52 protein-coding genes, 1 tRNA gene and 1 pseudogene (2 of these 54 only partly in view) are annotated in these 55,441 nt (G+C 70.6%); 17 read left to right on the forward strand and 37 right to left on the reverse strand.

Annotated elements, in window-relative coordinates:
• From fxlM to B072_RS0104400, 3 genes are all read right to left on the reverse strand, one after another.
• Positions 1 to 2,178, reverse strand: partial view of a methyltransferase, FxLD system gene (fxlM, locus tag B072_RS0104390; RefSeq protein WP_018528717.1) — the 5' portion only. Its footprint begins 165 nt before the window's first position; the window shows 2,178 of its 2,343 coding nt (coding positions 1–2,178); it begins with the start codon at positions 2,176 to 2,178; its stop codon lies beyond the left edge, outside the window.
• Between the two features lie 76 nt (positions 2,179 to 2,254).
• Entirely contained in the window at positions 2,255 to 4,225 is a 1,971-nt protein-coding gene (locus B072_RS0104395) for an ABC transporter ATP-binding protein (protein WP_018528718.1), read from the reverse strand.
• Positions 4,222 to 4,689: an NUDIX domain-containing protein gene (locus tag B072_RS0104400; protein WP_026245441.1), complete on the reverse strand. Its 468-nt coding sequence runs from the start codon at positions 4,687 to 4,689 to the stop codon at positions 4,222 to 4,224. The genes B072_RS0104395 and B072_RS0104400 overlap by 4 nt, the downstream gene beginning before the upstream one ends.
• A gap of 673 nt (positions 4,690 to 5,362) precedes the next feature.
• Between B072_RS0104400 and B072_RS0104405 the strand changes: the two genes are divergently transcribed.
• The 3 genes from B072_RS0104405 (at position 5,363) to B072_RS0104415 (ending at position 7,545) form a co-directional block, all read left to right on the forward strand.
• Positions 5,363 to 5,436, forward strand: a tRNA-Met gene (locus B072_RS0104405).
• Between the two features lie 290 nt (positions 5,437 to 5,726).
• Positions 5,727 to 6,938, forward strand: coding sequence for a sialidase family protein (locus tag B072_RS0104410; protein WP_051127090.1), 1,212 nt, complete (start codon positions 5,727 to 5,729; stop codon positions 6,936 to 6,938).
• A 157-nt stretch (positions 6,939 to 7,095) separates the two neighbouring features.
• Entirely contained in the window at positions 7,096 to 7,545 is a 450-nt protein-coding gene (locus tag B072_RS0104415) for a hypothetical protein (protein ID WP_018528721.1), read from the forward strand.
• Between the two features lie 87 nt (positions 7,546 to 7,632).
• Here the strand turns inward: B072_RS0104415 and B072_RS0104420 are convergent, their stop codons facing one another.
• Entirely contained in the window at positions 7,633 to 9,945 is a 2,313-nt protein-coding gene (locus tag B072_RS0104420; RefSeq protein WP_026245443.1) for a GH92 family glycosyl hydrolase, read from the reverse strand.
• Between B072_RS0104420 and B072_RS48585 the strand changes: the two genes are divergently transcribed.
• Positions 9,944 to 10,138 carry a hypothetical protein gene (locus B072_RS48585; protein ID WP_199791002.1) on the forward strand — a complete coding sequence of 65 codons (195 nt, stop codon included), beginning with the start codon at positions 9,944 to 9,946 and terminating at the stop codon, positions 10,136 to 10,138. The genes B072_RS0104420 and B072_RS48585 overlap by 2 nt on opposite strands.
• Positions 10,139 to 10,147: 9 nt before the next feature.
• Here B072_RS48585 and B072_RS46190 read toward each other — a convergent pair whose 3' ends face one another.
• Positions 10,148 to 10,921: a DUF6193 family natural product biosynthesis protein gene (locus tag B072_RS46190; RefSeq protein ID WP_158689143.1), complete on the reverse strand. Its 774-nt coding sequence runs from the start codon at positions 10,919 to 10,921 to the stop codon at positions 10,148 to 10,150.
• A gap of 201 nt (positions 10,922 to 11,122) precedes the next feature.
• On the opposite strand from B072_RS46190, the gene B072_RS42375 reads away from it, so the two are divergent.
• A complete protein-coding gene (locus tag B072_RS42375) occupies positions 11,123 to 11,764 on the forward strand; it encodes a hypothetical protein (RefSeq protein WP_018528724.1) in 642 nt (213 codons plus the stop codon).
• A gap of 61 nt (positions 11,765 to 11,825) precedes the next feature.
• On the opposite strand, the gene B072_RS0104435 is transcribed toward B072_RS42375, so the two are convergent.
• Positions 11,826 to 13,301, reverse strand: a complete 1,476-nt coding sequence (locus tag B072_RS0104435) for an MFS transporter (protein ID WP_018528725.1) — start codon at positions 13,299 to 13,301, stop codon at positions 11,826 to 11,828.
• Positions 13,302 to 13,402: 101 nt separating this feature from the next.
• Here B072_RS0104435 and B072_RS0104440 point away from each other — a divergent pair, with 101 nt between their 5' ends.
• Positions 13,403 to 13,756 (forward strand): VOC family protein, encoded by a 354-nt coding sequence (locus tag B072_RS0104440; RefSeq protein WP_018528726.1) that lies wholly within the window; start codon positions 13,403 to 13,405, stop codon positions 13,754 to 13,756.
• Between the two features lie 30 nt (positions 13,757 to 13,786).
• On the opposite strand, the gene B072_RS0104445 is transcribed toward B072_RS0104440, so the two are convergent.
• The 4 genes from B072_RS0104445 to B072_RS0104460 are packed head-to-tail and all read right to left on the reverse strand — an operon-like array spanning position 13,787 to position 19,126.
• Positions 13,787 to 15,124 (reverse strand): cytosine permease, encoded by a 1,338-nt coding sequence (locus B072_RS0104445; protein ID WP_018528727.1) that lies wholly within the window; start codon positions 15,122 to 15,124, stop codon positions 13,787 to 13,789.
• A 59-nt stretch (positions 15,125 to 15,183) separates the two neighbouring features.
• On the reverse strand, positions 15,184 to 16,656 hold the full coding sequence (locus B072_RS0104450; RefSeq protein WP_018528728.1) for a DUF1116 domain-containing protein: 1,473 nt from the start codon (positions 16,654 to 16,656) through the stop codon (positions 15,184 to 15,186).
• The gene (gene fdrA / locus B072_RS0104455) at positions 16,653 to 18,200 is read right to left on the reverse strand and encodes an acyl-CoA synthetase FdrA (RefSeq protein WP_018528729.1); all 1,548 of its coding nucleotides are present in this window, start codon (positions 18,198 to 18,200) and stop codon (positions 16,653 to 16,655) included. Before fdrA ends, B072_RS0104450 begins: the two co-directional genes overlap by 4 nt.
• A complete protein-coding gene (locus tag B072_RS0104460; RefSeq protein ID WP_018528730.1) occupies positions 18,197 to 19,126 on the reverse strand; it encodes a DUF2877 domain-containing protein in 930 nt (309 codons plus the stop codon). Before B072_RS0104460 ends, fdrA begins: the two co-directional genes overlap by 4 nt.
• Positions 19,127 to 19,294: 168 nt before the next feature.
• On the opposite strand from B072_RS0104460, the gene B072_RS0104465 reads away from it, so the two are divergent.
• On the forward strand, positions 19,295 to 20,230 hold the full coding sequence (locus B072_RS0104465; protein WP_018528731.1) for a carbamate kinase: 936 nt from the start codon (positions 19,295 to 19,297) through the stop codon (positions 20,228 to 20,230).
• Positions 20,231 to 20,373: 143 nt separating this feature from the next.
• Positions 20,374 to 21,681, forward strand: a complete 1,308-nt coding sequence (locus tag B072_RS0104470; RefSeq protein WP_018528732.1) for an MFS transporter — start codon at positions 20,374 to 20,376, stop codon at positions 21,679 to 21,681.
• A gap of 39 nt (positions 21,682 to 21,720) precedes the next feature.
• Here the strand turns inward: B072_RS0104470 and B072_RS0104475 are convergent, their stop codons facing one another.
• The 3 genes from B072_RS0104475 to B072_RS0104490 form a co-directional block, all read right to left on the reverse strand.
• The gene (locus B072_RS0104475; protein WP_026245446.1) at positions 21,721 to 22,374 is read right to left on the reverse strand and encodes a GntR family transcriptional regulator; all 654 of its coding nucleotides are present in this window, start codon (positions 22,372 to 22,374) and stop codon (positions 21,721 to 21,723) included.
• 81 nt (positions 22,375 to 22,455) lie between these two features.
• On the reverse strand, positions 22,456 to 24,831 hold the full coding sequence (locus tag B072_RS0104480; protein WP_018528734.1) for a glycoside hydrolase family 2: 2,376 nt from the start codon (positions 24,829 to 24,831) through the stop codon (positions 22,456 to 22,458).
• A gap of 410 nt (positions 24,832 to 25,241) precedes the next feature.
• The gene (locus B072_RS0104490; RefSeq protein ID WP_026245448.1) at positions 25,242 to 25,757 is read right to left on the reverse strand and encodes a PaaI family thioesterase; all 516 of its coding nucleotides are present in this window, start codon (positions 25,755 to 25,757) and stop codon (positions 25,242 to 25,244) included.
• A 129-nt stretch (positions 25,758 to 25,886) separates the two neighbouring features.
• Here B072_RS0104490 and B072_RS0104495 point away from each other — a divergent pair, with 129 nt between their 5' ends.
• Positions 25,887 to 26,360 (forward strand): winged helix-turn-helix transcriptional regulator, encoded by a 474-nt coding sequence (locus tag B072_RS0104495; RefSeq protein ID WP_018528736.1) that lies wholly within the window; start codon positions 25,887 to 25,889, stop codon positions 26,358 to 26,360.
• Between the two features lie 67 nt (positions 26,361 to 26,427).
• Here the strand turns inward: B072_RS0104495 and B072_RS0104500 are convergent.
• Positions 26,428 to 26,625, reverse strand: a pseudogene (locus tag B072_RS0104500) (TetR family transcriptional regulator); the annotation flags it as partial.
• 96 nt (positions 26,626 to 26,721) lie between these two features.
• Positions 26,722 to 27,039, reverse strand: a complete 318-nt coding sequence (locus tag B072_RS0104505; RefSeq protein ID WP_018528738.1) for a hypothetical protein — start codon at positions 27,037 to 27,039, stop codon at positions 26,722 to 26,724.
• A gap of 94 nt (positions 27,040 to 27,133) precedes the next feature.
• Here B072_RS0104505 and B072_RS0104510 point away from each other — a divergent pair, with 94 nt between their 5' ends.
• Together B072_RS0104510 and B072_RS0104515 are read left to right on the forward strand one after the other, a co-directional pair.
• Positions 27,134 to 28,000, forward strand: coding sequence for a LysR family transcriptional regulator (locus B072_RS0104510; RefSeq protein ID WP_018528739.1), 867 nt, complete (start codon positions 27,134 to 27,136; stop codon positions 27,998 to 28,000).
• A 639-nt stretch (positions 28,001 to 28,639) separates the two neighbouring features.
• Complete coding sequence (locus B072_RS0104515; protein ID WP_018528740.1) at positions 28,640 to 30,451, forward strand: CASTOR/POLLUX-related putative ion channel; 1,812 nt, start codon at positions 28,640 to 28,642, stop codon at positions 30,449 to 30,451.
• Between the two features lie 39 nt (positions 30,452 to 30,490).
• Here B072_RS0104515 and B072_RS0104520 read toward each other — a convergent pair whose 3' ends face one another.
• The 5 genes from B072_RS0104520 to B072_RS0104540 form a co-directional block, all read right to left on the reverse strand.
• Entirely contained in the window at positions 30,491 to 30,700 is a 210-nt protein-coding gene (locus B072_RS0104520; RefSeq protein ID WP_018528741.1) for a DUF6243 family protein, read from the reverse strand.
• A 187-nt stretch (positions 30,701 to 30,887) separates the two neighbouring features.
• Positions 30,888 to 31,580, reverse strand: a complete 693-nt coding sequence (locus tag B072_RS0104525) for a response regulator (protein ID WP_018528742.1) — start codon at positions 31,578 to 31,580, stop codon at positions 30,888 to 30,890.
• Positions 31,577 to 31,780: a hypothetical protein gene (locus B072_RS0104530; protein WP_018528743.1), complete on the reverse strand. Its 204-nt coding sequence runs from the start codon at positions 31,778 to 31,780 to the stop codon at positions 31,577 to 31,579. The genes B072_RS0104525 and B072_RS0104530 overlap by 4 nt, the downstream gene beginning before the upstream one ends.
• Before the next feature lie 115 nt (positions 31,781 to 31,895).
• Positions 31,896 to 33,800 carry a PAS domain S-box protein gene (locus B072_RS46195; protein ID WP_018528744.1) on the reverse strand — a complete coding sequence of 635 codons (1,905 nt, stop codon included), beginning with the start codon at positions 33,798 to 33,800 and terminating at the stop codon, positions 31,896 to 31,898.
• A gap of 354 nt (positions 33,801 to 34,154) precedes the next feature.
• Positions 34,155 to 34,853, reverse strand: coding sequence for a response regulator (locus B072_RS0104540; protein WP_018528745.1), 699 nt, complete (start codon positions 34,851 to 34,853; stop codon positions 34,155 to 34,157).
• A 129-nt stretch (positions 34,854 to 34,982) separates the two neighbouring features.
• Here B072_RS0104540 and B072_RS48010 point away from each other — a divergent pair, with 129 nt between their 5' ends.
• Positions 34,983 to 35,192 (forward strand): hypothetical protein, encoded by a 210-nt coding sequence (locus tag B072_RS48010; RefSeq protein WP_158689144.1) that lies wholly within the window; start codon positions 34,983 to 34,985, stop codon positions 35,190 to 35,192.
• Between the two features lie 143 nt (positions 35,193 to 35,335).
• On the opposite strand, the gene B072_RS48975 is transcribed toward B072_RS48010, so the two are convergent.
• Positions 35,336 to 36,388, reverse strand: a complete 1,053-nt coding sequence (locus B072_RS48975) for a tyrosine-type recombinase/integrase (protein WP_234018792.1) — start codon at positions 36,386 to 36,388, stop codon at positions 35,336 to 35,338.
• Positions 36,389 to 36,578: 190 nt separating this feature from the next.
• Here B072_RS48975 and B072_RS0104555 point away from each other — a divergent pair, with 190 nt between their 5' ends.
• Genes B072_RS0104555 through B072_RS42390 form a run of 3 tightly spaced genes read left to right on the forward strand, consistent with a single transcriptional unit; the run spans position 36,579 to position 37,886 of the window.
• On the forward strand, positions 36,579 to 37,025 hold the full coding sequence (locus B072_RS0104555) for an SRPBCC domain-containing protein (RefSeq protein ID WP_018528748.1): 447 nt from the start codon (positions 36,579 to 36,581) through the stop codon (positions 37,023 to 37,025).
• Complete coding sequence (locus B072_RS0104560; RefSeq protein ID WP_018528749.1) at positions 37,022 to 37,390, forward strand: ArsR/SmtB family transcription factor; 369 nt, start codon at positions 37,022 to 37,024, stop codon at positions 37,388 to 37,390. The genes B072_RS0104555 and B072_RS0104560 overlap by 4 nt, the downstream gene beginning before the upstream one ends.
• A 13-nt stretch (positions 37,391 to 37,403) precedes the next feature.
• A complete protein-coding gene (locus B072_RS42390) occupies positions 37,404 to 37,886 on the forward strand; it encodes a hypothetical protein (protein ID WP_018528750.1) in 483 nt (160 codons plus the stop codon).
• A gap of 149 nt (positions 37,887 to 38,035) precedes the next feature.
• Here the strand turns inward: B072_RS42390 and B072_RS0104570 are convergent, their stop codons facing one another.
• From B072_RS0104570 to B072_RS0104645, 16 genes are all read right to left on the reverse strand, one after another.
• Positions 38,036 to 38,305, reverse strand: coding sequence for a hypothetical protein (locus B072_RS0104570; RefSeq protein WP_199791003.1), 270 nt, complete (start codon positions 38,303 to 38,305; stop codon positions 38,036 to 38,038).
• An 11-nt stretch (positions 38,306 to 38,316) separates the two neighbouring features.
• Positions 38,317 to 38,970, reverse strand: coding sequence for a DUF4158 domain-containing protein (locus B072_RS46205; RefSeq protein WP_158689145.1), 654 nt, complete (start codon positions 38,968 to 38,970; stop codon positions 38,317 to 38,319).
• A 296-nt stretch (positions 38,971 to 39,266) separates the two neighbouring features.
• Positions 39,267 to 40,301, reverse strand: a complete 1,035-nt coding sequence (gene hypE / locus B072_RS0104580; protein ID WP_018528753.1) for a hydrogenase expression/formation protein HypE — start codon at positions 40,299 to 40,301, stop codon at positions 39,267 to 39,269.
• Positions 40,298 to 41,431: a hydrogenase formation protein HypD gene (hypD, locus tag B072_RS0104585; RefSeq protein WP_018528754.1), complete on the reverse strand. Its 1,134-nt coding sequence runs from the start codon at positions 41,429 to 41,431 to the stop codon at positions 40,298 to 40,300. The genes hypE and hypD overlap by 4 nt, the downstream gene beginning before the upstream one ends.
• A complete protein-coding gene (locus B072_RS0104590) occupies positions 41,428 to 42,099 on the reverse strand; it encodes a CBS domain-containing protein (protein ID WP_018528755.1) in 672 nt (223 codons plus the stop codon). Before B072_RS0104590 ends, hypD begins: the two co-directional genes overlap by 4 nt.
• A gap of 30 nt (positions 42,100 to 42,129) precedes the next feature.
• Positions 42,130 to 43,449, reverse strand: coding sequence for a Ni/Fe hydrogenase subunit alpha (locus B072_RS0104595; protein ID WP_018528756.1), 1,320 nt, complete (start codon positions 43,447 to 43,449; stop codon positions 42,130 to 42,132).
• Positions 43,446 to 44,201 carry an oxidoreductase gene (locus tag B072_RS0104600; protein WP_018528757.1) on the reverse strand — a complete coding sequence of 252 codons (756 nt, stop codon included), beginning with the start codon at positions 44,199 to 44,201 and terminating at the stop codon, positions 43,446 to 43,448. The genes B072_RS0104595 and B072_RS0104600 overlap by 4 nt, the downstream gene beginning before the upstream one ends.
• Before the next feature lies 1 nt (position 44,202).
• Positions 44,203 to 45,021: an FAD/NAD(P)-binding protein gene (locus tag B072_RS0104605; RefSeq protein WP_018528758.1), complete on the reverse strand. Its 819-nt coding sequence runs from the start codon at positions 45,019 to 45,021 to the stop codon at positions 44,203 to 44,205.
• Positions 45,018 to 45,476, reverse strand: coding sequence for a Crp/Fnr family transcriptional regulator (locus B072_RS0104610; protein ID WP_018528759.1), 459 nt, complete (start codon positions 45,474 to 45,476; stop codon positions 45,018 to 45,020). The genes B072_RS0104605 and B072_RS0104610 overlap by 4 nt, the downstream gene beginning before the upstream one ends.
• Positions 45,473 to 46,639 (reverse strand): 4Fe-4S dicluster domain-containing protein, encoded by a 1,167-nt coding sequence (locus tag B072_RS0104615; protein WP_018528760.1) that lies wholly within the window; start codon positions 46,637 to 46,639, stop codon positions 45,473 to 45,475. Before B072_RS0104615 ends, B072_RS0104610 begins: the two co-directional genes overlap by 4 nt.
• 91 nt (positions 46,640 to 46,730) lie before the next feature.
• Entirely contained in the window at positions 46,731 to 47,276 is a 546-nt protein-coding gene (locus tag B072_RS0104620) for a flavodoxin domain-containing protein (RefSeq protein WP_018528761.1), read from the reverse strand.
• Between the two features lie 166 nt (positions 47,277 to 47,442).
• Positions 47,443 to 48,168 carry a CBS domain-containing protein gene (locus B072_RS0104625; RefSeq protein WP_018528762.1) on the reverse strand — a complete coding sequence of 242 codons (726 nt, stop codon included), beginning with the start codon at positions 48,166 to 48,168 and terminating at the stop codon, positions 47,443 to 47,445.
• A 59-nt stretch (positions 48,169 to 48,227) separates the two neighbouring features.
• The gene (locus B072_RS0104630) at positions 48,228 to 50,903 is read right to left on the reverse strand and encodes a bifunctional GNAT family N-acetyltransferase/acetate--CoA ligase family protein (protein WP_018528763.1); all 2,676 of its coding nucleotides are present in this window, start codon (positions 50,901 to 50,903) and stop codon (positions 48,228 to 48,230) included.
• 101 nt (positions 50,904 to 51,004) lie between these two features.
• Positions 51,005 to 51,280 carry a HypC/HybG/HupF family hydrogenase formation chaperone gene (locus B072_RS0104635; protein ID WP_018528764.1) on the reverse strand — a complete coding sequence of 92 codons (276 nt, stop codon included), beginning with the start codon at positions 51,278 to 51,280 and terminating at the stop codon, positions 51,005 to 51,007.
• A gap of 5 nt (positions 51,281 to 51,285) precedes the next feature.
• Positions 51,286 to 53,598 (reverse strand): carbamoyltransferase HypF, encoded by a 2,313-nt coding sequence (gene hypF / locus B072_RS0104640; protein WP_018528765.1) that lies wholly within the window; start codon positions 53,596 to 53,598, stop codon positions 51,286 to 51,288.
• Entirely contained in the window at positions 53,595 to 54,116 is a 522-nt protein-coding gene (locus B072_RS0104645) for a hydrogenase maturation protease (RefSeq protein ID WP_043243393.1), read from the reverse strand. Before B072_RS0104645 ends, hypF begins: the two co-directional genes overlap by 4 nt.
• A 257-nt stretch (positions 54,117 to 54,373) precedes the next feature.
• Between B072_RS0104645 and B072_RS0104650 the strand changes: the two genes are divergently transcribed.
• Both B072_RS0104650 and B072_RS0104655 read left to right on the forward strand, forming a co-directional pair.
• Complete coding sequence (locus tag B072_RS0104650) at positions 54,374 to 54,616, forward strand: SHOCT domain-containing protein (protein WP_234018793.1); 243 nt, start codon at positions 54,374 to 54,376, stop codon at positions 54,614 to 54,616.
• A 30-nt stretch (positions 54,617 to 54,646) separates the two neighbouring features.
• Positions 54,647 to 55,441 carry the 5' portion of a universal stress protein gene (locus B072_RS0104655; protein WP_018528768.1) on the forward strand. The gene runs 69 nt beyond the window's last position, so the window shows 795 of its 864 coding nt (coding positions 1–795); it begins with the start codon at positions 54,647 to 54,649; the stop codon falls past the right edge of the window.

The raw sequence follows: 55,441 nt of genomic DNA on the forward strand, positions 1-55,441 counted from the left end.
GGCTCGCTCGTGGACGTCCCAGCGGCGCACGGCGGCAGCGAGCTGTTCGGCAAGAGCGGGCCCGGACGGTCCGAAGCCGTGAGCCAGGAACTCCGAGCGACGCTGTTCGGGCGTGCGGCCGTCCTGGACGAAGACGTGGGTCAGGTGGGCGAGAGAGCCGTCGGCGGTGATCGTGGCGGCGTCCGAGCGCTTGGGCAGCGCGGCGATGCCGCTGCCCCGGTCATGGTTGCGGGCGAGGCGGCAGAAGCCGGGCAGCGTGGTGGCGAGGAAGAGCTGCAGCGTCTCGAACGACTCGTTGCCGGCCACGGTCACGCCGGTGGCCACTTCGTGGCGCGGGCCCGCGAAGGCATCGTCCAGAGCGGCGGTCTCGGCGGGGACGCCGTCGGGGAAACGCAGCTGAAGTTCGCCGTCGGCGAGGTCGACGGCCGGGACGGCGCGGGCCGAGGGCCCGCGGTCACGGACGAAACCGCAGAACGTGAAGTCCGTGGCACGCAGCACCCGGCCGTGCTTCCGGAAGGCGATGGCGCGGGTGTAACCGTGGACCTCCAGCGGGAGCACGAGAAAGCGGCCGTCGGCGAGCTGATCACGCCAAGCGGGCGCGATGTCCCAGCAGTTGTAGGTGATCACCGAGGCGTCGAAGCCACCGCGGGGCATGTGTGCGGCGGCGCCATCGGTGGCGGAGCCGAGCACCGCGGTGACGCGACCGCTGCCGGCCTCGGCGGTCAGCCGTCGGGTGCGGCGCACGACGTAGGGGGAAAGGTCGACGGTGATCACGCGGCCGGCCGGGCCGACGACGTACGCGATGAGCTCGGCGTTGTAGCCCCCCGAGCCGCCCTCGAAAACCGTCATCCCCTCGGCCAGCCGCAGGTGCTCGGCCATGTCGGCCTGGAGCCAGGCCGCGGACACGGAACTGGTCGGCTCGGCACGGTGGTTGTGCTCCGTGACCACAGCCAGGTCGCTGTGGTACGCGGTCCGCAGAGTGCTCTCGGGCGTGTAGCGATGCCGCGGCACCGTACGCAGGGCCTGCTGGACCGGCAGGGAGGGGGCCCAGCCGCCGCCGATGACCCGGTCGGCCATCCGCTCGCGCCGTTCGACCGCCTCCGGCGATTCGCCGGGCACCGGCGGGCACGTGCCGTCGACCGGATACGCGCGTGCCGACGGCACGTACGGAAGGACCCCCGGCCAGACCAGGTCCAGCGCCCGCGCGGAGGTGGCGGACAGCCGGTCCAGACGGCGCACGGCATGCGGAGCTCGCCAGTCCACGTGACCGAACACGTCCGACTCCACCGGCTGGACCGGCCCGGCGTGCGCCGTGATGCGGACCGTCGCGCTCGTCCGTGAGAGCCCGTCCGGGGCATCGAGGTGCACACCGATGACGTGCGCGTCGGAGGGATCGGCCATGACGCCGGTCTGCTCGGCCAGCGCGCGCACCGCCGTGTCCTCGAATCCTTCGCCTGGCGCGACCGGCGCCCCGGGCAGCTCCCACCCGCGTTGTTCCGAGCGGCCCAGCAGGACGCGGCCCAGCGGGTCGGTGACCACGGCGTGCACCGCCGTCACCGCACTCGACTGCGGCAGGGGTGTGTGCGTGATCTGCACGGCAGGCTTCTTCAGCCCGCGCAGGACCAGGACGGCCATACCGTTCGCGTCGAAGCGCAGCGCCCGGTCCCACATGCTCGTCAGGTGGGCGATCTCGTCCTCGTCGAGGGCGATGCCCCGCCGCTCGGCGGGGGTGGTCGCGGCGAGCGGCGTGACGACGACGAGGGCGCCGTTCGTGCGCAGCCGCCGGCCCAGCGTGCGGGCCAGGCGCGTGCGGTCGCGCAGGAACGCGTACACCATCCGCAGGACGATCAGGTCGTACCCCTCCGAATGCAGGGGCGAGAGGTTGGCGCGCTCGATGTCCAGGTGCAGCCGGCGGACGGCTTGCCGGGAGGGGCCGTGGTCGTGGTGGGCGTCGGTGCTGGGGAACGCGGCGTCGGCCCAGTCCACGGCATCGACGGTGTAGCCCATGGAGGCCAGATGCAGGGCGAGTTCGCCGGTCCCGCACCCCACGTCGAGTGCCCGGCCTCCGTCGGGAGCGGGCACGTGCCGGGCGAGCAAGGTGCGCTCGTCGTCGTTGAGGGGCCGGTAGCGGCGCCCCTCGGCGTAGCCGCTGTTCCATTCATCCTGCGAGGTGAACAACGAGGGGCACATCCTTGAGTGGAGGGGTGGCTGGAGTGGAGTCGGCCGGAGGCACAGCGCTCCTCTTCAAGCGTGGTCAGGCGGACTCGGCGGCCGTGGGCCGGGCGGGGCGCGGCAGGGTGGTGTCGTACTGCTCGGCCTGAAGCCGGTACATCTGCGCGTAGCGGCTGCGGGGTTCGACGGCGAACAGTTCGGCGTGACTGCCCTGTTCGATGAGGTGGCCCTCGTGCATGACGAAGACGCGGTCGACGTGCCGGACCGCGGCCATGCGGTGGGTGACCAGGACGATGATGCGGTCCGGACCGGCGAGACCGAGGATCTGGTCGAAGGCCCGTTGTTCGGCATCCGGGTCGAGGGCGGCGGTCGGCTCATCCACGATGATCATGCAGGCGTCGCGGAAGTGGGCACGGGCCAGGCCGATCTTCTGCCACTGGCCGCCGCTCAGGTCGCTCCCGCCGCGGAACTGCTTGCCCAGCAGGGTGTTCATGCCGCGGGGCAGCGCCGCGATGTCGACGTCCGCGCCCGCGTAGACCGCGGAGGCCCGCAACTCCTCCTCGGTGGGCGTGCGTTCGGGGTCGCCGATGCGAATGTTCGCCGCGGCGGTGAAGGGCCAGCGCTCGAACGTCTGGGTGAGCAGGCTGACATGCCCGAACAGCTGGCGGCGGTCAGCCCGGGCGACATCGACGTCGTCCCAGCGGATCTGCCCCTCGCCGGGCAGGTGCAGGCCGGACAACAGCCGGACCAGCGTCGACTTTCCGCTGCCGTTGGGCCCCACCAGGGCGATGACGCTGCCCAGCGGAATGCTGAACGACACGTCCTTGACGGCGGGTTCGTCGCGGCCCGGGTAGCGGAACGAGACGTGGTCGAGCTGGATGGTGCGGTGCCGCTCAGGAAGCGGTAGGCCGCCCTCCGGAATGGCGCGCTCCTGGGCCTTGACGAGAAACTCGGTCAGGTCGTGCACGTACAGGGACTGTTCGTGCAGCTGGCTCATCGTGCTCACGAGAGCGCCGATGCCCGCGGAACCGGAGTTGAGGGCCATGGTGGCGGTACCGAACACGGCGACGCTCATGTGCCCGGTGAGGCACAGGGTGATCATCAGGGTGAAGGTCAGCAGGTAGCCGACGCCCTGCAGGGCGGACGCCGCCAGTTCGGTGCGGGCCTTGTCCTTGGCCAGGCGTTCCTGTTCGCTCTCCGCGGTGTGCGACATCGTCGTGAAGTGGCGCAGCAGGTAGGCGCCCACGCCGTGGACGCGCACCTCCAGTGCGGCGGTGACCGAGGTGAGGAGGCTGGACAGCACCCGGCTGGCGCGCAGGTGCTCGATCCAGGTCATGGTCGAGAAGTAGCGCTGCTGGGCCACGCGCATGACACCCCAGCCGCGCGGCGCCACGATCAGCACGAGCATCGGCAACAACACCGGGTTGAGCGACAGCAGCACCCCACCGGAGGCGACCAGTGAGAGCACGCTGTTGATGGCCGCGACACTGGAGCCGATCATGTGCCGGGCCTCGTTGGCCCCGTACTGGGCCCGGTCGATCAGTTCCCGGAACTCCCCGTCCTCGATGGCCGCCATCTCGACCCGCTCGCAGGCGGCCAGATACTGCTCGGACGCGGCACGCTCGACCTTGGGCTCCAGGCTTCCCGCGGCCGAGGTGGACCAGGAGGCGAGGACGGCGTTCACGCTGTTGATCACCACGAGCATCACGCCCGCGGGCAGCGCGTGGCGCAGGCCGCGCACATCGGTACCCGCCGCGAGGACGGCGTGCAGGGCGGCGTTGACGGCTAGGAGTTTGACCGCGGTGGCGATGCCCTGACCGACTTCGGTCACGCCGACGGTGACGAGGGAGCGGCGGTCGGTGCGCCATGCCAGGGCGACGGTGCGTCCCACCAGATGGGGCAGGGACTTCAGGGCACCCCACAGGGTCAGGTCGAGGCGGGCGTACTCGTGCTTGCTCCAGCCCATGTCGTAGCGCAGGGGTCCGCCGAACAGCTCCTGCTCGGAGGCGGAGATCTTGGGCTCCGCGATGCGTGGACGGCGCAGCAGCCTCATGCGCCATCACCCGCCGCGACCGGGCCGGCCGTGATGACGCCGTACAGCGTTCCTTCGACGAAGGCGCGAAGAACGCCGAGGGTGTAGGGATGGCAGTCCTCGGGCGGGTCCCCGGGCTCGGCCCACAGCAACTCGGCGTGCTTGTGCGGCTCGTTGTTGGCCGGGGTTCCTCGCCAGGCGCGGGTGACCCAGGCCGTGCCGAGGCGTCGCGTCCCGTCCGCGGCGACGAACTGATAGAGGCCGCAGAACTCCGCGTCACGGGGGTCGATCCGAATGTTCAGCTCTTCCGCGGCCTCCCTGATCGCTCCCTCCAACGGGGATTCGTTCGCCTCCAAGTGGCCTCCCACCACGGTGAGTTGCCCTGCCGCGTACTGACCCTTCGCCCGGCGCAGCAGCGGCATGCGTCCATCCTCGCGGTACGGGAGCATGAGCACATCGACGATGCTCGTGTAACGGTCACTCACGTGAGCGCCCCCTGGCCCGCCCCTGCGGCGGCGCCGCGTGCGGCGGCAGCGCGGTTCGGTGGTGTGGAGGCGCACGGACGGCAGTCGTGGAGGGGAGGGCCGAGAAGCGCGGTCCCGGGGCAATCGAGCGTGGTGTGCGCGCCAGGTGCGTTCTGGTGGCAGGGCATACGGCCTCCTCGGTGTACGGGCTTCTCGGACAGGTGCTCGGAACAACGGGCCGTCGGGCCAGTCGTTCGGGGCATGGAGGGGGTATTTCTTGGAACATATGTGCTGTTCTGGTGGCTCGGCCAGGCATCACGGCGTACGCCGACGGCTGGGCGCCGGGTTCGTCACGCGTGTGGGGGCGGTGCCGCTTCGCCGCCGTGTCGGAGGTTGCGAACATGAGGGGTGATGGCCCGTCAGGCAAGACGAAGAGGTGATGGGGTGGCTCGGAGTCGCCTTTCTGGTCGAGCCCGGTCCTGGCGTTGGCGTGGCGATCGGATGCCGTCATGGGCGAGCGGGAAAAGGTGGAGCCCGGTGATTCATTCCACACCGGGTCAACTGTCTGCTGATAGAGGCGCGTTGGCGGAGTGCGCCCCTGGCTCGGGCGCCCGTGCTGAGCGGCGGTGGCGGGCCCCTGCTGCTGCGGTGGTCACGGGGGCCCTCGAGGATGGCGTACTGTTGGGTTCACCGACGCGGGGTGGAGCAGCTCGGTAGCTCGCTGGGCTCATAACCCAGAGGTCGCAGGTTCAAATCCTGTCCCCGCTACTGCGACGACGAGGGCCCGGATCCCAGTGGATCCGGGCCCTCGTCGCATGTCCGAGCGCCTGAGCCGTATCGGGCGGCTCACTCTTGACGCATCCGCACCACTGGCGCATCCTCACCACTTGAGTACAACGATGTAAATCCGTTCTGTGTGCCCCATCCGCCACTGATCCGCGCACCCCCACCGCCGGTGGCCTCCGTCCCCAGCCGCACCCCCCCAGATGGACCTCATCGCGGCGCCCGCCCGGGACGGCGTGTCCTCAGGTGTCCGCGCGGTTTCCTGAGGAGGCTCCATGCACCCGCACTCCCTCGTGCAGCAACTGCGACCCCTTCCACCGCGAAGAGCGGCGTTGTTCACCGCGATCGTCATCGGTCTGCTCGTCTCACTGCTGGGCGGCGCACGGCCCGGCACCGCGTACGCGGCGACCGGAACGCCTCTGCGCAACGACACCGGTCTCTATCCGCGCGCGATACGCCTCGAACACAACGGGTCGGCCAACGGCCGTGTCCTGGCCTCGGTCGTCTCCTTCTCCGGGAACAACGGCCTGGGCGCGATCCACGAGAGCACGGACGGCGGCGCCACCTTCCGTCAGGTCGGCACGGTCACCGACCCGGAGGCCTCGGCAGGCCAGGGGCTCTGCTGCTCCACCTTGTTCGAACTCCCGAGCCAGATCGGCGCACTGCCGGCGGGCACCCTGCTGTGGGCGGGCTCGGTCGGCCAGGACGAGCCGGGACGGCGCATGTCCCTGCGCGTCTTCAAGAGCACGGACGTCGGACGGACCTGGAGCCATCTCTCCAGCGTGGCGACCGCGAACAACGAGAAGGGGCTGTGGGAACCGGAGTTCTCCGTCGACTCCGCGGGCGAACTGGTCGCCCACTACTCGGACGAGACCGATGCCGCGCACAGCCAGAAACTCATGGCCGCCCGGACCACGGACGGGCTCGCCTGGTCCGGTCACCACGCCACGGTGTCCAGCAACCTGGCGTCCGACCGGCCGGGCATGGCCGTCGTGCGACGCCTGGCCGACGGCACGTACTTCATGACGTACGAGATCTGTGCCGCGGCCGGACAGTACGTGTGCGTCGTGCATTACCGGACCTCGGCGGACGGCTGGAACTGGGGCGACCCCGCCCACCTGGGATTCCGGCCGGAGACCGCTGACGGCAAGTACTTCAAACACGCGCCCACCGTGGCCTGGGCGCCGCTGAGCGGCTCCACCACGGGCCGCCTGTACCTGGTGGGCCAGGTCATGCACAATGCCGACGACTCCGTGGCGGCGGGCAGCGGCCGTACCGTGTGGGTCAACGACGCCGGTGGAGCCGGTGCCTGGCGCGAGATGCCGGCCCCCGTCGCGGTGTCCTCGAGCACCGTCGACTACTGCCCCAACTACAGCTCGGCGCTGCTGCCTTCGTCGAACGGCCAGAGCCTGCTGGAGATCGCCACGGACTACGACGGGACCGTGTGCAAGCCCTACTTCGCCACCGGCGCGGTGCCCTCCCCGTAAGGGCGCCGATGGTGTCGGCGGTTGCCGTTGAGAGTGGGGCGATTCCCGGCCATTACCTCCCTTCTCGGCCACTTCTCCGCCCTCACGGCAACCAATCGTCTCCCCGGAGGTCGTACTAATCAGGAGCAAGGACTTCAAAGGTAATCAAGGGGGAGAAATGCGCTTCATTCACTCTGTTCTGTCGGCGTCGGCGGTCGCCGCACTGGTGGCCGGCTCGACGGCGGTCCTGGCGTCACCGGCGTCCGCCGCCGCGAACACCACCCCGCAGAAGGTGTGCGGCAGCGGCTACAAGACGGTCAACTCCGCGGCCGTCGGCTCGCTCGGCACGGTCTACCTGACCTACAACGCCGCCACCGGCCGCAACTGCGTCGCCACCATCCGCAGCAACCCGGGTACGCGCATGGACATGTCGGCGTGGGCCTACGTCCCCGACACCGACCAGGGCGACTCGGACACCGGGTCCTACACGTCCTACGCCGGACCGATCTCCGTCTACGGCAAGGCCCACTGCGTCGACTGGGGCGGCAACATCAAGAACGTGTACGTGTCGGTGTACGGCTCCAACTGCGCCGCGCTGAAGGAGCGCCGCGTCACCTCCGTGCGCTGACCTCCGCCTCGGCCCGGACGACCTCTGGCGACAGAGAAGCGGCCCCTCCCGCACGGGAGGGGCCGCAGCCGTGAACTCGGTTCCTCGTCAGTCCTCGGCCAGGGCGGGCGGGGCCGCGTTCACACCCCAACTCGTCGGTGTGCCGGACAGCTTGACCTTGATCGTGCCGGCGCGCAGCAGATCCTTGTGGGACAGCCAGCTCTGACGCAACGTGCCCTTGCCCGTGTGCACGGAGGACACGTACTGCGGCTTCGACGCGCTGGCCCCCGGGGCCTCGACGGCGATCGTGCGGCCGTGCTCGGGCCGGATCTCGACCTTCTCGAACATCGGCGCCGTGACGATGTAGTTGGCGGAACCGGGCTGCGCCTCGAAGATGCCGGCCATGGCGAAGACGAGCAGCGACGAGGTGGCACCGAGATCGTCGTTGCCGGGCATGCCGTACGCGTCGTCGGTGAACAGCGTGCGCATCGCGCGCAGCACGGCCGAGGTCTTCCACGGCGCGCCGGTCCACGCGTACATCCACGGGGCGTGGAAGTCGGGCTCGTTGTTCGGGTTGAACGCGAAGTTGTTGTGGTAGTCGTACGCCCCGGTCACCCACGACTCCGAGGCGGCCTTCGCCGGATCGGTGAGCACTGTCGGCATGTCGAAGAACTTGTCGAGCCGCTGCTCGGCACCGGACTGACCGCCCATCAGGCCGAAGAGCGTCTGCGGGTCCTGCTGGGCGAGCCACTGGTACTGCCAGGCCGTGCCCTCGTGGAACGCGCCGGACTGGGTGGGGTCGGAGTCGCCCGCGACACTGCCGTCCGCGTTCCTGGTGACGGGGAACCCGGTGAAGCCCTGCGAGGTGACGCCGGAGTCCCAGAGCTTGGTGAAGTTGCCGCAGCGCGAGGCGAGCGTGGCCGCCTTGTCGCGGTAGCCGAGGCCGTCCGCCATCGTGGACAGCGAGCAGTCGGCGAGCGCGTACTCGAGCGTGGCCGAGCCCGCCTGGCGGCTGTCGCCGAACTTGTAGCCCGGCAGGTTCTGGTAGCCGACCCAGCCGTTCTTCACGTACGTCGGGTTGCCGTCACGGCCGCGGAAGATCGACTGGTCCGCGGGGACCTCGTTGGCGTTCTTCCAGAGCGCGTCGAACAGGCGCTGCGAGGTGCGCTTGTCGAGCAGGTCGCGGTTGTAGAGGTCGACGATCCACGGGGTGACGGGGTCGCCGCTCATCACGTTCGTCTCGCCGCCCCCGAGCCCCCAGCGCGGCAGCCAGCCGCCGTCCTCGTAGACATGCAGCACCGACTTGGCCATGTCGGCGGCCTTGTCCGGGTGCAGCAGGGCCACCAGCTGGTTCTGCGAGCGGTACGTGTCCCAGAGCGAGAACATCTGGTAGTACGTCGAGTCCGCGCGGTGCACCTTGTCGTCGAAGCCGCGGTAGCGGCGGTCGACGTCGGACCCGATCGACGGGTGCAGCAGCGAGTGGTAGAGCGCGGTGTAGTACGTGCGCTGGTCGGCGCGGCTGCCGCCGGCCACCCGCATCCGGTTCAGCTCGTCCTGCCAGGAGTCGTGCGCGGCCGCCTCGGCCGTGCCGAACGACTTCGGCTGCTCGGCCTTGCGATTCAGGCGCGCGCCGTCGACCGAGGTGTACGAGATACCCACGGACGAGCCGACCTGACGGCCCTTGGCCTGGTCGAACGTCAGCCAGGCGCCGGCCCGCTTCGAGCCGCGCGTGGCCTCACGCTGTCCGGCGGTCAGGGTCCCGTCGCTCCAGGTGCCGAACGACGAGAACGTCCGGTCGAACTTGGCGCTGAAGAAGACCCGGTAGCGCTCCTTGCCCGTCTCCCCGCAGAAGTTGCCGCCCTGGACCCAGCCCTCCACGGTGTCGTCGCCGACCACCTTGATGTCGCCCGCGTAGGTGCTGCCGTTGCTCTCGCCGGCCTCGATGAGCACGCTCTCGGGGCCGGAACCGGCGGGATAGGTGTAGCGGTGCTGGCCGGTCCGCTGCGTCGCGGTGAGCTCGGCCTGGATGCCGTTGTCGAACTTCACGCCGTAGTAGCCGGGCGCGCGGGTCTCGTTGTCATGGCTGAACTTCGCGGCGTACTGCGCCGGATCGGACGAGGTGACCGCACCGGTCGTCGGCATGAACCGGATATTGCCCATCGTCTGACAGCCGACACCCGACAGATGCGTGTGGCTGAACCCGAGGATGGTGTTCTGCGCGTAGTCGTACGAGGCGTACTTGTTCAGCTGCGTGTCGGGGCTCAACTGCACCATGCCGAACGGAGCCGCCGCGCCGGGGAACGTGGTCCCGTCACCGTTGTTGCCGATCGACGTGTCGACCAGCGTGGTCGGATCGTCGGCGAACGCCGGTCCCCGCGCCTGGGCGTTGGCGACTCCTGTGGTGGCGGAAGCCGCGGCCATGGTGGTGACGACCAACAAGGTGGTGAAGACGCGTCTCAGCGCTCTCATCGTGAACCTCTCGTGCGACAACGTTGTCAGCTTCGTGCTCGGTGATCCTTTCTCTCTTGGCGGTGATCCGTCAATGTTGTCTGCTGCGCGGTTTGTCGGGGCGGCGAACGGCGAGGCGATGCCGATCGGCCCGGGTGGACAGTGACCCGTCTCGCTATTCGGGAAGCAGATCCGCAGGGCCTTCCACTGCCGGACCGCAGCCGTCGGGAAGGCCTTCGACCACGAACGCGACGGCCTCCTCCGGAGTGTGAGCGTGGCGATCCGGAATGTCTCGGCCTTCAGGGGCGCGTCGTGCCCTCCAGCCGCCTCCCCACTGGGGCGCGAGGCTGGGGACGTCGTGGGTCCATGGGGCGTGGGTGCAGCGGCTGAACTGCAGACTCCCGTGGCTGATCAGCGGAAAGAGGCTCCGAAGGCGCGGGTTCGCGTACGCCGCTTCGACGATGCCGTGGTCGATCAGCCGGTCCGGGGCGTTTCGCACGAGCTGCCATGCGTAGGCAACGGCCTCACCCCGCTCGTGAGCCAGGGTGAGCTCGTCGATCTCGAGGAGCGGCCACCTGTCGCCCAGTTCGCGGACCGAGGCCCCTGTCCGCCATGCCTGCGCGATGTCGACGACGGTCCGTAGCTGGGTGGTTCGGCCGCAGGCCGCTTCTCCGACCCCGGTCCACCAGATCCGGATGCCGAAGGCCCGTTCCTGCCGGCCGAGTGTCACGACGACCGAGCCGCGGGACGCGTCCACGCTCGCGACGATGAGGCGCCAGCTGTCTGTCGCGGACTCGGTGCCGCTGACGGTGCCGAGATCGACACCCATGTCGGCGGCGCCATTGCGGAAGGCCTCCACCCAACTGCCGTCGGCTGCGGCCACTTCCGGATAGAGCAGGGGATCGGGCTGGACAGCGGCTGGGTGGCCTGTCGGGTGAGGAGCGTTCATGCCGGTGATTGTCGCGGGTTGCGCGCGGGGCCGGCCAGTGGCGTGCGCGGCCTCGCCGACCGGCGGCCATGGCAGGATGCCCGGCGTGAAGGCAGGTGGCTTCTCGCAGGTCCCCGTCGTCGAAACCGAAGCCCTGATCGGCGTACCGGCACCGGGACTTGCGATGCGGGCGTCGCCGTCGTCGATGTCGAGGACGTGGCGGTGACGCCTGACGGCACCAGCGTGATCACCGCGAACGGCTCCGACTACTACCACCCGAGATGGCGCCTGTCGGACCTGACGGAGGAAACCCGGTACGACGCCGGCCCCTACCCGAACTCCGTCGCCGTCGACTCCAACGGCGCGGTCGCCGCCGGGGTCGCGGCGGAAGGCGAGCGGGACGTCCACATCTACCGGCCGGGTGAGACTGCCGCGTACCGGACGGTCGCGTTGTCGGGGCAAGGCGATCTGCTCGACCGCGGTCTGGCCTGGGCGCCCGACGGCAACAGGCTGTTCGCCACGCGCTTTCCCTGCTCCGGTGACGTCGTCCTCGACATCGTCACTGACGTCGCCAAGGCGTCCAGCACGATCACTCCCTCCGCGCCGCCGACCAACCCCGTCGGCACGCCGGTCACCGTGAGAGGAGAACTGACCTCGCTGACCCCCTTCCCCAGGACGAAAGCGGTCACGGTCACGCGGGACGGCGTGGAGCTGCCGGATGCCAAGGTGCGGCGGGACGGCACCTTCAGCTTCAGCGACACTCCGCCCGACTGGAACACGTATCCCCAGCACTCGGTCACCTACGAGGGCGATGCCCGGCATGTGGCCGGCACAGCGACCGTCATGGTCGAGTTCGTTGGCTGACCGGGCCGGACAGCTCGCTTGAGCTCGCTCTGACGGTGTGGGGATGACCCGGACGTGATCTCTACGCCGATGGGGTGCGCCGTGCGGCAAGACCCGTGCCCACGGCGGCGATGAGCAGCCCTGCCAGTGGCCAGTGCGCGGCCGTCGCGAAGCCGTGCAGGGTGGCGGCGCGCGATGTCCCGTCGAAGCCCGCGGCCGCGCTCGCCGCCGCCGTGTTGAAGACAGCGGAGCCGATCGAACCGCCCACCTGCTGGGCCGAGTTGAGAGCGGCGGAGGCGATGCCCGCGTCCTCGGCGGGGAGTTGGGCGGTGGCCGTCGTCATGAGGGCGAGGAAGGTGGTGCCCATGCCGATGCCGAAGAACGCGAGCGCGGGCAGCACCCCGGTCGCGTAACCGTCGTCCGGGGTGATGAGGCTGAGCCGGAGCAGGCCCAGCGCGGCGATGCACAGTCCGGCCGTCATCATCACGCGCGCCCCGAGCCGGGGCAGCAGCCGCGTGCCGAGCTGGGTGGCGGTCAGCGTCGTGATCACGCTCAGCGGCAGGAAGCCGAGCCCGGTGCGGGCCGCCGACCAGCCGAGGACGGTCTGGAGGTGGAACGTCAGGAAGAGGGACACCGACAGCTGCGCCGCCATCAGGCAGCCACCCGCGAAGAGCGCCGCCACCCGGGCCCGGTCGCGCAACAGCCGTGGCGGCAGCAGAGGTTCGGCCGCCCTGCGCTGGCGCACCGCGAACAGGGCGAGCAGGACGGCGCCGCCCGCCAGCGGGCCGAGGACCGGCGCGGCTCCCCACCCGTACCGCTTCGCCGCGCTGAACGCGTACACGAGCGCGGTGAGGCCCCCGCAGGCGAGGATCGCGCCCGGCAGATCGAGCCGTCCGCGCCTGTGGGGCGCGGTGTCCGGCGGCATCAGCACCGAGCCGGCCAGGGCGGCGAGCGCGATGGGCACGTTCACGTACAGGCACCAGCGCCAGCCGAGGCCGTCGGTCAGGACGCCGCCGAGCGTGACCCCGAGCGCTCCGCCCGTGCCGCCGAGCGCGCCGAACACAGCGATGGCCCGGCGCCGTTCGCGCGGATCGGAGAACGTCGTCGTGATCAGGGCGAGCGCGGACGCGGCCAGGAGCGCGGCGAACACGCCCTGGAAGGCACGCGCCGCGAACAGGGCCCCGGCCGTCGGCGCGAGTCCGCCAGCACCGGAGGCCACGGCGAACCCGGCGAGGCCCGCCAGGAAGACCCGTCGGCGTCCGACGAGGTCGGCGATGCGCCCGGCGAGGAGGAGCAGGCCGCCGAAGGCGAGGGTGTAGGAGGTGATCACCCAGGGGCGGTCGCCGTCGGCCATGCCCAGATCACGCTGGAGGGAGGGCAGGGCCACGTTCACGATGGTGCCGTCGAGCAGGATCATCAGCTGCGCGAGACCCAGCACGGCCAGGCCCCACCAACGCCGGGGGTGTGCGGGCGGCTGCGACTCCGCGGGCAGGCCGTTGCCGGGCCACGGCCCGGATGCGGTGGCCGGGCTCGACTGCTCCGACGACGGCTGTGTCATCTGTAGGACTTCTTCCGATCTGTGCTGGGCCGGAGCCTCTGTGCCGAGCCGGGGCCACGAACGGCCGGGCGGCCCGGTCGCCGCCCTGGCAGGATGACGCCATGGAACGTGTACTCGGCATCGGCGGACACTTCATGCGGGCCGCGGACCCGGCAGCCCTCATCGCGTGGTACCGGGACTGCCTGGGCCTGGACCTCGGTGAGCACGGCCTGTGGCAGCAGGAGGCCGGGCCCACCGTGGTCGCGGCGTTCGAGTCGGGGACCGACTACTTCGGGTCCCGCTCGCAGCAGACCATGCTCAACTTCCGGGTCCGCGACCTGGACGCGATGCTCGCGCAGTTGCGCGCCCAGGGCGCGGACGTGGCCGAGGAGACGCAGGACATGGACGGCGTCGGCCGGTTCGGGTGGGTGACGGATCCGGAGGGCCGTCGCGTCGAGCTGTGGCAGCCTGCCTGACGACGCTCCGGCTCCCCTCGGAGTGCTCCCTCAGCTCTGCCGCGCCGTTGCCGGGCCGCCGACGAAGCGTTCCAGCGCCGCGTACGCGATCACGGCGACGACCAGTCCGGTGACCGCGTCGGACAGTTGAGGTGCGGACCAGTGGGCCACGGCGGCGGCTCCCGCGCCGATCGCCCAGGCACCGAAGGCGGTGGGCCGCACGGCTGTCGTCGCGCGCCGGTCCATGGCGCCGCGGCCGCCCCGCGCGAAGAACTGGTCGGCGATCAGCACCCCGCCCAGCGGCGGGACGAAGACGCTGAGGATGACCAGCCAGTCGAGGAAGTGGTTCCAGACCCCGGCGAGCGCGGCGAGCGTGCCGATCACACCGAGAATGACCGTCATCAGGCGCATCGTCCGGCCGGTCAGGTGGGACCAGCTCAGGGCGCCGTTGTACAGGCAGTGGCTGCACACGGAACCGAGGTTGACGAAGACGAAGACGGCGGCCAGGACGTTCAGCGCGCCCGAGCCCTCGCCGGTGAGGATCGGCAGGAAGTCGCCGCCGCTGACCGCCGGGGCGGCGATGGCGCCCGCCGCGACGACCAGACCGCCGGTGATCTGGGCGATCACGCTGGCGACCGGGAAGGCGCTGATGGTCGCGAGGACGGCCTGGCGGCCGTTCCTCGACCAGCGGGTGAAGTCGGCGGTCATGGTGCCGGAGTCGGCGAACGTCGCCATCACCATGGACACCGCCGCGCCGAAGGTGAGGGTGGCGTTGCCGCCCACGCCGTCGTAGCCGAAGACGGCGCCGAGGTCGTGGTCCTTGGCCACGATCACGAGGGCTGCGACGCCCGCGACGATGAACAGCGGGGCGGCGACGGCACCCAGCCAGGACAGTGCCCTGATGCCCAGGTAGGTCAGGGCTATGAACCCCAACCCGGCGAGCACGGCGACGAGTTGTTCGTGCCAGCCGAAGGCCTGGTGCAGCGTCGCCCCGGTGGCACCGGTGTTGAACGCGAACCAGCCGACCACGATCGTCGCCAGGAACGCCGAGGCGACGATGTACCCGGCCTTGCCGAAGGTCCGCGTGGCCTGCAGCGAGAAGCTCTCGCCGGTGGAGCCCGCACGATGGCTCAGCAGGCCCACGTACACGAGCATGACGAGGTTGGCCGCCGCGATGGCGGCCATGCCGCGCCAGAAGCCCAGCATCGCGACGACCACGCCGCCGGGAACGGCGTTGGTCAGGATCATCGGGAATCCGAACCAGACGGCCGAGACCGTCCACAGCGATTTGCGCTGGTCGGCCGGGACGGGGCCGTGCTCGTACTCGGCGTCGAGTACGGCCGTGTCGTCCTGTGGTGCCGGGTCCACGGTGGTGCGGTGTGTGTTCATCGTGTGTCCGGGTTTCCGGGCGGGCGCTCGCGCGCGTCAGAGGGGTCGGTGATCGAGGGTCAGGAGGAGGACGGGCCGGTGAGCGCGGCGGCGAGGGCGGTCGCCGCCTTGGTGAACGCCTCGGCCGGCGGGTGCGTGATGCCCGCGCCGATCATGCCGATGCCCGCTTCCTTGTGGGCGATGGCCGTGTTGATGATCGGCAGGATGCCGGTGTCGATGACCTTGCGGACGTCGATGCCGGTGGGCAGGCCCTGGAAGTCGAGGGCCGGGATCGTCACGTTCGGGTTCCGCGTGGTCGTGATCTCGCCCATGTCCCGCGTGTACTGCATCGCCTCGGCGACGGTGCCGCCGACGAGAGCGACGATCGCGGGCGCCGCCGACATGGCGAAACCGCCGAAGCCGTAGGTCTCCGTGATGGCGCTGTCGCCGATGTCGAGCCCGGAGTCCTCCGGCTTGTACCCGGCGAACATCGGGCCGACGACCCGCTGCGCGGGGCCGGTGAACCACTGGCCGGGCAGCCCCGCGACACGGATGCCGAACTCGACGCCGTTACGGGCCATGGCCGTCACGACGGTCGAGTCCGCGACGCCGTTCGCGGCGTCCAGGGCGGCTTTCGCCATCACCAGCCAGGTCGGACCGGAGAAGTAGTCGGAGGAGGCGACGAAGTCGAAGACCTCCTTCTTCTGTTCGGTGGTGAACGACGACTGGAGCAGACCCGGGGCGAGGGCCTGGAAGAGGAGGAGGGTGCCCGCGCCGTTGCGGTTGTGGCACTCGTCGCCCATGTGGATCGCCTGGGACAGCAGCAGCCGCAGGTCGATCGGCCCGGTGAACTCGACGGCCTCCTTGAGCATCGGGCCGAAGACGTCCCGCATCCAGATCAGGCGCTCGACGACGGACTCGTCGTTGGCGCCCATCCGCAGGATCTTCGCCATCTGCTCGGACAGGTTGGTGTAGGCGAGGTTGCCGTGCGTCTCGTTCTTGACGATGTGCATGTACATCGACGCGGAGGTGACACCGGCCATGGAGCCGACGGTGTTCATCTCGTGGCACGGCTTGAAGGTGATCCGGCCGGAGGCGGCGACCTCGGCGGCCTCGTCCAGGTCCGCGGCGAGACCCTCGAAGACGAGCGCGCCGGTGACAGCGCCCCGCATCGGGCCGTTCATGTCCTGCCAGGCGATGGGCGGGCCCGCGTGCAGGATCGTCGTCGGCGTCATGCCGGGTACGACGTCGAGGGCGCGGCCGAACCCGATCAGCATCGGGCGCGCGGACGTGATGCGCTCGACGGCCTCGGCGTTCGCCCTCTCGATCCGCGCCGCCGTCTCGGGCGCGTCCAGGGCGTCCAGCGCCTGCGCGGCCTCGACGCTGCCGCCGCCCGGCGGGGTCCAGTCGAGGGTGGTGACCTGGGCGCCCTGGGCCGCGATGTCGGCGTCGAACATGGCGAGGCCGACATTGACGACGCTCAGGTCGCCGCCGAACAGCCGCGCCGCGGGCGTGAGTTCGGAGTTCTCGGAGGTGGTGTTCGTGGTGGTCATGCCTGTGCCTTCTTCGCGATCTCACGGGCGAGCCGGCCCGTCTCGGTGCTGGAGCGGGTGACGATGACGCCGGCGGCTTCGAGGGCCGCGCTCTGGGCGGCGACGGACGGGGTGTCCAGGTCGGTGCCGAGGACGTAGGCGACGACCGGCAGGTGGCGGCCGGCCTCGGCGGCGATGCGCTGGGCCTCCTGGATGGCGGGCAGGGTGGTGCCGACCGGGTCCTCGTGGGCGCCGAAGCCGAGGACGAAGTCCAGGACGATCGTGGCGACGGACGGGTCCTTGGCCTCCTCGACGAGGCGCTCCAGGCGCAGGGCCGGGTCGATCATCGGGTGCGGACGGCCGTTGGTGAAGTCGTCGTCGCCGAAGTCGAGGAAGGTGTGGCCGGTGGAGGCGCTGGTCGCGCTCAGCCGGAAGGCGGGGTCCTTCTGGATGTTGCTGTACACGTCGACGCCCGCGTCCTGAACCGCGTACATCGTCTCGTCGCACAGGGTGCCGCCGCAGAACAGGCCGCGTACGTGACGCTGTCCCTCCGTGAGGCGGGCCACCACGTCGGCGGCCGCGGCCTCGGCGTCGAGGTCGGCGCCCTCGGCCGACTCGACGCCCGCGAGGACCACGGCCTGACGGGCCGCGTCGAGGCTGGCGGCGGCGAAGTGTCCGCCCGCGGCGGTGACGGCCTCCTCGGAGCCGCCGATGAAGTAGACGACGACGGGCTTGCCCGCGGCGGCGACCTCGGCGAGCACCTTCTTCTCCACGGACGGCGCCGGGGGCTTGGAGACGAGGACGATGACGTCGGTCGCCGGGTCGGCGGCGAGCGCGCGGATGCCGTCGATCATCATGATGCCGCCGACCTCTTCGCTGAGGTCGCGCCCGCCGGTGCCGATCAGTTGCGAGACCCCGCCGCCGAGGGCGTGCACGCGGACGCTGACCTCCTGCGAGCCGGTGCCGGACGCGGCGACGATGCCGACGGAGCCGGGGCGCACCTTGTTGCCGAAGCACAGCGCGACGTTGTTGACGATGGCCGTACCGCAGTCCGGCCCCATCATGAACAGGCCCTTGTCGTGGGCGAGTTGCTTGAGGGAGACCTCGTCGGCGACGGGAACGTTGTCGCTGAACATCATCACGTGCAGCCCGCTGTTCAGGGCCTTGCGGGCCTCGCGGGCGGCGTAGGCGCCGTTGACGGCGATGACCGCGAGGTTCGCGCCCTCGATGCCCTCGGCGGCGCCGGTGACGGTGCGGTAGGTGACCGCTCCGGCGCCGGCGGAGGCGGGGGCCTTGCGGGTGAGCAGGTCCTCCACCTCGGCGAGCAGGGCGTCGGTGTCGGCGTCCTCGGCGGTGACGAGGACGATCATCAGGTCGCCGCTGCCCGCGGCCTTCAGCTCGTCGGTGAGCAGGCCCAGGTTGTCCAGGACGCCCTTGTTCATGTCGGTGCCCATGGCGGTGAACGCCTGCTCCACACCAGCCAGGCCGTTGGCTTTGGTGGAGACGGACATCAGGGACACGGAGTCGTAGTACGTGTTCTTCCGTACGACTGCTGTGGTGCTCACAGCGAACCTCGCAGTTCTTCTTCCAGGTGAAGTCCGGCGGTCAGGCCGGACAGGGTGTCGCTGCCCGAGGTGTGACCGACGGCCAGCACCTTGCGGGCAGGAACGTGCAGTGCCTGCGGGGGGCGGGTCGTGTCCGCCAACTCCCGCAGTACGTCGATGAGGTCGCCCCGCACGCGGCCCTCGACGGCCTCGAAGAGCGTCGCGTGCGACAGGTCGGTGGTGCGCCCGAGATGTGCGGGCAGCACGTCGCGCAGTACGGGGGTGAGGTGGGCCAGCGCGCTGCCGGGCAGAGCGGCGACCAGTGCGAGGCCCCCGAGGAAGTCGTCGCCGGCCGGGGTGAGTCCGGGGCCGAGACCGAGGAGGGAGAGGACGCCCGCGCGGATGCCGGGCACGTCCCGGGCCCGGACCGCGGCGAGCAGGCGTGTGCGCCCGTCGTCGAGGGCGCGGGCGACGGCCTGCTCCATCAGTCCCGCACCGGGAGCCGCGCCGAGCATGCCGCCCCTCGCCCCGTGTGCGTCGTTCAGCCGCTCCAGGGCGTCGGCGGCGGCCGCGAGGGCGCCGGGGGCGAGGTGCGCGAGGGACGGCGCGACGGCATGCCAGGGAAGGGCTTCGGCCGTGGTGACGAGCAGCGGATGCCGGGCGGATCCGAGCCGAAGATTCCCTTCCGCGAACGTCACGCTCCCGCCCGCCGCGAGCTCGGTTCCCGTCCAGTCCGCGAGGTCGAGGACCAGCGTCCTGGGGGCATCGCCCGCGGTACGGGCGGCGAGTGCGACGAGCGTTCCGTCCGGAGTGAGTAGATTGACGACACGGGCGAAGACGGAGTGGACGCTCCCCGTGCCGGTCAACGGGCGCAGATGGTCGAGGAGTTCGGCGTCGCCGGAGAGCGCGCGTACGCCACGCGCCTCGACGGATGCGTCGCGGTTCATCGTCACGCCCTCCTCGCTGTGTCTCGCTGTGTCTCGCCGTGTCTCGCCGTGTCCCGTCGTGCGAAAACTGGCCCGACAGCGCCCCTCTCGGATCACTGACATTGGTATACCATTCGGCGTCTCGTAGGCGAACACAAGTGCCAGCACGGAACAGCAAGGGAAAATCACATGCGCATCGTCGTCGCTCTCGGAGGCAACGCCCTCGCCCGCCGCGGTGAACCCATGACGGCCGACCACCTGCGCGCCAACGTCCGCGGGGCCTGCCAGGCCCTGGCCGGTCTCGCCCGCGAGCACGAGGTCGTCATCACCCACGGCAACGGCCCGCAGGTCGGTCTGCTGGCGCTGCAGAACCTCGCCTACCAGGACGTGGCGGCGTACCCGCTGGACATTCTCGGCGCCGAGACCCAGGGCATGATCGGCTACGTCATCCAGCAGGAGCTGTCCAATGCCCTGGTCGGCGAGCGCGAGGTGGCCGCGATCGTGACCACGACCGAGGTCGACGAGGCCGATCCGGCCTTCGAGCGCCCGACCAAGCTCATCGGCCCGACCTACTCCGCGCAGGACGCCGCCGAGGCCGCGGCCGAGTACCGGTGGACGATCGCCAAGGACGGCGGCGCCTTCCGCCGCGTCGTCCCGTCCCCGCACCCGCTGCGCATCATGCAGGCGCCGCTGGTCTCCACCCTGCTCGACCAGGGCACGCTCGTCGTCTGCGTCGGCGGTGGCGGTGTGCCGGTGCGCACCGACTCCAAGGGCCGCCAGATCGGCATGCAGGCCGTGGTCGACAAGGACGCCGCGAGCGCCGCCCTCACCGCGGACCTCGGCGCGGACATGCTGATCATGCTCACCGACGGCGACTTCGTCAGCGAGAACTGGGGCACCCCCGAGCAGCGCGACATCCTGACCGCCTCGCCCGAGGGCCTGGCCACGATGGAGTTCGCCGAGGGCTCGATGCAGCCGAAGGTCGAGGCCGCGGTGCGCGTCGCCCGGGCCGGCGGCCGCGCACTGATCGGCCCCCTCGACCGTCTCGACGACCTGCTGGCCCGCGAGGTCGGCACCGAGATCCGCGCCGACGTGCCGGGCGAGGTCGTCTTCGTCGGCGCCTGACGCCACGCCTGCCCAGGTTGTTCGGTATACCATTTCGCGGCCGCCCGCTCCGTCATACGTTCTCGTACCTGCCCCGGGCGCCCGCCGCGCGTCCGGTCGGCCGCGGGCATGGCCGAGCGACAACAGGAGAGGAGCACGACCCGGTGCGGAACAGCGCGAGGGACGCGCCCCCGTCGACCACCACCTCCGGCCGGGCGGGACCGCTCGCCTCGCTGCGCGAGAGCCCTGGCTTCCGGGCCCTGTGGATCTCGAACGTCTTCTTCTTCGGCGGTGCGTGGATCCAGACGATGGTGCTCGGCTGGATCGTCTTCGAGACGACCCGCTCGGAGCTGCTGCTCGCCGTGTTCACCGCGGTGCGGCTCGCGCCCATGCTGCTCGGCCCGCTCGCCGGTGTGCTCTCCGACCGTCACGATCGCGTACGTTTGCTGACCATCGCCTGCGGGTGGGCGCTCGGCGCCGCCGGCACGGTGGCGGCGCTGGAGTCGACGACGCGGGTGCCCTACTGGGCCCTGGTCCTGGGCGGCCTCGCCATCGGGCTGGCCCAGTCGCCGTCCCAGCCCGCGCGTTCCGCGCTCGTCCTCTCCCTGGTGGGCCGGCGCAATCTGAGCAACGCCAACGCCCTCAACGCGATGGCGATGAACATGACCCAGGTGATCGGCCCGGCCCTCGGCGGCGCGCTCATCAGCGCGTTCGGCTCCGCCGCCGCGCTGTGGATCTCGGCGTGCTGGTACGCGGCCTCGCTGCTCGCGCTGTGGCCGCTGCTCCGGTCGGGCCGCGTCCCGCTCGCCGACGGCAGCGATGCGGCCGGGCCCGACGCCAACGGTCGGCACGACGGCGGCCAGTCGGTGACGGCCATGCTCGTCGACGGGGTGCGCTCGATCCTGCGCAGCCGGCTCGCCGCGGGCGTGCTCGGCGTGACGCTGGCGGCGAACGTCCTGCTGTGGCCCATCCATCAGGCCTTCATGCCCGTCTTCGCCAAGGAGTCGCTCGGCCTCGACGCGGACGGCCTGGGGTGGCTGCTGACCTGCGGGGGCGTCGGAGGCCTCGTGGGCTCACTGGTGATCGCCGCCCTCGGCGATTTTCCTTTCAAGGGCGGCCTGTTCGTCTTCGGGACCGCGGGCTGGGCGGCGCTGTGGGCGTTGTTCGCGCTCTCCCATCAGGTGGCGGTGTCGTTCGCGCTGATGGCCGGGATCGGTGTCCTGAGTGCCGCGTTCGGCGTCCTGCAGACGACGCTGCTGCTGATGACGACCGAACCGGCCGTGCAGGGACGGGCGTTGGGCGTCCAGGAACTGGCCATCGGCGTGATGCCGCTGTCCTCGCTCTGCCTCGGGGCGGCGGCGCAGTACGGGGGAGTCGGGGTGACCACCTTCGTCAGCGCGCTGCTCCTCATCACGTTCCTGGCCGTTCTCGCGCTCCGCATGCCGCGGCTGTGGCGCTACAGCGGGGTCTGAACCGGGGCACTGCCGGGCCCCGCCCGCCCCGCCCGCGGGTCAGACCTGCGCGGGCCTGCCCTGATGTGCCGCTGCCGCCGACTCGCTCGTCGCCAGATGACGCTCGGCCAGCTCCTCCACGCGCCGCACGTCCCTCGCCTCGATCGCCCGGTACAGGTCCTCGTGCTCCTCGGCCACGGCGGTGAAGTCGTCGTGCTGGGCGAGCAGCCACCGCATGCGGCTGCTCAGGGTCTCGTTCAATTCGCTGAGCAGCGCGTTGTCGGCCAGTTCGGTGACCGTCTCGTGGAAGTCCGCCGCCGCGCGCCGGGCCGTGGCGCCGTCGCCCCTGGCCGCGGCCGCCAGTTCGACGTCGAGGTCGGAGCGCAGCTTGTCGAGGCCCGCGCGGGTGCGGCGCTGTGCGGCGAGCCGGAACCCGAGGGTCTCCAGGGCGGACCTGACCTCGCCGAGGTCCGCGACGTCGGAGGCGCTGAACTCGCGGACGACGGCCCAGGTGCGCGGACGCGGCGTCACGAGTCCTTCGCTCGCCAGGTCGCGCAAGGCGTCGCGGACGGGCAGCCGGCTCACTCCCAGTTCCTGGGCGATCTCCCGCTCCACCAACTTGCTGCCCGGCGCCCGCGTCCCGTCGATGATCTGGTCACGCAGGGTGCGCATGACCCGCTCCGACTCGGGGGTGAAATCCTCAACGCCTGTCATGGCGCCATTGTCCCATTGCAGGTCGCGACACCTTCGCGACCTGCGACGGGACACCCGGCCACCGGCGCCGGGGGACCGGGGTCAGGGCGCCCAGGGTGCCTCCACGGCCCAGGTCGTGTCCTCGGTGAACAGGCTCGGGTTGTCCGCGGCGCGGGACCCGCCGGGGACGGCGAGGTACACCTCGGAGTTGTAGTGACGCAGGTACTGGCCCGGGTAGTTCTGGGCCATCAGCCGCACGCCGCCCTGCCCCGGCACCGCGCAGAACGTGGCGTCCGCGCGGAACAGCGCCGAGCCGTCACCGGCCTCCCGGTGCACCCGGAACTCGCGGTGGCGCAGATACTCGCCGGGATAGTTGCGCGACTCGAAGGAGTAGCAGGAACTGTCGGCCAGGCCGGGCACGATCCGCCAGGTGGCGTCGTTCTTCAGCAGGTCGCTGCTGCCGCTGTTCACGACCTCCGTGTAGGCGAGGGCATCCCGGTGCCGGATGTACCGGTCGGTGTAGCCGGGGGTGGTGACCCGCAGCGACTTCAGGCCGGTGGGCAGAGTCGTCGGTGCCGAGGGACTCTTCGAGGCGTTGATCAGGGCCTGGTTCGCCGCCTTGACCCGTGCGGCGTCGACCTTGACGACCTGACGGTCGTACGTCATCAGGCCGTTGACCTCGTTCTCGACGTCCGTGATCTCCGTGTAGACCGACGCCGAAAGACCGGTCGGCATCTGCTGCAGGCGCAGCGCGTCGATCAGGCCGATGAAGCGGTTGTTCAGGTGGACGGCATCGGCCTGGTCCTCGTACGAGAAGCCGTTGCCCGGCGACCACTCGTGGCCCGACACCCGGAGTCCCAGTCCGCCGTACTCGCCGAGGACGGCGGCGCGGGTCGAGGACGGTTTGGTCACGCCGGGGCCCACGTAGACGTGGTTGTCGATCACATCGCCGTTGCCGCCGTCGACCGAGCCGCAGCAGTTGACGCCGCTCATGTTGTCGACCAGGCGCGAGGGATCGGCCGCCTTCACCTTGTCGGCGATGCGGGCCTGGTCGTACTGGCCCCAGCCCTCGTTCTGATTCACCCACATCACGAGCGACGGTGAACTGCGGTGCTCGTCGATGATCTGGTCGAACTCCGCCTCCCACTGGGTGCGGGCGGCCGAGTCCGGTGTGCGGGTGTCCATCGCGGGCATGTCCTGCCACACGAGCAGCCCGAGCCGGTCGGCCCAGTAGAACCAGCGCTGCGGTTCGACCTTGATGTGCTTGCGCACCATGTTGAAGCCGAGGTCCTTGTGCTTCTGGAGGTCGTACTTGAGGGCGTCGTCGGTGGGTGCGGTGTAGATGCCGTCCGGCCAGTACCCCTGGTCGAGGGTGCCGGTCTGGAACACGAACTTGCCGTTGAGCAGGAGGCGTTGCCTGCCGTCGACCGTGCCGCGCGAGATCGACCGCATGCCGGAGTAGCTGCCGACGGAGTCGGACACCGTGGAGCCGGAGACGAGGTCGGCCTTCACGTCGTACAGGAACGGGTCGTCCGGCGACCAGAGGTGCGGGTTCGTGATGCGGACCGTCAGCTGCGAACCGATCGCGCCGGTCGCCGTGCCCACCGTCGTGCCGCCGGAACTGACCGTGACGCGCGCGCTCTGGCCACTGATCCCGGTGCCCTGGACGGTCACCCGCAGCGTCGAGTCGGACAGGTTCGGCACCATGTCGAGGCGGGTGATGTGGGCGGACGCGGTGGGCTCCAGCCACACGGTCTGCCAGATGCCGGAGGCCGCGGTGTAGAAGATGCCGCCGCCGGGATGGGGCGTCACGTCGTTGATGCGCTGCTTGCCCACGGCCTGGCCGCCGGTCTGGGTCGGGTCGAACACCGAGACCACGATGGTGTTGGTGCCGCCGTTCAGCAGCGGCGTGATGTCGTAGCCGAAGGCGTCATAGCCGCCGCTGTGGGCGGCGCCCGCCTGCTGCCCGTTCACCCACACCGTCGTACGCCAGTCACTGGCACCGAAGTTGAGCTGGACACGGCGGCCGTTCCAGCCCGACGGCACGGTGAACGTGCGCTTGTACCAGAGCTTGTCGTTCTGGGTGATCTTCCGCTGGATGCCGGAGAGCGCGGATTCCGCGACGAACGGGACGCGGATCTGATCGGTGAAAGCGGCCGGCTGTCCGGCGTCGGCCGAGGTGACGGCGAAGTCCCAAATCCCTTTGAGATTGGCCCAGTCGGGCCGTGTCAGCTGCGGTCGCGGATACTCCGGCAGCGGATTGTCCCGGGACACCTGGTCGGTCCACGGCGTGGTCATCGGCGCCGGTTTCGGTGTCCAGGCGGCGCGGGCGGCCTGGGCCGCGGGTGCCAGGGTGGTGGCGCCGCAGAGCATCAGGGCGAGGACGCTCAGCAGGATGCCGAGGGTGTGGCCTGGCCGAAAGGCCGGGTGCGGAAGCGCGGGGCGCGTCGATCTGAGCCGAGTGGGCCGGTGGTGCATCGGAGCTCCTCGTGTCGCAGGGCGCGGCCGGGTGGCCGCAGGACGGCTGAACGGAGGTGCTGGAGCACGTGGAGTGCCCGCTGATCCTTGCAACGCTGCACAGGGGTGGCACGTATGAGGGGCAAGAGAGGTGAATCTGCCGCCGTCACCCCACCGTCACCTGGCAAGGGGCTTGGATCGTGCGCCGCACTATTACATCGTTGTAAGGAGAGTTTCTATGCACTGGCTGAGGGCGCGTCAACGCCTCGGACACGCCAATCTGCCGTGCGCGGGAAATCGCCCCCTTCGCTGTTGACCGGCCTGGAGGCGTGGTGCGCCCGTACAGCCGTGATGCCGGTGACCTTCGAGCAGGTCACCGGCATCACGGCAGTCACACGTCTTACGCCCCTACGCCACAGGGGCGAACCCGGTTACGCGGACGCGGGCGCCGACTGGGACCCGGGCACCGGGAACAGCAGGCAGCTGCTGGTGGCGTGCGCGAGCAGGCGGTCGTTCGCATCGACCAACTGGGCCTGGGCGAGGGCGGTGCGGCGACCGGCGTTGAGCACCGTGCCGATGGCGCGCACCCGGCCGGTGTCCACGGTGATCGGCCGCAGGAACTTCACCGTCAGGTCGAGCGAGGTGTAGGCCATCCCCTGCGGGAGGACGGACTGAACGGCGCAGCCCGCGGCGGAGTCGAGCAGCGTGGCGAACACACCGCCGTGCACACTCCCGATCGGGTTGTAGTGCTCCTCGCCGGGCACCAGCGAGAACACGGCCCGGCCGTGTTCCACCTCGTCCAGGCCGAAGTCGAGCGTCTGGCCGACGGGCGGTCTCGCGATACGGCCCGCCTGCATCTCACGCAGGAAGTCGAGCCCGCTCATCCCGGTCGCCGCTTGCGCCGGAATCGCGGGATCGTCCCAGCTGTACGTACGCGTTCGCCCCACAGTCCAGCGCCTTCCTCTGACCGTCGAAGTCATCACCACCAGATGGACAGCCATCTGACTTTTCCAAATGAAGCTAGCTGGAGCTCATCTGACTGTCAATGACGAAGCCAGCGGCCGTACGATGGCGGGATGGAGTGGCTTGAGGTGAGCACGGAGAACTGTCCCGTCCAGCGCACGCTCGACGTGGTGGGGGAGAAGTGGACGCTGCTGATCCTGCGCGACGCCGTCAACGGGGTGCGCCGCTTCGACGACTTCCACCGCCACATCGGCCTGTCGGAAGCCGTCCTCAGCGACCGACTGCGCAAGCTCACGGCGGCCGGAATCCTGACGACGGTTCCCTACCGCGAGCCGGGCAGCCGTTCCCGTAACGAATACCGCCTGACCGCCAAGGGCTGGGACCTGTGGCCCGTCCTGGTCGCGCTGAGCCAGTGGGGCGAAACCCACGCCCTTGACCCGGAGGGTCCCGGCCCCGTTCTGGACGTCACCCACACCGACTGCGGGGCTCCGGTCCACGTGACGGTCCAGTGCGCCGCCGAGCACGTCACCCTCGCCCCGCGGGACGTCACCGCCCGGCCGGGACCGGGGGCCCGGCGCCGGTCGTGAGCGGCGGCGTGCGGCCGACCTCGTCCATCGCCACCTGGCTGGATGGGTCGGCGCAGTGGTACCTGGATCAGTGGGCGGTTCGGCTGTGCGCGTCCAGGAGTCCTTCGACGCCGTGCAGGAAGGTCTCGGTCACCGGTTCCGGGTCGACGAGGCGGCCGGCGGCCATGGCGCCGTCCCGAACCATGACGAGGTGTCGGCCTGCCGCTTCGGCGGTCGTCTCGTTGATCTGCGCGAACAGGTCCGTCACGGTGTCCAGGAACCACTTCGTCCGCGTCGGCCCCTTCGGTGCTGACGCCGTGCGCGACCCCATCGTCTTCCGGAGTACGGGCCGGTGGACGAGGCGCCCCGCCGGGGTGACGGGTCAGACGAGGGGCTCGTGGTTGACCCAGATCGCCTTGTACGGGCGGCGAGCCTGCCAGCTGTCGATGAACGCGCCGATGCCGGGGAGAGCGAAAGCGGTGTTGAGGGCGTCGAGGTCTGCCAGGCCGAATTGGACGACGGCGGAAGCGACGGCCACCGGGGCGTGGTCGTCGCTGGGGACACCCAGATGGTGGCGTGCGACGAAGGACTGGATGGCGCCCGTGTCCATGGTCAGCTCCTCAAGCCCCTTCAGGTACTCGTCGAGCTCGTCCGAGGGAATCGGTTCATTGAAAGCAACGATCATCGTGTGGTGAATCATGTCTCAATTGAACTGGTGATTCTTCATGGAGTCCAAGGCCGACAGATTCTGAATCCATTCCCTCAGGGAATTGCTGGGACAGTATTCTGACGGCATGTCCGAGCTGGAGACCCGCGAACTGGAGTACTTCGCCGCACTCGCCGATGAGCTCCATTTCGGCCGGGCGGCGAAGCGGCTGGGGATCGCGCAGCCGGCCTTGTCCAAGGCGGTGCGGCGGCTGGAGGACCGGCTCGGGGTGACGCTCGTTGAACGATCCAGTCGGCATGTCGCCCTCACCGCTGCCGGGGAGGCGCTGAAATACCACGGCCGGCATGCGTTGCTCGCCGTCGAGGCCGCGGTCGAGAAGGCCCGTCGGGCGGGCGAGCGGGACACCCGGCTGCGCCTGGTGATCAAGCCGGGTGGGGACGCGGATCTGCTGTCCGGCATCTTGGCCGCGTACTCGCACCGGCCCGACGCCCGCCAGGTGGACATCCTGTTCGGCGGCGCCACCGACCGCGCCAACCACGTGCGTGACGGCCGGGCGGACGTGGCGTTGTTGTACGTGCCGTTCGACGACCTGACCGGGCTGGATCACGAGACCCTGCTGGTCGAAGGCCGGGTGGCGATCCTGCCGCCGGACCACCGGCTGGCCGGCCGCGGCGAGGTGACCCTCGCCGACCTGGCCCACGAGACGCTGCCGCGCTGGAAGGGCGTCGGCGGCAACGGGGTCCCCGGTGTCGAGCCCGTCGCCGGATCCGGTCCCGAGGTCGCCGATGCCGCTGAGCTGGCGCACATGGTCCTGCTGGGGCGAGCGATCGCGGTGCTGCCGCGTTCGCTGGCCCGGCCACTGCATCCGGCGCTCGTTCATGTTCCGGTGGTCGACGCGCCGCGTAGTGCGCTGGTCCTCGCTTGGGGTGCGGAAGACCGGCGGCAGCTGGTCGCGCACTTCGTCGCCGCGGCGGTGGAGGCGACGCAAGGCTGAGCCGGTAGTGCCGGTGCAGACCGGGTCTGCGCGTCACCGCGCCCGGGGCCTTGCCGTGCGCATGACTGCCCGGGCGTGACGGTCCAAGCGGCGGCCGCGCCGGGCCCGTGCACGGCGGGTGGCCCCTTCCTGCGTGGGCGCCCGCGACCTGCTGGATCGCGCTGAACTCCCGGCTGCACAAGCGCATTTGGTGCGCCGCGGGAGCGACACCTATGCGTCCGGCGCCTACTGATGAGGTATCAGGGCGCATCCGCCCGCGCGCCTCCGTGAGCCCGGGGGCGGCACTGCCCGGTAGCTATCTGCTGTTCGCGCTCGACTCGGCCGCGGTGCCGAGCAGGGCCCGGACGGTCAGCGTGGGTTGACCGCACGCACGACGAAGCCCCGCCGGTTGCCCGGCGGGGCTTCGTCGTGTCTCATGCACGGGAGCGGGCGATGCGTATCCGCGTGCACCGCGGCCGGAATCAGCCGTCGCGGGTAACGCTCGCCTTTCAGGAGCTCTAGCACGCCGGCTGGTGCACTTTGGCCGCATTGTGCGGTTCGCATCCTTTCGGGTCACGGTGGTGGTGGCGCCCGGCGGCCGGGGTAGGACCGATCCGTCGCAGAGGGCGGGACGGGGAGGGCGTGCGGATGCGCGGGCGTATGGGAGGACGGATCCGTACCCGTCTGCGGTACTGGTTCGACAACTTCCTCGGCCGCAGCACCCTCACCCTGGTGGCCTGCCTGACCCTCGTCTGTCTCGCTGTCGTCATTCCGGCGAGCGTGGCCCAGGTGCTGGTCGGCAGGCCCGTTCCCACCACCCTCGCGGGGCAGGCGGCGGCGGTGTGGACCACCGTCGGCGCCACGCTGAGGATCGGGGGTGCGGTCGGGGCCCCGGCGTTCGTCGTGCTGTCCGTGCTGCTCGCGCTGGTGAGTCTGCTGTTCGTCTCCACGCTCGTCAGCGTGATCACCACCGGCATGAACGACAAGATCCTTGAACTGCGGCTCGGGCGCTCGACGATCGTGGAAGAGCAGCACACCGTGGTCCTCGGCTGGTCGGACCAGGTGTTCCCGGTGATCTCCGAGTTGGTGACGGCCAACGCCCATCGCCGCAGAGCCACCGTGGCGCTGCTGGCCCCGCGGGACAAGGTGCAGATGGAGGAGGAGATCACCACCAAGGTGGGCGCCACCGGGGCCACGCGTGTGGTCTGCCGCAGCGGATCGCCCACCGACCCCGCCGTCCTGGCCCGGGTCAGCCCGCACACGGCCGCCGCGGTCATCGTCCTGTCGCCCGGCGACCACGAGGGCGACTGGACGGTGGTGAGAACGCTGCTGGCGCTCGGCACCGTCGTCGGCGCCGCCGCCGCGCCCACGGTCGTCGCCGCCGTGCGCGAACCCAGCCATCACACGGCCGCGGTGCTCGCGGCGGGCCCGGGCGGCCGGGTCCTGGACATCGACGCCATCACCGCCCGCCTCCTGGCCCAGTGCTCGCGTCAGCCCGGACTGTCCCTCGTGTACCAGGAGTTACTGGACTTCGCGGGCTGCGAGTTCCACACCGTCCAGGAGCCCGCGCTCACCGGCCGGACCTACGGCGACGCGCTGTTGTCGTACGCACGCTCCTGCGTGGTCGGTCTGCTGCGCCCCGACGGACGGCCCGCGCTCAACCCGCCCGCCTCCACGGTGATCACCGAGAGGGACCGCATCATCCTGATCACGGAGGACGACACCACCGCGCTCGTGTCGGACGAACCGCTCCCGTTCGACGAGAACGCGATCGTCCTGCCCTTACCGCGCGAGACCAAGCCGGCACGGATGTTACTCATGGGGTGGAACCGCAGGGCCCCGCTGATCATCGATCAACTCGCCCGCTACGTGGGACCGGATTCGCGCCTCGACCTCGTGCCCGGCGGACCGTGGGCCCCGCACGACCTGGACGCCCTCGACGTCCTGGCCTACGACAGTGTGATCGTGCTCGGCTCGGAGGTGGCGGGGAGCGTCGGCACCGCGGACTCCGACTACCACGTCCTGGAGACCCTGCTGCATCTGCGGGCCGCCGAGCAGGCCGCGGGACGGTCCCTGCACGTGGCCGCCGAACTGTCCGACGACCGCAACCGGTTGATCGCACCGATGAGCCCGGGCGCCGATTTCGTCGTCAGCGGCCGGCTCATCAGTCTCCTGATGACACAGATCAGCGAGAATCCCCGTACCGCCGCGTTGTTCGAGGAGTTGTTCACGGCCGGCGGCAACAGGATCCACCTCGGGCCCGCCGCCGACTACGTCCCTCTGGGCCACACGGTCGCCTTCGCCGACGTCGTGGCCGCCGGACGCCGCCGCGACCGGTCCGTCATCGGCTACCGGCTCCACGCGGGATCGGCAACCGGCCCTCGTTTCGGGGTCCGGGTCAATCCCGGCAAGGACGAACGCGTGGTCTTCGGTGAAGCCGACACCGTCATCGCGATCACCCGGGACCGTTAGGGCCGGCTGCCTGCGCCGCCGACCCGCGGCAGTGGTGCGTCAGCTCTGCGCGGTGTCGTCGTCCGGCTGCCCGGCGCTCTCGGTGGTGCCCACCTTCTCGCGCATCTTGCGCACCAGTTCCGCCTTCTGCTCGGCGGCACCCTGCCGGTCGAGGTTGCGGTGCGGACCGTTGTTCTGGCGCTCGACGCGGGACAGCTTCTTGCGCTTGCCGCCGCCCATGCCCACGGGGTTGTTGATGTTCTTGCTCACGGGTTCTCCCGGATGGTGTGAAGTGACCTACGGATTCATCGGTGGGGGACGGGCGCGGCTGCGTCGAAGGCGTCAGCGGGGCCCGTCACGCTCTCACTCGTAAATCAGCGTCTGGAAGAACATGACCATGACGTTACCCGACTCCGTCGGCCCCGCACGCCAATCCGCCAGGGTGCGCGGGCGGACGTCACGGCATCCGGTACTCCTGTTCCGGCCGCCCCGTCGTCCCGTAGCGAAGACTCATACGCAGGAGGCCCGCTGAGACGAGCGAGGCGAGGTAACGCTGGGCCGTGGCACGTGAGACGCCGATGAGGCCGCCGACCTGTCCCGCGGACAGCGCTGTCGTGGAGCTCCGTACGGTCGTCAGCACCGCGTCTCCGGTCACGGTGCCGGCGATGGGGCGGCGAGCGGGGTGACGGGCAGCGGGTTCGCGCAGTGCGCCGTACGCGCTCTCGACCGTGCTCTGGTCCACGGACTCCGTCTCCGTGAGCTGTCTGAACCGGGCGTAGCCGCGCAGTTTCTCCGCCAGGAGCTCCGGCGGGAACGGTTTGATCAGGTAGGCCAAGGCACCCGCCGACAGCGCGCGGCGCACCACAGGGCCCTCGGCCGCCGGGCTGAGGACGAAGGTGTCGCAGTCCAGGCGGCGCAGCAGGTCGATGCCGGATCCGTCGGGCAAGTAGATGTCGACGAGGGCGAGGTCGACGCGCGTGCCGGCGGCTTCGGCGGCGGTGACGGCCTCCAGCGCCGTCTCGGCCGTGTGTGCCGTGCCGGCCATGGTGAAGCCCGGTACTCCTTCCACCGGCGAGGCGTGGACACCGGCGACGCGGAAGTCGTCGTCGACCACGAGGACGGAGAGGGGCGGTCGGTCGAGGGCCGTCACTTGTCGATCTCCATGGCGTCGTGGAGGCGGGCCACGAAGACGGCGCCGCCCGTGACTGGTTCGGTGTCCGGTCCGAACGTCCCTGTTCTGTCCGGGATTTCTGGGGTGAGCGGTGGCCCACCGGCTTCCCCGACGTACACGTCGCCGCCCCTGGCGCGGGCGATCTGGCGGGCCAGCTGCGCTGCTGGTGCCAGCCGCACAGTTGGGGCCTGACCGGCCTCATGATCACCGACCGACGTTGCGGCGAGCCGACCGTGCGCGGCCCGGCCGCGGTGGGCGGCGAATTGCCGAACGGCAGGTGCGTTGCTTACCGGTTCACCGGGTGGAGGTGGGCAAGGACAGCGAGAACCACACGGCTTTTCCGTCTTGAGTGGGGAGGGTCCCCCATGTCGAGGCCAATTGGTCCAGGAGAGCCAGCCCGCGGCCCGATTCCTCGTCGAGTCCTGCGGTTCGGGCCTGAGGAAGGACCGGGCTGCCGTCACAGACCTCGACGTTGAGCTCGTCCTTCGTGCGGCGCAGGCGTAGCCGTAGGGGGTCGCAGGCGTGGCGTACGGAGTTGGACAGTAGTTCGGAGGTCAGCAGGCAGGCGGTGTCGCTGATGTCTTGGCAGCCCCAGTCCTGGAGGGTGCGGCGCAGGAAGCTGCGTCCTTCTCGCACGCTGATCGGCTGTGCCGGCAGAACGGCGGAGACAGCGGTCAGCGGCGCGGGAGGCATGCGGGCGAGGAGCAGAGTCACGTCGTCGGTGTAGTCCTGGGGGTCGGGCAAGAGCGCGGCGAGTACGGAGTTGGCCGCCTGCTCCAGGCACACGGAGTCGGCGATGGCCTTCTCCAGGGAGACGGCCAAGGCGTCGATCTGCTCTTCGATGTCGCTGGTGGGGGTTTCCACCAACCCGTCGGTGTACAGGGCGAGTACTGATGCCGGCGGCACGGTCAGCCGGGTTTCCTGGTGGGGCACCTCGCCGACTCCCAGGGGCACGCTGACAGGGACAGGGAGCCGGCGGACCTGACCGGTGGGATCCGCGAGCAGTACCGGCAGGTGCCCCGCGGAGCACACCGTCAGGCAGCTCTCGTCAGGGTCCAGGATGAGGTAGCAGCAGGTGACGAGTTGGTCGGGCAGTTCACTGACGACCGCGTCGAGCGCCCGCATCAGCTGCCAGGGCGGCATACCCGTCTTCGCCAGCGCGTGGGATGCCGAACGCAGCTGGCCCATGACCGCGGCGGCCTCCAGGCCGCGCCCCATGACGTCACCTATGAGTACGCCCACCCGGCCTCCGCCCAGTGAGATCATGTCGAACCAGTCCCCGCCCACACCCGGACCCTGCCCCGCGGGAAAGTAGCGGCTGGATGTGTCGATGCCCGAGAGGGGCACAGGAGATCCCATCAGGCTGCGCTGAAGGGTCAGGGCGACATGGCGCTGCTGCTCATAGAGTTCGGCCAGCTGGGCTTCGGCTTGTTTGCGTTGGCTCACGTCACGGATCGCTGCGGACACCAGGGTGCCCTCGGGCGTTTCCAGAGGGCTGAGGCTGATCTCGACCGGGAACTCGACCCCGTCCTTTCGCAGGCCGTGCAGATCCAGGCCGACGCCCATGGGTCGCACCCGACGGTTCTGCACATAGCCGTGACGGTGAGAAGGGTGGGAATGATGGAACCTCTGCGGAACCAGTATTTCCACCTGCCGACCCAGGAGTTCTTTGCGCTGATACCCGAACAACGCCTCGGTCTGCGCATTCACCAACTGGATGGTGCCCGCGTCGTCGACGATGACGATGGCGTCCGGGGCGGCCTCCAGCAGCGCGCGAAAGCGAGCTTCCGCCGCCTTGCGCTCGCTGACGTCCCGTACGGCGGCGGAGATCAGAAGTCCGTCCGGGGTCTGCAACGGACTGATGCTGATCTCGACAGGAAACTCGGCTCCGTCTCTGCGCAGTCCGTACAGCTCGAGATTCGCTCCCATGGGGCGCACCTGCTGGTTGCTGGTGTAGCCCTCCCGGTGGGCCGGGTGCTGGGTGCGGAAACGCCGGGGAACGAGGAGCTCGATGGGCTGGCCGAGCAGTTCGTCGCGGGGGTAGCCGAACAGGGTCTCCGTCTGCGCGTTCACCAGACGGATGACACCGGAGTCGTCCACGATCACCATCGCATCGGGAGCCGCCTCCAGCAGCGCGCGAAAGGGTTCCTCGGCAACGGGAATGAGAGGTGATCGCGCCTCGTGCGTGTCGCGTTCCATGGCGCATTTCAGCATTACCGGGAGCTTGCGAGGGCATTTTGTCGTTAAGAGCTCACTAGTGTTTCCTTATTGGTCAGTTGTGGGACGCCAGTCGCTGGTGAGGCTGCTCGGCGAACTGGCTCAGGCGGGGCGGAAGGCCACCTCCCGGTTTCTCCGGGGCCCAGCGTTGTCCGGTCGGCCCGATGGACGACGGGGCGTGCTAGGTGGCCGGGGCCCGGACCGGTGGTGGCGCGGCGGCCGATGAGCAGGAGATCGGAGAGGGCCGACGCCTGCACCAGGATGTCCCGGGCACGCCCTTCGTGAGGTGTGGCGTGTTCGGTCACGTCGGGGTGGGCCTCTCGCGGGTCACGCCGGTCAGTTGTCCGCGGACTCTGTGGAGGAATTCCGCTGTGAGGCGATGACCGCCGCCTGGACGCGGCGATGGACACCGAGTTTGCGCAGCAGGCGGGAGATGTTGTTCTTCACGGTCTTCTCCGACAAGTAGAGACGTTTGCCGATCTCGCGGTTGGTGAGGCCTTTGCCGATCAGCGTCAGAATGTCCCGCTCTCGTTCGGAGAGACCTTTCAAGGCGGCGGATTCCTCTGGCGGTGCCTCCTGCGGTGCTCGCAAGGACCGCAGGAGCCGTGCCGTCGTCGCCGGGTCCAGCATGGATTGGCCGGTGGCGACGGTGCGCACGGCAGCGACGAGGTCCGCTCCTCTGAGCTGTTTGAGGACGTAGCCGGAGGCGCCTGCCATGATCGCGTCGAGCAGTGCGTCATCGTCGTCGAAGGACGTCAGTATGAGACACGACGTCTGCGGTACGGACGAGCGGAGTGCGCGACAGACGGTGATGCCGTCGCTGTCCGGGAGGCGGACGTCGAGAACGGCGACGTCGGCGCGCAGTGCCGGAGCGCGGACCAGTGCCTGCTGAGCGGTGGCGGCCTCGCCCACCACGATGATGTCGGGCTCGGCGCTCAGAAAGTCGACCAACCCCTTCCGGACCACCTCGTGGTCGTCGAGAAGAAAGACCCTGATCGGATGTTCCGCTGTGAAGTGCCGTTCCATGTCGGCCATCTCGGTCCTCGGGAAGGAGAGCGGTTCCAGCGAACGGTGAGTTCTTCCGATCCTCGTCCTCCCGACAGGAGTCCGAAAGGGCTGAACGCCCCGATCTGAAGGACGGGTTGGTGCGGTCTCCTTGAGGGGGTGTCCGGTGATGGAGGCAAGGACGCGCAGGAGGGTGCTTCTGTGGCGGTGGCGGTGGCGGTGGCGGTGGCGGTGGCGGTGGCCGGGGCTGCGGACGAGCGGATGGCGCGGGAGCGCGTGGGTACGGGATCGGCCTTGGTGAAGCCGGGAACGGTCAAGGGCGCCACGGTCACGGTCTGGCTGAAATGTGGGCGGGAACCTGGTGGGTGAACCCCGGGACACGGGGGAGGCCCGGCTACTTCCAGCCTTGTGCTGCCAGCGAGACCTTGCCTGTGGATGAGCGAGGCGGAGAGAAGACCCGGACACGATCGGGTGCCGGTAAGAACGCTGTCACCAGCCGCAAACGATGGGTGTCACGTCCGGCGACGGGCGGCGGGGTCGCGTTCGGCGACGTGCCGGGCGACCGAGTCGACGCCGGGGCGGGCATACCGCTCCAGGGAGCGGACGGAGGCATGACGGGAGCGGGCCAGCAGCATCGGGGTGGAGGTGCCGTCTTCGGCGTCGTGCGTCAGGGCACTGTGGCGGAGCCGGTGGAGTGTCCAGCCGTCCAGGTCCTCGATGTCGTCCGGGGAGGCAAGTGGGTTGGCCAGCAGCCGGGTGTTCTCCTCGAAGATCTCCTCAGCGCGGCGGTAGGAGAGCCGGGCCCGGCCGGTCTCCGGGCACACGTCGAGCGTCGGTGTCCCGGCCGGGGCCTTGCGGTCGGTGAGGAACAGCGGGCCGCGGGTGCGGCGGGCGATCAGTCGGGGCAGCAGCTGGGCGGTGCCGGACTGCCGGTGAATCCACTCGGTCGCCCCGCCCTTGGCGGTGATCTTCCCGCGCTTGTCCTGCGGGTACAGGTCTTCCACGTTCAGGCACAGCACCTCATCGGCCCGGGCCGCAGACTCGTAGAGCATCTTCCGCTGCGTCTTCTCCCGCAGGGCGACGTCCAGGCGCCACAGGGCGGCGATCTGGTTCTCGGCCAGGGCCTTGGTGCGGTCCGGCGGTGCTGGCCGCCGCTCGATACCGATCGTCGGATCGCCTTCGATCCAGCCCTGTCGCTGCCACCAGCCGATCGCCTTGCGTGCGATCGACAGCTCCCGGTTGACGGTGTCGGCGTCCATCTCGTCCGCCCGCGCCGCCGCCAGCTCGGCCAGCACCTCCGGCAGCACCGAGTCGTCGATCGCGGCAACGGGGAAGACGGGCGGCTTCGCGCCGCGGTGGGCAGGTCCGGTCCGCGCGGGTTCGCCGGCGAACATCCGTCCCCATGTCGTCAGCGAGATCCGGTAGATCCGCGCGGAGGACTTCGCGATGCCCGCGCCGGTGAGGTACCGCTCGACCGCCGCCGTGTACGACGACGGAGGGGCGGACAGGGGCACCACTCGGTCGCGCGGCAGTCGGAGCGCGCCCCTGTACCCAAGTTCGGTCACTGGTTCGATCGTCACGCCCGCCCTGCCCTTCCGGCACTGTCCCAGTAAATCCGGCATTTACTGCGGCAGAAACGCGCCACCGTGCGTCTTCTTCCAAGTGGCGCGCGATCGGAGTGCAACTCTCGGGTTGCACCCCTGGAGTCGACGTGCAACTCTAGGGTTGCATTCAACGGCGGTGAAGGAGCCCCTTATGAGCGAGGACCGGATCGAGCGCGAAACCCTGATCGCGGCACCCCTGGAGCGAGTCTGGTCGCTGGTGGCCCAACCCGGGTTCTGGGTGGCCGACAAGGCGAGCCTGCCCGGCACGATGGCCAAAGAAGGTGAGTCGATGGTGGCGAAGAATGCCGAACACGGCGACTTCCCGGTGAGGGTGGAGAAGGTCGAGCCGCCGACGTACCTCGCGTACCGCTGGACCAGTGCGTTCCCCGGAGAAGAGCTGCGCGAGGACAACAGCACCCTCGTGGAGTTCACGTTGACCCCGGAAGGCGACCAGACGCGGCTGCGCGTCGTCGAGAGCGGGTTCGCGGCGCTGGCCGGGGCCCAGGAGCTGCGCAGTCAGAACCTGAAGGACCACAGTGCAGGCTGGCCCCTGGAGCTCGGCGCGCTCAAGACTCGCGCCGAACAGCCCTCCACGTGACGGAAGAACGTCCCGGCGCCGCCAAGGTCGTCGACAGCGTCCTTGCCGCGCTCGCCGACCCGACCCGACGTCAGCTGCTCGAACTGCTCGCCGCCCAGGACGAGGCCACCGCGACGACACTCGCCGCACGGCTTCCCGTCTCGCGGCAGGCGGTGGTCAAGCACCTCGCCGTCCTGGACGCAGCCGGGCTGGTTTCCAACAGCCGGGTCGGACGCGAGGTGCGCTACACGGTACGGCCCGCGGCGCTGGATGCGACGGCGCGGTGGATGGCCTCACTGGCGGCCGACTGGGATCGGCGGTTGGCGAAGATCAAGCGCGTCGCCGAGGCGACGGACCTGGACGCGCGCTCGGCACGACCCGACTGAAAGGAAGGAGATCATGGACACGACAGCACTTCGCAGCGCCTACGACAAGTTGCTCGATGCGGCGGCAATCCCCAACCTCGGCGAAGGCACCGACGGAGGATGGAGCGCCGATCAGGTCTTGGCCCATCTCCTCAGCGTCGACGCCGCGACCGCGGCGGTGGCTCTTGGCGTCGTCGCCGGCTCGCGCCCCACCTTCGACAACCGGATCTCCCTCGACACCTGGAATCTTGACCGGATCATCGCCGAGCACTCGGGCCGGCTGGAATTGATTGATCACGTCCGGAGCCAAGCCGCGGTTCTCTGCGACATCGCCGATCAGCTCAACGAGAAAGCCGCCGCGGTTCTGGTGCCGACGATCCTCCTGTCCAACGACGCGCTCGTGCTGGACCAGCCGGTTCCGGTGGCGGGCCTCATCGATGGCCTCGCCGAGAATCACGTGCCGGTGCATACCCAACAGCTCCTCGACCTTCGCGTCGCCGTCCCCGGGAACACCTGAAAGGCAGCGAACGACGCCAGCTGCCGGGCGCCACCACGCGGGCGAGGCCGGCACGGTGGGCCAGGCGCGGGCACAGGGCAGCCACGTGCCGGTGTCGCGCCATGCGAGACATCGGCGCGGCCCGCCTGCAGTGCTGTACAGGCGCAGGGTCATGCGTTCCCCACAGTGGATCGTGCGGCCTGGTCGGCCGGGATCCGGGGTCCCGGCACGGAGGCCACGGCGAGGTTGAGGCGGGCACCCAGCAGCGCGGCCAGCAAGGTCACCCGCAGCACCACCGGGTGCGTCCGCAGATGGGAAGGCGACTCCACCGCGGCCCGCGCCCGCCAGCCGGCCACCACCTTCGGCGCGACGTCGATGAACAGATCCCGTGGCAGTCCGATCGCCCGCACCGCCAGGAGCTTGTCGATCTCAGTGAGCATCGTCTCCAGGCTCACGTTGCCCGGCGCTTCCCTTGACCTTCGCCAGCACCGGCGGCGCGCCCTCGCCCTCCGCACCGCCACCTGCGGGTCCGGCGTCGTCCTGGTCGGCGCCGGCCACCGGCGCCACAATCCGCTCGATGCTCTCCACGGTCAGCCGGGAGGAGATCAGGGCAGTCAGTAACTCCTCGGCTGCCCGCAGAGCGGCCGACACGATCCGGTCGCACCCGCCCGGGAGTGGGCGGCTCGATGTTCTCCGTGCGGCAGCGCGCCAGCAGTTCCACCCTCACCTGCTCGGGCCCGCGTTCCTTGTGCGCGACGTTCTCGGCCAGATATGCCGTCAGCGTCTCCGCGTCCGCGACGCTGCACTCGCGGAAGCCGAGGTGCTCCCGGATCTGCGCGCGGTGGTACTCGACAGTGCGACCCGTCCAGTCGTAGAAACCCAGCTCCGAGGCAGGAACCTGCACCTGCCGGGCAACGAACGCCACGGCTTCACCAGGCAGCTCGGCCCGGCCCCGGGGAAACCGGCCGTACTGCGTATAGAACTTCAGCAGCACGGCGAAGCCCAGTCGCGTCGCACCGCGCTTGCCGGACACGAGCGCCTGCTCGTCCTTGAGTAACGTCCAGTGCCCGACGAGTTCATCCAGGTCCAGCGGAGTACGGGCCACGATCGCTGATCGTCCTCGCAGAGCCTCACCCACCGCAGCCGTACGGCCTCGGACTCGCCCACGTGGGTGACGCTCTCGCAAGATCACCGCCGTTTGCGGCTGGTGACAGCGTTCTTACCGGCACCCAAACACGCCGACGGTGTGCTGACCATCAAGGTCCCGGTCCCGGAGCGGAGGGCGAGCACCAGGACCATCCCCGTGGGGCACGGCTGAGCCGGCCCGCGACCGTCGTGTCGTACGGCGCCTGCGCGACGGCTGCTGACGGTCGCGCAGCCGCCTTGTACTGCAGGGAACTGTCAGCAGATGCGGGGGAGTTGCTCCCCCAGAGGCATGTCCACCACGCGCCGGGAGCCGACCAGGGTGCTCAGCACCACGCGGCCGGGCGTGCCGTCCGGGAGTACCTCGCCGATCCGCTGGGCCGCGTATCCCTCCGGGCGGGACCGAAGGGCGGTCAGGGCGGAGTCGGCGGCGGTGGGCGCGACGAAGGCGACCAGGCATCCTTCATTGGCGACGGTCAAGGGATCCAGGCCGAGCAGGTCGCAGGCCGCGGCTACGGGCGTTGGGACAGGAAGGGAGCCCTCGGCGATCTCGACAGAGACCGAGGAGTCGCGGGCGATCTCGTTGAGGGACGCCGCGAGGCCGCCGCGGGTGGGGTCGCGCAGGGCGTGCACGTCCGTGCCGAGGGGGGCGAGGGTGCGCACCAGGTGGTGCAGGGGGCGGCTGTCGGAGGCGATGTCGCTGTCGAAGCCGAGCCCCTCCCGGGTCGAGAGGATCGTCGTGCCGTGCAGTCCGATGGGCCCCGAAAGGAGGATGACGTCGCCGGGGCGGGCCAGCGCGGCTGAGGGGCGCAGCGCACTGTGGCGGCGCCCGATGCCGGTGGTGTTGATGAACAGTTTGTCGGCGGCTCCCCTCCCGACGACCTTGGTGTCACCGGTGACGACGGGGACCTCGGCGGCGCGTGCCGCCTTGCCCAACGAGGTGAGCAGGGACCTCAGTTCCGGCAGCGGCAGGCCCTCCTCGATGATGAGGGACACCGTCAGGGCCAGCGGCCAGGCCCCCCGCATGGCGAGGTCGTTGACCGTGCCGTGGACGGCGAGCGAGCCGATGTCGCCGCCGGGGAAGAACAGCGGGCTGACCACGAAGCTGTCCGTGCTGACCACCAGATCCCCGTGGCCCGGTATGAGCGCGGCGTCCTCCATGGCCCCGGCCCCGCCGTCGAGAGCGGGCAGCACGAGCGTGTCGAGCAGCTCGGCGGTGAGACGTCCACCGGCACCGTGACCGAGCAGGACACGCTCGTCCTCGTGGTGGGGCGTCGGGCAGTCGGCGGTCATGACGTCTCCGTGGTTCGCCGAGTGCCCGTCGAGCTCGTGGAACTCCTGGTGCGTCCCGCGGAGTGAAACGCCGCGCACGTGCCCTCCGTGGAGACCATGGGTGCTCCGAGTGGATGGCGAGGTGTGCAACGGACGCCGTAAGCGGTGCAATCGGTGGGCAGCCGGGCGCCGGTGAGGATGGCGCCGGCGATGCATTCCGAGTCCTCGACGGGCCGCAGCTCTCCGACGTCGAAGCGTCGCGCCGCGTCGAACTCGGCGTAGCGCGGCGCGAGTTCGAGGCCACTGCCGGGCAGCCGGCCGATGCCGCGCCACGCGCGGTCGGTGACGCGGAAGACGCGCCGAACAGCGTCCTGCGCAGCGGTGTTGCCGGAGCGTACGACGGCGCGCGCGTACTGGTTCTCCACCTCGAACCGTCCGCTCTCCAGTTGGCGGACGGCCAGCAGAATGCCTTCCAAGAGGTCGAGCGGCTCGAAACCGGTGACCACGATGGGCACTTGGTGGCGTACGGCGATCGGTTCGTACTCGGCCCAGCCCATCACCGCGCACACGTGCCCGGCCGCGAGGAACGCCTGGACCTCGCAGTCGGGGTCCGCGAGGAGCGCGGTCATCGCGGGCGGTACGAGAACGTGGCTGACGAGGACCGAGAAGTTGGCCAGGCCGAGCCGGTCCGCGTGCAACACCGTCATGGCGTTCGCCGGGGCGGTCGTCTCGAACCCGACCGCGAGGAAGACCACTTCACGGTCGGGGTGCCGCTCCGCCAGGCGCACGGCGTCCATCGGGGTGTAGACGACACGCACGTCGGCCCCTCGCGCGCGCAGGGACAGCAGGTCGGTGCCGGTCCCCGGGACGCGCAGCATGTCGCCGAAGCTGGTGAACACGACGCCGGGGCGGGCGGCGATCGACATCGCCCGGTCGAGGGTCTCCAACGGCGTGACGCACACAGGACAACCCGGCCCGTGGATCATGCGGATCCCGGCCGGGAGCAGCTCGTCGATGCCCTGACGGACCAGGGTGTGGGTCTGGCCGCCGCACACCTCCATGATCCGCCAGGGCCGGGTGGCGGTGGCCCGTAACTCGGCGAGCAGGCTGCGGGCGAGCGCGGGGTCGCGATACTCGTCGAGGTACTTCACGAAGGGGTGTCCTCCGGCGCGGACCGGGTGCCCGTGAGATGGCATTCCACGTCCACGACACCCTCCACGGCGCGTGCCAACCGGGCCACCACCGGGACGAGTCGGGTGTCGCGGACGCGGCCGGTGACCGTCACGACGCCGTCGGCCACATCGACCCGTATCGGGCTGGCAGGCGCCCGGAAGACGTAGCTGATGATCTCGCGCCGCACCTCCTCGGCGATCTCCTCGTCCGGTCGCAGGAACACCTTGAGCAGGTCGGAGCGGCTGACGACGCCCTCGATCATGCCCTCGTCGTTGACGACGGGAAGGCGCTTGACCTTCTGGTGCGCCATGGTGCGCGCGGCCTGCGCGAGGGTGACGTCGGCGTGCACCGTGACGGCCGGTGCCGTCATCAGCTCACCGGCGGTGATCGCACCGGCCTTCGCGAGATCCGACAGGCGGCGCAGCTGGGTGAACCGGTCGGGGTCGCTGTCGCGGAACTCCTCCTTCGGCAGCAGATCGGCCTCGGAGACGATGCCGACGACACGTCCCTCGCCCTCCAGTACGGGCAGGGCGCTGACCTTCCACTGCTGCATCAGATCGACGATCTCCTTGAACGGGGCGTCGCGCCCGACGCCGATGACGGTGTGCGTCATCACGTCGCTGACGATGTGCGGGCTGCCGTGCATGGTGTCCCTCCGTGTCGTCGCGTGCGGGGTTCAATCGCGGTCGATGGTCAGGTCGAGGAAGTGGGTGGAGCACGAGATGCACGGGTCGTGATTGCGGATGGCCCGCTCGCACAGATGGGTCAACGCATCGTCGTCCAGACCGAGTTCGCTGAGCCCGTGCTGGGCGACATGGCGCAGGTCGGCCTCGATGGCCCCCTGGTTCTGGGCGGTCGGCGGGACCAGCCGGGCATCGAGCACGGTGCCCTCGCCGTCCAGGACGTAACGGTGGTAGAGCAGCCCGCGCGGCGCCTCGGTCGCGCCGTGCCCGGTGCCCGCGCGGGCCGGGACCTCGACGTAGGGACGAGGCGGCGGCTCATAGGAGTCGATGATCCGCAGTGCCTCGTCGACGGCGTACACGACCTCGACGGCACGGACGAGGATCGAGCGGAAGGGATTGCGGCACACACCCTTGCCGAGCCCGGCGGCGTCGGCCGCGTCGAGCGCGGTCGGGGACAGCAGATGCCCGCTGAGCGCGAACCGGGCCAGCGATCCCGTGAGATGGCGCCGCCCGTCGAGCCGTGCGTGCAGCGCCGTGGAATGCGGCAGATGCTCCTCCTGCACGTGGTCCAGGAAGTCCCGCACCGGGAAGGACCGCCGCTCGCCGTCGGCGCGCAACACCGTAGGGGTGCCGCCCTCGATGGCATACGTGCCCGGGGACGTCAGCGCGAAGAGGTCCGCGTCGACCCGCGCCTCGGGGAAGTCGAAGCCCGCGACCCAGCGCACCGTCTCCCACGCGTCGGCCGCGGCCTGCCGCAACTGGGACGCCAGCGGCCGCAGTTCGGCACGCGTCGGGCTGCGGTGGAAGCCCCCGACACGCACGTTCACCGGGTGGATGGCGCGCCCGCCCAGCAGCTCCAGGATCGCGTTGCCCGCCTGCTTGAGGCGTAGCCCCCGTTCCACCGCCGACTTCTGCGTGCGGGCCAGATCGATCGCGCCGTCGCAGCCCAGGAAGTCCGGGGCGTGCAGCAGATAGATGTGCAGCGTCTGGCTCTCGATCCACTCACCGCAGTACAGCAGTCGGCGTAACTGCCCTATTCCTGAGGGTATTTCGACGCCGCATGCGTCCTCGATCGCCGCGCAGGCGCTCAACTGGTAGGCCACCGGGCAGATTCCGCACACTCGGGCGGTGATGTCGGGTGGCTCCGTGTGGGCGCGGCCGCGCAGGAACGCCTCGAAGAAGCGGGGCGGCTCGTAGATCTGGAGCCGGGCCTCGCTCACCCGCCCCTCCCGGACGGTGAGGTGCAGCGCGCCCTCGCCCTCCACCCGGGAGAGGGAGGCGACGCGCAGGACGCGCGAGCCGCGATGGCTCATGACCTCAACTCCCTCTCGAAAGCGGCGCTGTTGAAGGTGTGCAGGACACGCTCGACGTCGCGGTCGCTCATCCCGTCGCGACGAAGAAGGGGAATCTGCGCGGGGAGGTTCACCGACCCGGACGGGCCGAAGCAGCCGTAGCAGCCGCGCCCGTACGCGGGGCACAGCGCGCCGCAGCCCGCATGCGTGACCGGGCCCAGGCACGGCGTGCCGTGGGCGACCGTGACGCACACGGTGCCGCGACGCTTGCACTCGAAGCAGACGCTGTGGCTGGGGATGTCGGGCTTGCGTCCCGCGAGGTAGGCGGTGACGACCTCCAAGAGCTGGCGTCGGTCGATCGGGCAGCCGCGCAGCTCGAAGTCGACGTCCACGTGCGCCGAGACGGGCGTGGAGGTGGCGAGCGTGTCGATGTAGTCGGGGCGGGCGTAGACGGTGCGGCGGAACTCTTCGACGTCCGCGAAGTCGCGCAGCGCCTGGATGCCGCCGGCGGTCGCGCACGCCCCGATCGTCACGAGGAAGCGGGACTCCATTCTGATGGCCCGGATGCGCTCCGCGTCCGCCGCCGTCGTGATCGAGCCCTCGACGAGCGTCAGGTCGTAAGGGCCCGGTTCGACCGCGCTCGACGCCTCCAGGAAGTGCGCGATCCGCACCCGCTGCGAGAGCGCGAGGAGTTCGTCCTCGCAGTCCAGCAGGGTGAGCTGGCAGCCGTCGCAGGACGCGAGCTTGAACACGGCGAGCGTCGGGGCGCTCATGTCACAACTCCCTTACGTGCAGCAGAGGTTCGGCCACCGACCAGTCGACAACCGGGCCGTCCCGGCACAGCAGGACCCCGCCGAGCTGGCAATGGCCGCAGTGCCCGGTGGCGCAGCGCATGTTCCGTTCGAGGGAGACCTTGATGTGAGGGGCGGGCACGCCCTGGTGGAGCAGGTCGCGGGCGGTGGCACGGATCATGACCTCGGGCCCGCAGACGAAGGCCGTGGTGCGCTCCGGATCGAACTCGGCGCGACCCAGGAGCGAGGTGACCACGCCTACGTCGCCGGTCCAGGACGCGGTAGGACGGTCGACGGTGACCGCGCAGCGCAACGCCCTCTCGTCCGCGGCCCAGGCGCGCACCTGATCCGCGTACAGCAGCTCGTCCGGACCGCGGGTGCCGATCAGCAGACTGAGCCGCCCGTACGAGGCGGGGGCGTCCAGTACGTCCAGGATCAGCGGACGCAGGGGCGCGAGACCGATCCCGCCCGCGACGACCAGAACGTCCCGCCCGGCCGCGTGCGCGAGGCCCCAGCCGGTGCCGAAGGGACCCCGAAGACCGATCTGTTGTCCGGGCCGCATCCCGCACAGCGCGCCCGAGACCGCGCCGACCGCGCGCACCGTGTGGACCAGGTCGCGGCCCTGGATGCGGGAGACGGAGACCGGGATGTCGCCGACACCGAACGCGTACACCATGGCGAACTGCCCCGGAGAGAAGGGGCCGAGTCTGTGCGGGCCCGCGGGCGTCACGGTGAGCGAGACGGTGTCGGCCGTCTCCGCGCGCACGTCGGCGACGCGAAACGGCAGCGGCGACACGGTCATCGTGGACTGCCGCTGCCGTACGGGGCGTACAGGTCGAGCAGACGGGTGCGGGCCGCCTGCAGACGGTGGGCGAGGACATGGCCGATCCAGTCGGAGACGGCTTGCCCGAACGTCGGGTCGGCGGCGCACATCGACCGCACGGCCTTCGCGTCGAACTCCCACGTCCGCAGCGGGGTCGCCGCTTCGGCGCCCAACTGCCATGTGTGCGGCGTGAGCAGCCAGGACCAGCCGACGAGTTCGCCGTGCCCGAGTGTCTCGATGACGGCGGCCCTGCGGCCGGGTACGTGCATGTCGAGGGCGACGCTGCCCGTGCGGACGATCCAGAACCGGTCGGCGTGTCCGCCTTCCTCGAACAGCCGCGCACCCACGTCGAAGTTGACTTCGTGGGCGATGCGCATCAGCCGTTCCTGGTGTTCCAGAGGGAGGGCCGTGCGCAGGTTGGTGGTGGAGGTCATGGCTTCGTCTCCTCTCGCTCCTGTTCACCGTGGAGCCGGGCCGCGAGCTCGTCGTGCAGGGCGGTGGCCTCCTCGGTGATGTCGATCCCGACCGGGCACCAGGTGACACACCGGCCGCAGCCCACGCAGCCGGTGGAGTCGAACTGGTCGTGCCAGGTGCCGAGTTTGTGGGTGAGCCACTGGCGGTAGCGGCTGCGCGGCGAGGAGCGCACCGCGCCGCCGTGCAGATACGAGAAGTCGAGGTCGAAGCAGGAGTCCCAGCGCTGCCAGCGCTCGGCGTGGTCGCCGGTGAGGTCGGTGACCTCCTCGGTCGTGGTGCAGAAGCACGTGGGGCACACCATCGTGCAGTTGCCGCAGGTCAGGCAGCGGGAGGTGACGTCGTCCCAGCGTTCGGCGTCGAGGCTGTCGCCCATCAGGGCGTGCAGGTCGACGGGCGGCATCGCCCGGCCCATCCGGTCCCGGGCCGCGTCGACCGCGCCGCGGGCGGCTGTCTCCGTGCCGGCGTCGGCGCGCCGGTGCGGCACGTGGGCCAGGACCTCGGCCCCGGCCTCGCTGCCGACGCGTACGAAGAACCGGTGGCCGCCCGTGTCCACCACTTCGGTGAGCGCGAGATCGAAGCCGGCGTCCGCCGCGGGCCCGCCACCCATCGAGACGCAGAAACAGGTGGCCCCCGGCACGGTGCACTCGGCCGCGACGACGAAAGCCCCCGAGCGGCGGGCGCGGTAGCCGGAGTCCTCGTAGTGTCCGCCGGTCAGGACCCGGTCCTGGATGGAGATGGCCCGCAGGTCGCAGGGGCGGACGCCGAGGAAGGCGTACGAGGGCTGCTGGGCGCGGCCCGGACGGACGGCAAGTGCTCCGTCGGACGAGCGGTCGACGCTCCACAGCTTCTCGCGCTGGGGGTGGAGGAAATTCTTCCAGGACTGAGGGCCCGAAGTGTGTGCGAAGGCGGCGCCGTCCTCGCGTTGGACGAGCCGGTAGCGGCCCGCCTCGAGCTCGCTGCCCCAGCCGAAGGGCAGCTCGTCGGCACCGGCGATCTCGGTGAGGACAACGGCGCCGTCCCGCACGCCGGGGCCCACGACCGTACGGCCCCCTGCCACCAGGACTTTGATCAGGCCGTCGAGTCCGTCCCGGTCCAGTACGGCGGTCTCAGGGCTGTCGCTCATCTGCGCCTCCGGGGTCTCGGATCTCTCAACTCCACTCTTTCCAAAGCGAGTTGGCTGCGCCATGGGCTGCTCGGCCCCGGGGGAGGGACCTTCAGCCCGAAGCGTCGCCGGGGGACCTGTGTCGTGGATGTCCTGGAATCAGGGTGTCCGCGATGTCATCGGCCCAGGCGTCGATCGCGCGCCAGTCCCGGTAGTCACCGAAGTGGCCCCCGCCGGCCCTGAACAGCAACCGGCCGAGCCGACCCAGGTGCTCGGGAAGAATCACACCGGAGAAGCGGCGGTACCCGCGAGGTCCGATCGACTCGACAAGCCGCGCGATGGGCTGCTGTTCACCCCGTTCGGCCAGGCGCCGCAGCGGGCCGCGCAGAGCATCGAGCATGCCGACGCTGAACATCCAGATGGGCATGTCAGGCCGGCCGTCATGGTGGCGCCGCGCGCATTCGGCGGCGGCGGGCAGCCAGGCGCCATTGTGCACGGCGCTGCCGATCACCACCGCGGTCCAGCCCTGCTCGGACGGGGAAGGGCCCGCGGGCAGGACTTCGATCGGGTGATCGCGCAGGGCGAGCCGGGCCGCGATCCGCTCGGCCACCTCCTGCGTCGATCCGTGTTCGCCGGCGTAACTGATGAGTACCGACATGATGGGGCCACCTCCATGCGTTCACCGATGGGGACGGAAGGATCGATCGGCGGGCCTGACTCCTTGGACAGAGCGGTGACGGGAACGGCGACGCGAGGACCTGGCCTTCCGCCAAGTCGTCGGCCCTTGGACGAGCCGGCGCACGGTGGTGAGCTGGGCGTGTGTCTCAGAGCTTGTGCAGCCAGTCGTCCGTGACACCGCGCAGAGCCTGTTCGTCGGGGCGCAGACGGGAGTCGTCCAAGCGGTAGGTCAACTTGTCGACGACGCCGACGACGCCGTCCATACGGCTCGTCATGCCGACCGCGATCGCAGTTTCACTGCGCCGCTCCAGTTGCCCGTCGAGCGTGACGACGCCTTCGTGAACGTCCACCGAGATGAGCCGTGGAGCGAGCCACAGGGTGCGCACCAGCACCTCGTCGATGACGCTGCGGCGGATCTCCTCGTCGGGCCGGAGGAAGACCCGCAGGACGTCGCGGCGGGTGACGATGCCGACGAGCCGGTCCTCCTCGTCCACCACGGGCAGGCGTTCCACCCGGTGCTCGATCATGGTGCGGGCCGCCTCGGTGACCGTCGACTCCGCGCGCACGGTGATCGCGGGGGTGGACATCAGGGTTCCCGCGGTACGGGCGCGCGCCTTGGCGGTGGCCCTGCGGCGGGACTTCCGCAGCCGGGTCCACCGGGAAGGGCGGGTGCCGGCTTCGCGTTGCTCGGCCTGGTGGGCCAGCAGGTCCGTCTCCGAGATGACGCCGATGACCTTGTCGTCCTCGTCCGTGACCGGGAGACCGCTGATACGGCGATCGGCGAGGAGTTCGGTGACCTCCTTGAACGAGGTCGCGTAGTGGGCGACGACCACATCGTCGACCATCACGTCGCCGGTCCTGGTGTGCTTCATGAGGTCCCTCCTCTGTCGTGCGGAGTGTCTGTCGTGCGGAGTGCGAGACGCGCCGCTGGTCAGCGCAGCCGCCGCAGGTACGGGTCGTGGGCCTGCCGGGGTTCGATGCGGATCCGGACGTCGAGGGCGGCGTTGCCGTGCGGCCCGGCCAGGACCGGGTTGAGGTCCGCCTCGGCCACCTGAGGCAGGTCGCAGGCCATCCGGGACAGCCGGTGCAGGAGCAGTTCCAGGCCGTCGAGTTCGGCTGTCGGCGCCCCGGCGTAACCGAAGAGGAGGGGCGCGCACCGCGGGGACGTGATCAGGTCGTGCACATCGCGGTCGCCGAGCGGTGCGAGACGTGCCGAGTGGTCGGCGAGGAGTTCCGTCGCCGTACCGCCGGCGCCGAAGACGATCAGCGGCCCGAACACCTCGTCCTGGACGATCCCGGCGAAGAGTTCGGTGCCGCGGTCCGCCAGCGGCTGGATCACCACGCCGGTCATCAGATCGCCGAAGCGGGTCTCCAGATCGCGGTGCGCGGCCCGTACCTGCTGGGAACCACGGAGGTCGAGGTGGAGGGCGCGCTGCTCGCTCTTGTGGAGCAGCCCCGGCCAGTGAGCCTTCATCACGACGCGACCGTCGGCGCCCGCCAGGCGTTCGGCCGCCACGACCGCCTCGTCCTCGTCGCGGGCCCACGCCCAGGGGATCTGCGGGATGCGGTACTGGTCGAGCAGGGCTGCCGCCGTTCGTGGATCGAGCCAGCCGCCCTCCGGATGGTCGGCGACGAACGCGTCGACGATGGTGTGCGCCGCTCGCGTGTCGATGCCGGTCAACTCCGGGTAGCTGTCGGGCTGTCGGGCCAGCCAGCGGGCCCGGGAGGCGGCGTAGGACAGCGCGCGGGCGGCGTCCTGCGCTTCGCTGTACGCGGGCACCGTTCCCTGGAGCAGTCCCACGCGGGCCGCCTGGGCCGGCAGCACCGCCACGACCGGTCGCGGCAGCGGGGCCCCGACGCGGACGAGGGCGCGGGGCAGATCGTCCCCGGTCGCCGAGGTCACCGCGGTGGGCACGAGGAGTACCAGGACGGCGTCGACCGCGCCGTGCGCGGCCAAGCGCTCGACAACAGAGCGGAGTTGGTCCTCGTTGACCACGGGCGTGGTGTCCACGGGATTGGTGGCACTCGCCCCGGCGGGGAGTTCGGAAAGCAGCTGGTCGACGAGGTTCGTGCCGAGTGCCGGCACGGTGAGACCCGCCTCTTCGCAGGCGTCGGCGGCCAGTACGGCGGCGCCGCCCGCGTTGCTGACGATCGCGACGTTCGAGCCTGTGGGGAGCGGCTGGGAGTGCAACAGGGCCGCCGTGTCCAGGAGTTCACCGATGGTGCGGGTGGCCGTCACACCGGCCTGGGTGAACAGGGCCTGGCGGGTCATCGTGCGGGTCGCGGCGGCCGCGGAGTGCGAGGCGGCGGCACGTCGCCCGGAGGTGGAGCGCCCGGCGTCCACGGTGAGGACGGGCATGGTGCGGGCCACGCGACGGGCCGTTCGGGAGAACGCACGCGGATTGCCGAAGGACTCCAGGTGCAGCAGCGCCAGGTCAGTGCGTTCGTCGCTCTCCCACCATTGGAGCAGGTCGTTGCCGCTGACGTCGTACTTCTCGCCGAGCGACACGAAGGTGGAGACGCCGATGCCCAGCCGGTGCAGCCCGTCGAGCAGGGCGATTCCGACGCCGCCGGACTGCACGGCGACACCGGCGGTGCCGGGGCCGGGATGCCGCGCGGCGAAGGTGGCGTCGAGCTGGACGTCGGGCTCGGTGTTGGCGAGGCCGAGGCAATTGGGTCCGGTCAGCCGCATGCCGTGGCGTCGACAGGTTTCCATCAGCGCGGTGGCCGCCGCGGCGTCGAGACCGGCGGACACGACACACAGGGCCCGTACGCCGAGTTCGCCGCATTCCTCGGCGACATGGGGGACAGCCGATGCCGGAACGGCGATGACGGCGAGATCCGGCACCAGCGGCAGGTCCGCGACCGTGTGGCACGCGCGGATGCCCAGAATGGTCACCGCCTCGGGGTGCACGGCGAACAGCCTGCCGGTGAAGGAGCCGGTGTGCAGGTTGCGCAGCACGGCCCGCCCGACGGAGCCCGGCTTGCGGCCCGCGCCGACGACGGCCACCGATCGGGGCCGCAGCAGCGGCCGCAGACTGGCCACATCGGCAAGACCCGCACGGGTGTCGACGACGCTCAAGTAGTGCTCGTCCGAAGCGAGTTCGACCGTGCAGTGCACCTCGGGCCCGTCCCAGTGCCGGTCGACGTGCAGACCGAGGTCGGTGAAGACCTTGAGCACCTCATGGTTCTCGGCGAGCGCGTCCGCCCTGAAAGCGGTGATTCCCGCGGTGCGGGCGGCGTCCGCCAGATGCTCCAGGAGCAAGGTGCCGACACCGCGGTGGTGCCAGGCGTCGTCGACGGCCAGCGAGACCTCGGCCGCGGTGATGTCCGGCAGGGCCTCGTACTCGGCCAGTCCGACAAGGGTTCCCTCGTGCTCGGCGGCCAGTGCCCGGTAGCCGGGACGGGGCCGCCGGGCCACGCGCTCGGCGGCGTGCCGGGCGCTGGTGCGGCTGGCGGAGAAGAAGCGCAGCCTCAGATTGTCGGGCGACATCTGCTCGTAGAAGTGCCGTACGGCGTCCTGGTCGTCCGGGCCCGCACACCGGATCCGTACGGTCGTGCCGTCGACGAGCAGTGCGTACACCGGTGGTTCCTGGATCTCGGCCATCACGGTTCCTTCGTCGCCTTTGTCCGGGTGCCCCCAGCCTCCGGCGCGCGGGACGGGGGTCCCAGAGGCTGTCCGGGGCAGCGATGTGGGCCAAGTGGCCTTCAGGAAGCATCCGTTCGACCGGGCAGTGGTTCGCCCAGCTCACCCGTCACCTGGTCGGCCATGGCCCGCAGCACGTCGAGGGTGCGCTCGGCCTCTGCCTCGTCGACCTGGGCGATGGCGAAACCGACGTGGACGATCACGTACGTCCCTACGTCGGCTCGCGGGGTGTAGGCGAGGCACGCCTCGCGCCGCACACCACCGAAGTCGACGCTGCCCATGCGCAGGCCGTCGCTGTCGTGAATGTCGATGATCCGGCCGGGGATGCCCAGGCACATCGCGCTCACCCTTTCCGGTGCGGCAGGTCAAGCCGGGCGGCGGCGACGGCCGCCTGTCCGTAGCTGATGCCGCCGTCGTTGACCGGCACGGTGCGGCCGGTGAGGACACGCAGCCCCAGAGGGCGCAGCCGCGCGCGGACTTCGGTGCGGAGTCCGGCGTTCTGGAAGCAGCCGCCGCCCAGGCACACGAGGCGTGGTGCGCCCTCGGCGACGGCGCGGTCCACGAGCTGCGCCGTCACCTCGGCGACGGTGGCGTGGAAAGCGGCTGCCAGAAAGGGGACCTGCGCGTCTGCGCGACGAGGCGTCATCGCTTCCAGCAGCGCGGTCAGGGTCGGTGCCGGGTCGTACACCCACAGGCCGTCGCGCCGTACGAGGCTCCAGGGCAGGGGAGGCACCCGGCGCACCCCGGAAGCGGCGCTCTCCAGGGCGAGCGCGGCCTGCCCCTCGAACGAGACGCTGTCACCGAGCCCCAGCAGACTCGCCACCGCGTCGAAGAGCCGGCCCGCGCTGGAAGCACGCGGGCAGTTGACGTTCTGCGTGATCATGGCACGAACGGCGTCCGCCCCGGGCCGGTCGACGAAGGCGGCCGTCAACTCCGGTGTCAGAGCGTGAGACCCGAGGTCCTCCGCGCCGTACAGGTATCCGAGCGCCATGCGCCAGGGGTGCCGCACTGCCGCCTCCCCGCCGGGCAGCGGCGCGTAGCCGAAGCGCCCGATCCGGCGATACCCGGCCAGGTCGGCGAGGAGGATCTCCCCACCCCACAAGGTGCCGTCGTCACCGAGGCCCAGCCCGTCGTAGGCGACGCCGATGAAAGAGGAGCGCACCCCGTGCTCGGCCGCCACCGCGGCGACGTGAGCGTGGTGATGCTGTACGGGAATGCGGTGCTCCACGGGCAGGGCCCGCGCCCACTGGGTGGACAGGTAGCCGGGGTGCAGATCATGAGCGACGGCTTGCGGCGCGACGCCCGTGAGCCGGGTCAGGGTCGCGTAGGAAGTGAGGACGCTGTCGTACGTCGTCTCGTCCGCCAAGTCCCCTGCGTGTGCGGCGAGATGGGCCCGACCGCCCTCGGCCAGCGTGAAGGTGTGCTTGAGCTGGGCGCCGACGCCGAGCACCGGGACGGTGGCGGTATACGGCAGGGGGAGGGGCGCCGGGGCGAGGCCTCGGGCGCGCCGCAGCACGTGGATCCCGTCGGATGCGGCCTGCACGACCGAGTCGTCGTAGCGGGCGCGGATCTGCCGGTCGTGACTGAGGAAGCCGTCGGCGACCCGTGCGAGCACGGTGCGGGCCTCCGCGTCGTCGATGGCGATCGGGCCGCCTGAGAGGTTGCCGCTGGTGACGACGAGTGGGCGGCCGAGGGCGTGGCACAGGAGGTGGTGCAGGCCGGTGGTGGGCAGGAGGATGCCGATCCGGTCGGTCCCCGGGTGAAGGGACGTGCGGGTGCGCCGATTTCGGGCCGGGACGAGTACCACGGGCCGTTCCGCCGAGGCCATTGCCGCCGCTGCTCGCCTGCCGACTTTTGCCAGGAGGCGGGCTGCCGCGAGGTCCGCCACCATGACGGCGAGCGGTTTCGCCGGGCGGCGCTTGCGCCGGCGCAGCTCGGCCACGGCCGTCACATCGGTTGCGTCGCAGACCAGTTGATAGCCGCCGAGGCCCTTGACCGCGACGATGCCTCCCGCCTTGATCGTGTCGACCGCCGCCTGCAGCGCGTCGTCGCCGCGCAGCTGGTCCCAGGCCAGGCGCGGACCGCACGCGGGGCAGGCCAGCGGCTCCGCGTGGAAGCGCCGGTCGGTGGCATCGCCGTACTCGGCGGCGCACGCCGGGCAGAGCGGGAAGTCGCGCATGGACGTGCGGTCACGGTCGTAGGGCAGGCCTTCGATGATGGTGGCGCGGGGGCCGCAGTCCGTGCAGTTGACGAACGGGTAGCGGTAGCGCCTGTCGGCCGGGTCGAACAGTTCCGTCAGACAGGCCTGGCAGATGGCGGCGTCCGGCGGGATCTCGCGGGGCGTCCCCGGGCCGCGCGAGTCCGTGCCGCTGGGGCGCACCGCGAACCCTGTACCGATCTCGGAGCTTCCGTCGGGCGTGTCCGTGATCCGCACGTGGCGTACGGCGGACAGCGGTGGTGCCTGCTCCCGGATGAGCGTGACCAGTTCGCGCAGGGCGGTCGGGCGGCCGGTGACGTTCAGCTCCACATGCCCGTCGACGTTGCGCACCCAGCCGCTCAGGCCCAGCGCGTGCGCGGTTCTGTGGACGTACGGACGGAAGCCGACGCCCTGAACGCGGCCGAACACCTCGATGCGCCGCGTGATCCGCTCGCTCATGACCCGCTCCGGCGGGGCGGGTCGGCGGTGCGCTCGCTGCGGAAGCGCGCGATCTCCTCGCCCACGTGGTTCGCGAGGGGGACCACCTGGGCCGCCACCGGGCCGGAGAGCCCGCTGCCCACGGTCCTGTCGGCGCCCTCGACGGCGTACACCACCAGACGGCCGGGCAGCCGCCCGAGGACCCGGGACAGCTCGATGGCCTCTCCGAGCCCCAGACCGTGGGAACTCGTGGCTCCGGCTGTTCCCAACTGCGCGCTGTCCAGCTCCAGTCGGTGAATGCGGCCGGGGTGCGGCGGGTCGGCGTGCGCCGCGTCCAGGACCACCGAGAGCTTCGTGTGCTCCCAGAGCCCGAGCAGGCGCCCCGGATCACCGTCGCACGTCTCCAGTCGCGTACCGGCAGGCAAAGGGTGCGTCAGTGCCCGATTCCTGAGCTGCGCCACCACCGCCCAGCCCACGCCGTCGTCATGCCGGAAATCGTTCCCGACACCGATGATCGCGATCTCTGCCGAACCGTCCATCACCCTGCCGCCTCCCTCTGTGGCGCCCTCACATGTTCCGGTTCCCGGCGCCGGACAGCACGAGGCCGAAAGTCCCCGGTGAGGGCCGAACGGGCTCTCGCGGCCGTCGGCCGAACCGTGGGAGAAGGGAGGAAGAGAACCTCATAGGGAGGAAGCGGGCACGCCTCATATGCCTGCTGGTCGCGGGCCGCACCCGGCGGGCCGTGACGGATCAGGGGAAGTGATCCGCGATGTTCTTCTACGACTACGGTCACGGAATGAACGGCGGGGCCTGGCTGGCCATGTCGCTCGGCATGGTGGTGCTCTGGACCTTGATGATCGTGCTGGGAGTCATGGCACTGCGCTTGCTGATGCGCGCTCCCGGGCACCTCGGCACCTACTCCGTGCCTCGTCCCGAGCAGCTCCTCGCGGAGCGGCTGGCCCGGGGCGAGATCGACGAGGACGAGTACTGGCGCCGGCTCGCGGTACTGCGCTCCGCCGATCCGCTCACCAAACACTGACGCTCCGGACGAAAGAAGGCGGTGGGGGCAGTGGAACAGATCCTGGTGGTAGGCGTGGACGGGTCCGGTTCCAGCCTGGACGCGCTCGACTGGGCCGTGGACGAGGCGGCCCGGTACGGGCTTGAACTCCGGATCGTCTACGCGTTCCGCTGGTCACGCTATGAGGGGGTGGCGCTCGCGGGCTCGCTCGACCGTTCCGCCGAACAGACGTTGGCCGAGAACATCGTGGGCGGCGCCGCCGAACGCGCCCGGCGGCGCAACCCGGACGTCAAGCTGTCCACCGCGCTGGTGCCGCAGGAGGCGTCCGACGCGTTGCTCGACGCCTCGCACAGCGCGTGGGCCGTGGTGACCGGATCGCGGGGCCGAGGGGAGCTGAAAGGGCTGCTCCTCGGTTCGGTCGGCCTGACCGTCGCCGCCCGTTCGGTGGGCCCGGTCGTCGTGGTGCGTGGCGACAAGACAGGGATCGCCGGTACGCACGAACGGATTCTGCTGGCGGCCGGGGACGGGGCGGCCGACTCCGCGGCGCTGCGTTTCGCCTTCCGTGAGGCCGCGGCACGCCGATCGACCCTCGACGTCGTACATGCCTGGCGCTGCCCCACGCACGAGGACCCCGCCGCGAAGGATCCCGAGCGGCAACACGCGGAGCGGGCGGAGCACTTCCTCGCCTCCGTGCTCGAGGACGCCGTCGTGGCCCACCCGGACGTGCCGGTCAACCCGGCCACCGTCGAGGGCCCGGCCCACAAGGTACTGGTGCACCGGTCGGCCGCCGCGGACCTGTTGGTCGTCGGCGCACGCCGCAGGCACGGTCACCGCGGGATGCAACTC

The organism is Streptomyces sp. HmicA12 (assembly GCF_000373565.1).
Lineage (GTDB): Bacteria > Actinomycetota > Actinomycetes > Streptomycetales > Streptomycetaceae > Streptomyces.

What these genes read in the sequence shown, in the direction of transcription:
- B072_RS0104460 (WP_018528730.1), bottom strand. Translation starts at nt 19,126, where the DNA reads ATGAACCGCGACGCATCCGTCGAGGCGCGTGGCGTACGCGCGCTCTCC.
- B072_RS0104650 (WP_234018793.1), top strand. Translation starts at nt 54,374, where the DNA reads ATGAACGGCGGGGCCTGGCTGGCCATGTCGCTCGGCATGGTGGTGCTC.
- B072_RS0104605 (WP_018528758.1), bottom strand. Translation starts at nt 45,021, where the DNA reads ATGACCGTGTCGCCGCTGCCGTTTCGCGTCGCCGACGTGCGCGCGGAG.
- B072_RS0104480 (WP_018528734.1), bottom strand. Translation starts at nt 24,831, where the DNA reads ATGCACCACCGGCCCACTCGGCTCAGATCGACGCGCCCCGCGCTTCCG.
- B072_RS0104635 (WP_018528764.1), bottom strand. Translation starts at nt 51,280, where the DNA reads ATGTGCCTGGGCATCCCCGGCCGGATCATCGACATTCACGACAGCGAC.
- B072_RS0104445 (WP_018528727.1), bottom strand. Translation starts at nt 15,124, where the DNA reads ATGAACACACACCGCACCACCGTGGACCCGGCACCACAGGACGACACG.
- B072_RS46190 (WP_158689143.1), bottom strand. Translation starts at nt 10,921, where the DNA reads ATGAACGCTCCTCACCCGACAGGCCACCCAGCCGCTGTCCAGCCCGAT.
- B072_RS0104630 (WP_018528763.1), bottom strand. Translation starts at nt 50,903, where the DNA reads ATGGCCGAGATCCAGGAACCACCGGTGTACGCACTGCTCGTCGACGGC.
- hypE (WP_018528753.1), bottom strand. Translation starts at nt 40,301, where the DNA reads ATGACCGCCGACTGCCCGACGCCCCACCACGAGGACGAGCGTGTCCTG.
- hypF (WP_018528765.1), bottom strand. Translation starts at nt 53,598, where the DNA reads ATGAGCGAGCGGATCACGCGGCGCATCGAGGTGTTCGGCCGCGTTCAG.
- B072_RS0104595 (WP_018528756.1), bottom strand. Translation starts at nt 43,449, where the DNA reads ATGAGCCATCGCGGCTCGCGCGTCCTGCGCGTCGCCTCCCTCTCCCGG.
- B072_RS0104410 (WP_051127090.1), top strand. Translation starts at nt 5,727, where the DNA reads ATGCACCCGCACTCCCTCGTGCAGCAACTGCGACCCCTTCCACCGCGA.
- B072_RS0104590 (WP_018528755.1), bottom strand. Translation starts at nt 42,099, where the DNA reads ATGCACGGCAGCCCGCACATCGTCAGCGACGTGATGACGCACACCGTC.
- B072_RS0104625 (WP_018528762.1), bottom strand. Translation starts at nt 48,168, where the DNA reads ATGAAGCACACCAGGACCGGCGACGTGATGGTCGACGATGTGGTCGTC.
- B072_RS0104415 (WP_018528721.1), top strand. Translation starts at nt 7,096, where the DNA reads ATGCGCTTCATTCACTCTGTTCTGTCGGCGTCGGCGGTCGCCGCACTG.
- B072_RS0104440 (WP_018528726.1), top strand. Translation starts at nt 13,403, where the DNA reads ATGGAACGTGTACTCGGCATCGGCGGACACTTCATGCGGGCCGCGGAC.
- B072_RS0104435 (WP_018528725.1), bottom strand. Translation starts at nt 13,301, where the DNA reads ATGACACAGCCGTCGTCGGAGCAGTCGAGCCCGGCCACCGCATCCGGG.
- B072_RS0104475 (WP_026245446.1), bottom strand. Translation starts at nt 22,374, where the DNA reads ATGACAGGCGTTGAGGATTTCACCCCCGAGTCGGAGCGGGTCATGCGC.
- B072_RS0104615 (WP_018528760.1), bottom strand. Translation starts at nt 46,639, where the DNA reads ATGAGCGACAGCCCTGAGACCGCCGTACTGGACCGGGACGGACTCGAC.
- B072_RS0104420 (WP_026245443.1), bottom strand. Translation starts at nt 9,945, where the DNA reads ATGGCCGCGGCTTCCGCCACCACAGGAGTCGCCAACGCCCAGGCGCGG.
- B072_RS0104540 (WP_018528745.1), bottom strand. Translation starts at nt 34,853, where the DNA reads ATGGCCGACATGGAACGGCACTTCACAGCGGAACATCCGATCAGGGTC.
- B072_RS0104570 (WP_199791003.1), bottom strand. Translation starts at nt 38,305, where the DNA reads ATGCTCACTGAGATCGACAAGCTCCTGGCGGTGCGGGCGATCGGACTG.
- B072_RS0104620 (WP_018528761.1), bottom strand. Translation starts at nt 47,276, where the DNA reads ATGTCGGTACTCATCAGTTACGCCGGCGAACACGGATCGACGCAGGAG.
- B072_RS48585 (WP_199791002.1), top strand. Translation starts at nt 9,944, where the DNA reads ATGGTGGTGACGACCAACAAGGTGGTGAAGACGCGTCTCAGCGCTCTC.
- B072_RS0104495 (WP_018528736.1), top strand. Translation starts at nt 25,887, where the DNA reads ATGGAGTGGCTTGAGGTGAGCACGGAGAACTGTCCCGTCCAGCGCACG.
- B072_RS0104555 (WP_018528748.1), top strand. Translation starts at nt 36,579, where the DNA reads ATGAGCGAGGACCGGATCGAGCGCGAAACCCTGATCGCGGCACCCCTG.
- B072_RS0104510 (WP_018528739.1), top strand. Translation starts at nt 27,134, where the DNA reads ATGTCCGAGCTGGAGACCCGCGAACTGGAGTACTTCGCCGCACTCGCC.
- B072_RS0104610 (WP_018528759.1), bottom strand. Translation starts at nt 45,476, where the DNA reads ATGACCTCCACCACCAACCTGCGCACGGCCCTCCCTCTGGAACACCAG.
- B072_RS42390 (WP_018528750.1), top strand. Translation starts at nt 37,404, where the DNA reads ATGGACACGACAGCACTTCGCAGCGCCTACGACAAGTTGCTCGATGCG.
- B072_RS0104645 (WP_043243393.1), bottom strand. Translation starts at nt 54,116, where the DNA reads ATGGACGGTTCGGCAGAGATCGCGATCATCGGTGTCGGGAACGATTTC.
- B072_RS0104505 (WP_018528738.1), bottom strand. Translation starts at nt 27,039, where the DNA reads ATGATTCACCACACGATGATCGTTGCTTTCAATGAACCGATTCCCTCG.
- B072_RS46195 (WP_018528744.1), bottom strand. Translation starts at nt 33,800, where the DNA reads ATGGAACGCGACACGCACGAGGCGCGATCACCTCTCATTCCCGTTGCC.
- B072_RS0104515 (WP_018528740.1), top strand. Translation starts at nt 28,640, where the DNA reads ATGGGAGGACGGATCCGTACCCGTCTGCGGTACTGGTTCGACAACTTC.
- B072_RS0104450 (WP_018528728.1), bottom strand. Translation starts at nt 16,656, where the DNA reads ATGACCACCACGAACACCACCTCCGAGAACTCCGAACTCACGCCCGCG.
- B072_RS0104600 (WP_018528757.1), bottom strand. Translation starts at nt 44,201, where the DNA reads ATGAGCGCCCCGACGCTCGCCGTGTTCAAGCTCGCGTCCTGCGACGGC.
- B072_RS0104395 (WP_018528718.1), bottom strand. Translation starts at nt 4,225, where the DNA reads ATGAGGCTGCTGCGCCGTCCACGCATCGCGGAGCCCAAGATCTCCGCC.
- B072_RS0104465 (WP_018528731.1), top strand. Translation starts at nt 19,295, where the DNA reads ATGCGCATCGTCGTCGCTCTCGGAGGCAACGCCCTCGCCCGCCGCGGT.